The sequence below is a fragment of the Chryseobacterium sp. 27AL genome, assembly GCF_057815395.1.
Map to the genome: position 1 here is coordinate 1,095,531 of NZ_JBYRIW010000001.1, position 57,671 is coordinate 1,153,201.

At 37.2% G+C, this 57,671-nt stretch carries 44 protein-coding genes, 3 tRNA genes and 1 pseudogene; 15 read left to right on the plus strand and 33 right to left on the minus strand.

Going from position 1 to position 57,671, the window contains the following annotated elements:
* The first annotated feature begins 225 nt into the window (after nucleotides 1-225).
* Together AC3WV0_RS04815 and AC3WV0_RS04820 are read left to right on the plus strand one after the other, a co-directional pair.
* Nucleotides 226-1,857, plus strand: a complete 1,632-nt coding sequence (locus AC3WV0_RS04815; protein ID WP_488844453.1) for a M1 family metallopeptidase — start codon at nucleotides 226-228, stop codon at nucleotides 1,855-1,857.
* 126 nt (nucleotides 1,858-1,983) lie between these two features.
* Nucleotides 1,984-3,840: a M61 family metallopeptidase gene (locus tag AC3WV0_RS04820; protein WP_488844455.1), complete on the plus strand. Its 1,857-nt coding sequence runs from the start codon at nucleotides 1,984-1,986 to the stop codon at nucleotides 3,838-3,840.
* Between the two features lie 632 nt (nucleotides 3,841-4,472).
* Here AC3WV0_RS04820 and AC3WV0_RS04825 read toward each other — a convergent pair.
* The 3 genes from AC3WV0_RS04825 to pepE all read right to left on the minus strand — a co-directional run bounded on the left by AC3WV0_RS04825 (nucleotide 4,473) and on the right by pepE (nucleotide 7,807).
* On the minus strand, nucleotides 4,473-5,627 hold the full coding sequence (locus tag AC3WV0_RS04825) for a sensor histidine kinase (RefSeq protein WP_488844457.1): 1,155 nt from the start codon (nucleotides 5,625-5,627) through the stop codon (nucleotides 4,473-4,475).
* A gap of 6 nt (nucleotides 5,628-5,633) precedes the next feature.
* Nucleotides 5,634-7,004: a D-alanyl-D-alanine carboxypeptidase/D-alanyl-D-alanine endopeptidase gene (dacB, locus tag AC3WV0_RS04830; RefSeq protein WP_488844458.1), complete on the minus strand. Its 1,371-nt coding sequence runs from the start codon at nucleotides 7,002-7,004 to the stop codon at nucleotides 5,634-5,636.
* A 110-nt stretch (nucleotides 7,005-7,114) separates the two neighbouring features.
* Complete coding sequence (gene pepE / locus AC3WV0_RS04835; protein WP_488844460.1) at nucleotides 7,115-7,807, minus strand: dipeptidase PepE; 693 nt, start codon at nucleotides 7,805-7,807, stop codon at nucleotides 7,115-7,117.
* Between the two features lie 184 nt (nucleotides 7,808-7,991).
* On the opposite strand from pepE, the gene AC3WV0_RS04840 reads away from it, so the two are divergent.
* A complete protein-coding gene (locus AC3WV0_RS04840; protein ID WP_488844462.1) occupies nucleotides 7,992-8,558 on the plus strand; it encodes a tetratricopeptide repeat protein in 567 nt (188 codons plus the stop codon).
* A gap of 569 nt (nucleotides 8,559-9,127) precedes the next feature.
* Nucleotides 9,128-9,781, plus strand: a complete 654-nt coding sequence (gene fsa, locus AC3WV0_RS04845) for a fructose-6-phosphate aldolase (protein ID WP_090000984.1) — start codon at nucleotides 9,128-9,130, stop codon at nucleotides 9,779-9,781.
* Between the two features lie 67 nt (nucleotides 9,782-9,848).
* On the opposite strand, the gene AC3WV0_RS04850 is transcribed toward fsa, so the two are convergent.
* The 5 genes from AC3WV0_RS04850 to AC3WV0_RS04870 all read right to left on the minus strand — a co-directional run bounded on the left by AC3WV0_RS04850 (nucleotide 9,849) and on the right by AC3WV0_RS04870 (nucleotide 15,030).
* Nucleotides 9,849-10,409, minus strand: a complete 561-nt coding sequence (locus AC3WV0_RS04850; RefSeq protein WP_488844464.1) for a sugar O-acetyltransferase — start codon at nucleotides 10,407-10,409, stop codon at nucleotides 9,849-9,851.
* A 120-nt stretch (nucleotides 10,410-10,529) separates the two neighbouring features.
* Nucleotides 10,530-11,828: a hypothetical protein gene (locus AC3WV0_RS04855; RefSeq protein ID WP_488844466.1), complete on the minus strand. Its 1,299-nt coding sequence runs from the start codon at nucleotides 11,826-11,828 to the stop codon at nucleotides 10,530-10,532.
* A gap of 41 nt (nucleotides 11,829-11,869) precedes the next feature.
* Nucleotides 11,870-12,769: a GLPGLI family protein gene (locus AC3WV0_RS04860; protein WP_488844468.1), complete on the minus strand. Its 900-nt coding sequence runs from the start codon at nucleotides 12,767-12,769 to the stop codon at nucleotides 11,870-11,872.
* Between the two features lie 69 nt (nucleotides 12,770-12,838).
* Complete coding sequence (locus AC3WV0_RS04865; RefSeq protein ID WP_488844469.1) at nucleotides 12,839-14,659, minus strand: M56 family metallopeptidase; 1,821 nt, start codon at nucleotides 14,657-14,659, stop codon at nucleotides 12,839-12,841.
* A 5-nt stretch (nucleotides 14,660-14,664) separates the two neighbouring features.
* The gene (locus tag AC3WV0_RS04870) at nucleotides 14,665-15,030 is read right to left on the minus strand and encodes a BlaI/MecI/CopY family transcriptional regulator (protein WP_090000988.1); all 366 of its coding nucleotides are present in this window, start codon (nucleotides 15,028-15,030) and stop codon (nucleotides 14,665-14,667) included.
* Nucleotides 15,031-15,306: 276 nt separating this feature from the next.
* Here AC3WV0_RS04870 and rpiA point away from each other — a divergent pair, with 276 nt between their 5' ends.
* From rpiA to AC3WV0_RS04885, 3 genes are all read left to right on the plus strand, one after another.
* A complete protein-coding gene (gene rpiA, locus AC3WV0_RS04875) occupies nucleotides 15,307-15,987 on the plus strand; it encodes a ribose-5-phosphate isomerase RpiA (RefSeq protein ID WP_488844471.1) in 681 nt (226 codons plus the stop codon).
* A 163-nt stretch (nucleotides 15,988-16,150) separates the two neighbouring features.
* On the plus strand, nucleotides 16,151-16,732 hold the full coding sequence (locus AC3WV0_RS04880) for a hypothetical protein (RefSeq protein ID WP_090000990.1): 582 nt from the start codon (nucleotides 16,151-16,153) through the stop codon (nucleotides 16,730-16,732).
* Nucleotides 16,733-16,843: 111 nt separating this feature from the next.
* Nucleotides 16,844-17,050, plus strand: coding sequence for a hypervirulence associated TUDOR domain-containing protein (locus AC3WV0_RS04885; RefSeq protein WP_090000991.1), 207 nt, complete (start codon nucleotides 16,844-16,846; stop codon nucleotides 17,048-17,050).
* A gap of 33 nt (nucleotides 17,051-17,083) precedes the next feature.
* Here the strand turns inward: AC3WV0_RS04885 and AC3WV0_RS04890 are convergent, their stop codons facing one another.
* The 4 genes from AC3WV0_RS04890 to AC3WV0_RS04905 form a co-directional block, all read right to left on the minus strand.
* Nucleotides 17,084-17,494, minus strand: coding sequence for a hypothetical protein (locus AC3WV0_RS04890; protein WP_488844474.1), 411 nt, complete (start codon nucleotides 17,492-17,494; stop codon nucleotides 17,084-17,086).
* Between the two features lie 143 nt (nucleotides 17,495-17,637).
* Nucleotides 17,638-17,710: transfer RNA gene (locus AC3WV0_RS04895), tRNA-Met, on the minus strand.
* Between the two features lie 35 nt (nucleotides 17,711-17,745).
* A tRNA-Met gene (locus tag AC3WV0_RS04900) sits at nucleotides 17,746-17,818 on the minus strand.
* A 39-nt stretch (nucleotides 17,819-17,857) separates the two neighbouring features.
* A tRNA-Met gene (locus AC3WV0_RS04905) sits at nucleotides 17,858-17,930 on the minus strand.
* A 100-nt stretch (nucleotides 17,931-18,030) separates the two neighbouring features.
* On the opposite strand from AC3WV0_RS04905, the gene AC3WV0_RS04910 reads away from it, so the two are divergent.
* The 4 genes from AC3WV0_RS04910 to AC3WV0_RS04925 all read left to right on the plus strand — a co-directional run bounded on the left by AC3WV0_RS04910 (nucleotide 18,031) and on the right by AC3WV0_RS04925 (nucleotide 21,784).
* On the plus strand, nucleotides 18,031-18,642 hold the full coding sequence (locus tag AC3WV0_RS04910) for an L-threonylcarbamoyladenylate synthase (protein ID WP_488844476.1): 612 nt from the start codon (nucleotides 18,031-18,033) through the stop codon (nucleotides 18,640-18,642).
* A 69-nt stretch (nucleotides 18,643-18,711) separates the two neighbouring features.
* Nucleotides 18,712-19,470 (plus strand): peroxide stress protein YaaA, encoded by a 759-nt coding sequence (gene yaaA / locus AC3WV0_RS04915; protein WP_488844478.1) that lies wholly within the window; start codon nucleotides 18,712-18,714, stop codon nucleotides 19,468-19,470.
* The gene (locus AC3WV0_RS04920) at nucleotides 19,471-20,403 is read left to right on the plus strand and encodes a N5-glutamine methyltransferase family protein (protein ID WP_488844480.1); all 933 of its coding nucleotides are present in this window, start codon (nucleotides 19,471-19,473) and stop codon (nucleotides 20,401-20,403) included. It begins immediately after the preceding gene.
* A gap of 130 nt (nucleotides 20,404-20,533) precedes the next feature.
* Nucleotides 20,534-21,784, plus strand: coding sequence for a hypothetical protein (locus AC3WV0_RS04925; RefSeq protein ID WP_488844482.1), 1,251 nt, complete (start codon nucleotides 20,534-20,536; stop codon nucleotides 21,782-21,784).
* A gap of 54 nt (nucleotides 21,785-21,838) precedes the next feature.
* On the opposite strand, the gene AC3WV0_RS04930 is transcribed toward AC3WV0_RS04925, so the two are convergent.
* From AC3WV0_RS04930 to AC3WV0_RS04945, 4 genes are read right to left on the minus strand one after another with little or no spacing between them, the layout of a single operon-like run.
* Entirely contained in the window at nucleotides 21,839-22,492 is a 654-nt protein-coding gene (locus AC3WV0_RS04930) for a rhomboid family intramembrane serine protease (protein ID WP_488844484.1), read from the minus strand.
* A gap of 12 nt (nucleotides 22,493-22,504) precedes the next feature.
* The gene (locus AC3WV0_RS04935; protein ID WP_488844486.1) at nucleotides 22,505-25,090 is read right to left on the minus strand and encodes a DNA gyrase/topoisomerase IV subunit A; all 2,586 of its coding nucleotides are present in this window, start codon (nucleotides 25,088-25,090) and stop codon (nucleotides 22,505-22,507) included.
* A 3-nt stretch (nucleotides 25,091-25,093) separates the two neighbouring features.
* Nucleotides 25,094-25,576, minus strand: a complete 483-nt coding sequence (locus tag AC3WV0_RS04940) for a hypothetical protein (protein ID WP_312902671.1) — start codon at nucleotides 25,574-25,576, stop codon at nucleotides 25,094-25,096.
* 54 nt (nucleotides 25,577-25,630) lie between these two features.
* Entirely contained in the window at nucleotides 25,631-27,502 is a 1,872-nt protein-coding gene (locus AC3WV0_RS04945; protein WP_090000999.1) for a DNA topoisomerase IV subunit B, read from the minus strand.
* A 442-nt stretch (nucleotides 27,503-27,944) separates the two neighbouring features.
* Here AC3WV0_RS04945 and AC3WV0_RS04950 point away from each other — a divergent pair, with 442 nt between their 5' ends.
* Entirely contained in the window at nucleotides 27,945-29,093 is a 1,149-nt protein-coding gene (locus AC3WV0_RS04950) for a methionine aminotransferase (protein ID WP_488844488.1), read from the plus strand.
* 1,151 nt (nucleotides 29,094-30,244) lie between these two features.
* Here the strand turns inward: AC3WV0_RS04950 and AC3WV0_RS04955 are convergent.
* The 6 genes and pseudogenes from AC3WV0_RS04955 to AC3WV0_RS04980 all read right to left on the minus strand — a co-directional run bounded on the left by AC3WV0_RS04955 (nucleotide 30,245) and on the right by AC3WV0_RS04980 (nucleotide 36,392).
* Nucleotides 30,245-31,009, minus strand: coding sequence for an SDR family NAD(P)-dependent oxidoreductase (locus AC3WV0_RS04955; RefSeq protein WP_488844489.1), 765 nt, complete (start codon nucleotides 31,007-31,009; stop codon nucleotides 30,245-30,247).
* Between the two features lie 88 nt (nucleotides 31,010-31,097).
* A pseudogene (locus AC3WV0_RS04960) lies at nucleotides 31,098-32,046 on the minus strand (helix-turn-helix domain-containing protein).
* A gap of 47 nt (nucleotides 32,047-32,093) precedes the next feature.
* Nucleotides 32,094-33,179: a hypothetical protein gene (locus AC3WV0_RS04965; protein ID WP_488844491.1), complete on the minus strand. Its 1,086-nt coding sequence runs from the start codon at nucleotides 33,177-33,179 to the stop codon at nucleotides 32,094-32,096.
* A gap of 86 nt (nucleotides 33,180-33,265) precedes the next feature.
* On the minus strand, nucleotides 33,266-34,357 hold the full coding sequence (ychF, locus tag AC3WV0_RS04970) for a redox-regulated ATPase YchF (protein ID WP_090001008.1): 1,092 nt from the start codon (nucleotides 34,355-34,357) through the stop codon (nucleotides 33,266-33,268).
* Nucleotides 34,358-34,568: 211 nt separating this feature from the next.
* Nucleotides 34,569-35,120 (minus strand): ferritin, encoded by a 552-nt coding sequence (locus AC3WV0_RS04975; RefSeq protein ID WP_090001010.1) that lies wholly within the window; start codon nucleotides 35,118-35,120, stop codon nucleotides 34,569-34,571.
* A 498-nt stretch (nucleotides 35,121-35,618) separates the two neighbouring features.
* Entirely contained in the window at nucleotides 35,619-36,392 is a 774-nt protein-coding gene (locus AC3WV0_RS04980) for an SDR family oxidoreductase (RefSeq protein WP_488844494.1), read from the minus strand.
* Between the two features lie 113 nt (nucleotides 36,393-36,505).
* On the opposite strand from AC3WV0_RS04980, the gene AC3WV0_RS04985 reads away from it, so the two are divergent.
* Entirely contained in the window at nucleotides 36,506-36,832 is a 327-nt protein-coding gene (locus AC3WV0_RS04985) for a winged helix-turn-helix transcriptional regulator (protein WP_090001014.1), read from the plus strand.
* A gap of 532 nt (nucleotides 36,833-37,364) precedes the next feature.
* Here the strand turns inward: AC3WV0_RS04985 and AC3WV0_RS04990 are convergent.
* The 3 genes from AC3WV0_RS04990 to AC3WV0_RS05000 all read right to left on the minus strand — a co-directional run bounded on the left by AC3WV0_RS04990 (nucleotide 37,365) and on the right by AC3WV0_RS05000 (nucleotide 42,419).
* A complete protein-coding gene (locus AC3WV0_RS04990; RefSeq protein ID WP_488844496.1) occupies nucleotides 37,365-38,957 on the minus strand; it encodes a glycoside hydrolase family 10-like protein in 1,593 nt (530 codons plus the stop codon).
* A 624-nt stretch (nucleotides 38,958-39,581) separates the two neighbouring features.
* Entirely contained in the window at nucleotides 39,582-41,387 is a 1,806-nt protein-coding gene (gene typA, locus AC3WV0_RS04995) for a translational GTPase TypA (RefSeq protein ID WP_090001021.1), read from the minus strand.
* A gap of 753 nt (nucleotides 41,388-42,140) precedes the next feature.
* On the minus strand, nucleotides 42,141-42,419 hold the full coding sequence (locus AC3WV0_RS05000) for a DUF1294 domain-containing protein (RefSeq protein WP_488844498.1): 279 nt from the start codon (nucleotides 42,417-42,419) through the stop codon (nucleotides 42,141-42,143).
* A 60-nt stretch (nucleotides 42,420-42,479) separates the two neighbouring features.
* Between AC3WV0_RS05000 and AC3WV0_RS05005 the strand changes: the two genes are divergently transcribed.
* The gene (locus AC3WV0_RS05005) at nucleotides 42,480-42,836 is read left to right on the plus strand and encodes a hypothetical protein (protein WP_488844500.1); all 357 of its coding nucleotides are present in this window, start codon (nucleotides 42,480-42,482) and stop codon (nucleotides 42,834-42,836) included.
* 52 nt (nucleotides 42,837-42,888) lie between these two features.
* Here the strand turns inward: AC3WV0_RS05005 and AC3WV0_RS05010 are convergent, their stop codons facing one another.
* From AC3WV0_RS05010 to AC3WV0_RS05030, 5 genes are all read right to left on the minus strand, one after another.
* Entirely contained in the window at nucleotides 42,889-44,328 is a 1,440-nt protein-coding gene (locus AC3WV0_RS05010; protein WP_488844502.1) for a 5-methylcytosine restriction system specificity protein McrC, read from the minus strand.
* Between the two features lie 2 nt (nucleotides 44,329-44,330).
* The gene (locus AC3WV0_RS05015) at nucleotides 44,331-46,784 is read right to left on the minus strand and encodes an AAA family ATPase (protein WP_488844504.1); all 2,454 of its coding nucleotides are present in this window, start codon (nucleotides 46,782-46,784) and stop codon (nucleotides 44,331-44,333) included.
* A gap of 215 nt (nucleotides 46,785-46,999) precedes the next feature.
* Entirely contained in the window at nucleotides 47,000-48,199 is a 1,200-nt protein-coding gene (locus AC3WV0_RS05020; RefSeq protein ID WP_488844506.1) for a GIY-YIG nuclease family protein, read from the minus strand.
* A complete protein-coding gene (locus tag AC3WV0_RS05025) occupies nucleotides 48,192-50,195 on the minus strand; it encodes a DEAD/DEAH box helicase (protein ID WP_488844508.1) in 2,004 nt (667 codons plus the stop codon). Before AC3WV0_RS05025 ends, AC3WV0_RS05020 begins: the two co-directional genes overlap by 8 nt.
* Before the next feature lie 70 nt (nucleotides 50,196-50,265).
* Nucleotides 50,266-52,980, minus strand: coding sequence for a class I SAM-dependent DNA methyltransferase (locus AC3WV0_RS05030; protein ID WP_488844510.1), 2,715 nt, complete (start codon nucleotides 52,978-52,980; stop codon nucleotides 50,266-50,268).
* A gap of 598 nt (nucleotides 52,981-53,578) precedes the next feature.
* Here AC3WV0_RS05030 and AC3WV0_RS05035 point away from each other — a divergent pair.
* Entirely contained in the window at nucleotides 53,579-54,901 is a 1,323-nt protein-coding gene (locus tag AC3WV0_RS05035; protein ID WP_488844511.1) for a lipase family protein, read from the plus strand.
* 278 nt (nucleotides 54,902-55,179) lie between these two features.
* On the opposite strand, the gene AC3WV0_RS05040 is transcribed toward AC3WV0_RS05035, so the two are convergent.
* The 3 genes from AC3WV0_RS05040 to AC3WV0_RS05050 form a co-directional block, all read right to left on the minus strand.
* Complete coding sequence (locus AC3WV0_RS05040; RefSeq protein ID WP_488844513.1) at nucleotides 55,180-55,482, minus strand: GIY-YIG nuclease family protein; 303 nt, start codon at nucleotides 55,480-55,482, stop codon at nucleotides 55,180-55,182.
* Between the two features lie 288 nt (nucleotides 55,483-55,770).
* Nucleotides 55,771-56,412, minus strand: coding sequence for a DUF6266 family protein (locus AC3WV0_RS05045; protein ID WP_488844515.1), 642 nt, complete (start codon nucleotides 56,410-56,412; stop codon nucleotides 55,771-55,773).
* 511 nt (nucleotides 56,413-56,923) lie between these two features.
* Nucleotides 56,924-57,205, minus strand: a complete 282-nt coding sequence (locus AC3WV0_RS05050; protein ID WP_488844517.1) for a helix-turn-helix domain-containing protein — start codon at nucleotides 57,203-57,205, stop codon at nucleotides 56,924-56,926.
* Nucleotides 57,206-57,671: the final 466 nt, after the last annotated feature.

The window sequence follows — 57,671 nt, forward strand, 5'->3', positions numbered from 1 at the left end:
ATCACTACCAAAAGCTCCGAAGGATTATTGGATAAAGTATTCTAAGTGGGACTACTTTTTTCTTGCTCAATCTTACAAAATTTCACTTTCAGAAACTATCGGTACACGATCTGTAAAGAAACAGTATTATAGATGATTATTTAATCACAGATCATACAAACAATCTTAGTTTTCCGTTTTTGTAATCAATTTATTTTCTATTTTTGGAAGATTAATTTAATTCAGATGAAAAAACTTTCATATACTGTTTTATTGGCTTCGGGCCTGGTATTCGGTCAGTTCTTCGAAAAAGAAAAAACCTTTACAAAACAGGATACTTTAAAAGGTTCTAATACAACATTCAGAAACTTCTGGGATGTGAAGAAATATGATCTTTCCATAGAGCCGGATTTTGCAGCAAAAAGCATCAAAGGAAATAATAAAATCAGTTTTGAAATCATTAAGGACGTTACCAATCCTACATTCCAGATTGATCTCCAGCAGCCCATGAAAGCTGATAAGGTGGAAGCAAGTTTTCCGGTGGCAGACTATAAGCAGGATGGTGATTTTATCTGGATCAAAACCAATAAAGCTTTTAAGAAGGGAGAAAAATATACCATTAACGTAGCCTATTCCGGAAACCCGACGATTGCAAAACAGGCCCCATGGGACGGCGGCTGGGTCTTCACCAGAGACGAAAAGGGAAATCCGTGGATGAGCGTAGCCGATGAGGGAATCGGAGCCTCCATCTGGCTTCCGACAAAAGATATCTGGAGCGATGAACCCGACAATGGCGTCGTTATGAAAATCATCACTCCAAAAGATCTTGTGGGCGTAGGAAACGGAAGGCTGATCAGTAAAAAGGACGAAGGCTCCAAAACAGCCTATACCTGGGAAGTCAAAAATCCTATCAATGCCTACTCCATCATTCCGAACGTTGGTAAATATGTAAATTTTAAAGATACTTTTAACGGAGAAAAAGGCAAGTTGGATCTCGATTACTGGGTGATTGATTATAATCTTGACAAAGCCAAAAAACAGTTTCAGCAGGTAAAACCGATGCTTTCTGCATTTGAATATTGGTTTGGTCCGTATCCTTTTTATGAAGATTCATACAAATTGGTAGAATCTCCTTACCTGGGAATGGAGCATCAGAGCAACGTGGCGTACGGAAATCATTATCAGAACGGATATCTGGGAAATGATCTTTCAGGAACGGGTGTCGGCCTCAACTGGGATTATATTATTATTCACGAAAGCGGACACGAATGGTTTGCCAATAATATTACAGCAAAAGACCAGGCGGATATGTGGGTTCATGAAGGATTTACTATGTATTCCGAAGTGTTATTCACAGAAAAATTCATGGATAAAAAATCGGCGGACGTTTATATGCAGGGAATTCATAGAACGGTCAGCAACGATATTCCTATCATCGGAAAATACGGAGTGAGAAATGAAGGAAGCGGCGATATGTATCCTAAGGGCGCCAGCATGCTTCACACCATCCGCCAGATAATCAATAATGATGATAAATTCAGGGAAATACTGAGAGGCATCAACAAAGATTTTTATCATCAGACGGTCACCACCCAACAGATTGAAGGTTATATTTCGAAAAAATCGGGAATTGATTTCTCAAGCGTATTTAATCAATATTTGAGAACAACAAATGTTCCGACCTTAGAATATTCTCAAAAAGGAGAAGAGCTCAGGTTCCGATACACCAATGCTATAAAAGACCTGAAACTCCCGATACGAATTGACGGTGAACAGACGATCAAGCCTACCGAGCAGTGGCAGACTGTCAAACTGAAAAGCGGAAATCCGGTACAATTCAACAATAACTATTACATCAAGTACCGAAAAGTAGAGTAATATTCAAAATAAACCGAAGACAAATCTTTATATGAAAGGGTTTGTCTTTTTTTATGAAAAATTTAATACCGCAATCCGTAACAAAATACGTTTTTCAACAACTATTTAACTATAATCTTAAACTCAATGAAAAAAATAGCACTTAGCTTAGGTATTCTGGCCACGTTTCTGGTGAATGCCCAGTCTATTAAAACAACGATTGATCTTGTCAATGTAAAAGACGATAAAGTAGCTGTCACTATGGAATTTCCTAAGATGAAATCCGGTGATGTGAAATTCCATTTTCCGAAAACTGTTCCGGGAACGTATTCTGTAGATGACTACGGAAGATTTGTGGAAGGCATTAAATTTTTAGATAACAAAGGAAAAGAACTTGCTTTTACGAAGGTGAATGACAATACCTATTCTTTGAAGAATGCCAAGGATTTGTCTAAAGTTACTTACCTGGTCAACGACAGTTTTGATGATGAAATGGATACTTCAAAGCATAAAGCCGTATTCTCCCCGTCCGGAACGGATATCGAAGCGGGAAAAGTCTATCTTATCAATACCCACGGATTTGTAGGATATATCGACAATATGCAGGACGTCCCTTATCAGCTGGTGATTCAGAAGCCGGCAGATTTCTACGGAACTACCGCTTTGGTAGACCAGGACAAATCTGATGCGACCGATACCTTCACCCTGGCTAATTATGCAAAGGTTACAGATTCTCCGCTGATGTACACCAAACCGGATTATATCACCTTCAATGCAGGCGGAATGGATCTTGTGCTTGGCGTTTATTCACCTTCAGGAAAATATAAAGCTGCAGATTTTAAAGATAACTTAGAAAAGATGGTCGTGGCTCAAAAGAAATTTCTTGGTGACATGAATACCAACAAAAAATATGCGATCATGCTGTATCTCGCAGGAGGTGACGGACCGCAGATCAAAGGATTCGGTGCTTTGGAACATCATGAGTCAACGAGCGTGGTGCTTCCTGAAATGATGCCTAAAGAAGCGATCGATAAAACCATAACCGATGTTGTCTCCCATGAGTTTTTCCATACGGTTAATCCGTTGAAGACGCATTCTGAAGAGATCCATTATTTTGATTATGCAGATCCGAAAATGTCTCAGCATCTCTGGATGTATGAAGGCGGTACAGAATATTTTGCCAATCTGTTCCAGATTCAGGAAGGTTTGATTACCAAAGAGGAATTCCTTCAGAGAATGAATGAAAAAATCACCAACTCAAAGAACTACAACGATACCATGCCATTCACGGTGATGAGTAAAAACGTACTTCTTGACGAATATAAAGACCAATACAGAAACGTGTATGAAAAAGGTGCTCTTCTCGCTATGTGTCTGGATATCGAACTCAGAAAGCTTTCCAATGGTGAAATGGGTTACCGCGATATGATCAGAAAACTATCTCAGAGATTCGGTGAGAACAAACCGTTCAAAGATGATAAACTGATTGATGAACTGGTTACTGTAACAGGTTATCCTCAGGTAAGAGATTTTTACAATAAATATATTGCGGGAAGTCAGCCTACTCCTTACGCACAATATCTTAATATGGTGGGTGTAGAACTGAAAAAGCAGGAGACTCCGCCAATTTTCTGGTTTATTAAAGATCCGAACCAGACAGGATATGATGAAAAAACAAATGCCTTCGTATTTGATGAAAGCTCTGCCTTGTCGCCTTTTGCAAAGAGCATCGGATTTAAGATCACGGATAAGATCGTCGCTTTGGATGGCAAAACAATTAACATCCAGAACATTCAGGATTTTATCAATTATTCTAAAACGATCAAGGAGGGACAGAATGTAACGGTGACTATTTTAAGAGACAATGGCGGAAAAGCCGAAAAGATGGATCTTAAAGGAAAAGCTGTTCTCGATAAAATGACAATAGAAACGCTACAGTTTAAAGCTAATCCTACGCCAGAAGAAAAGAAACTTCAGGATCAGTGGCTGACGGGAAAGAAATAGTTTTAACGAAGAATAAATAATAGAGCGGGGAATTTTTCTCCGCTTTTGTTTTGATAATAAATCTTGGTAATATTTTTAGGAACTTTTTGACTTCGTCGAATTGTATTGATTTATTTTTTTAAGGAGCAATTTCCCGCTTTTCGTTGCAATCTTTTGCTTCCAGCCGCTGTCAGGCTGAGCCTGTCGAAGACCGCAAAAGGATTTCCTCTGCAATCGGGGCTATGGAGGTGAAGAGTCAATTTTTATGAGTCAATGGTGAATTTTCACATTCACAGTATTAGCCTGCTAAGAAAAATGCACCATTCGCTATTTATATTCACTTTCAAAACCACCTCGTCAAAAATTTCTTTGAAACTTTCGCCACCTCTCCAGAGGAGGGGAATTATGAATAGCAATAAAGCCGTAGCAACTTGTCATGCTGAAAGCATCTCAAATCAAATATGAATTATCAGATTCTTATGCCAGATTAAAGTCAGGGTAAAAACTTCAGAATGACAAGCTCTACAATTTATAAAAATAAAGATTCTTCACTCCACTGCGTTTCATTCAGAATGACAACAATACTCACAAACTCTAAAACGCTCTAATACTATAACTCTAATACACTCAGACAAAACTAAACAACACATCATTCATGCTTTTCTTATCATAATCCTGAATGTTGTACCCTTTCCAACCTCTGTCTGGGCAATTTTAATATCGCCGTTGTGGTACTCCTGCACTACCCTTTTTGCCAGTGAAAGTCCCAGTCCCCAGCCCCTCTTTTTGGTAGAATAGCCTGGTTTAAAAGCATTGAGAGCCTGCTGCTTGGTCATGCCGCTTCCGGTATCCTGAACTTCCACCACGATATTTTTATTTCTCTCGATCACCGAAATGGAAAGCGATCCTTCTCCTTTCATGGCATCAACTGCATTTTTCACCAGATTTTCAATTACCCAGCTCATCAGAATCCTGTTGTGCGGAACGGAAATCATTTGGTTGGAAAGATGTAAGCCAAAATTAATTTTCCGGGAAATTCTTGTTTTTAAATAATCATAATTCTCCTGGATCGTTGCATTAAAATCAGTATCATTCAATTCCGGAACAGAGCCGATTTTGGAAAATCTTTCTGAAATGGTTTTTAAGCGGTCAATATCCTTTTCAATTTCATGAATGCCTTCAGATTCGGGGTCATCCAGCTTCATGATTTCCATCCATCCGATCATTGAGGACAAAGGAGTGCCAATCTGGTGAGCTGTTTCTTTTGCAAGTCCGGCCCAAAGATAACCTTCATCCGTTTTCTTAATAGTTCGGAAAAACCAGAATGAAAACAGGAAATAACACAGAATGAAAAAACCGAGGATGTACGGCGAATATCTAAGGTTATTCAGCAATGGAGAGTTGTCATAAAAAACGATCTGTTTATCTCCTTTTGTAATTTCAATTTCAATCGGACTATAGCTTTTAGCCATTTTCTTGGCTAAGGCAACAATTTGACCGGAATTATTTTCTACATCTTTCGGAAGGTTTTTGTATTCAATTACATTATCATTTTCATCTAAAATGATCACCGGAACGGTAGTATTTGAGCTGTAAATCTGTAAAAGCAATGCCTGAACTTCAAGATTCGGGTTAGCTACTTCCTGCTGAAATTTCAAGGCGCTCACCAAAATATCAACACGTTTAATTTCTTCCTTACGGAGAAAATTAATCAGGATGGTAGAGGCGATCACAATGGTGAGGACAACGATTGTCATCAGAACAAATATGATCCAGTTATTCAGCCTTGCAAATATTGATTTTCTCAAAGTAAATTATTTTAAAACACTCAGGATTTTCTGCAGCTCGGTGCTTCCGCTTCCCTGGTAATTGTTGATGATGATTGAAAACACATATTTTTTTCCGTCTTTGGAAGTATGAAAACCGGCAAAGGATTTGGTGTCTCTCATAGTTCCGCTTTTCATTTTCATGCCGTTGTCCTGAGTAGGGAAACCATCATAATATGATTCGAACCACGACTGTTTCTTTGCATACAGCAACGCCAGCACTTCAGCTTTAGCAGAAACATAATTTTGGGGTGAAAGACCGCTTCCGTCGGCAAAATTGATCATATTCGGATTGATGCCTTTCGACTTCCAGAATTCTTTTAAGAAAGCGACTCCGGTTTTAAAGCTTGGATTTCCTTTTTTTTCTTTTGCTAATGTCTTGATCAGTGTTTCACCATATAGATTAACACTTTTTCTCAGAAACCAGTATACAATCTTATCCAGTGTCGGAGATTCGTAGGTAAAGATCACCTTATCGTCGGATAATTGCAGAGGACTTTTACCTTCAATTTCCAGTTGGGAATTGGTCATCACTCTTCCTGAAAAATCAATTCCTGCATCCTTTAGCCATTGTTTGACTTCAACGCCCAGCTGTAAAGGCGGATTTGGCGTCGCGCCGGAAACCGTGACGGTTTTTGCAGGTAAAGTTCCGTTGATTAAAGCAACATTTGAATGTGGTGCCGTGAAGATGAGACTCTGATCTGAATTACCGCCAACCTTTACATCATTGAGCCAGCGTACACCTTCCAGCGGATACGAGAAACTTTTAAATTCATTACCGCTGATGTTGATATCAAACTGATTTTCGCGCCAGTTAACACCCCAGACTCCTGCTCCGTAATAATTGCCGAGATCATCCCACGGCCATCCTCCGGGAATGGTCTGATGATCAAAGTAAGAATCGCCGATAATAAGATCTCCTGAAATTTTATTGATTCCTGCTTTCTTAATCGCTTCTGTTAATTTCTTTTTAAAGTTTTCCGGTTTGTACGCATCATACCGCCAGCTTCCTAAAGTAGGATCACCGGTAGAATTTATTATTAAATTTCCCTTTAGAGTACCTGAAGAAATCGTCCCTGAATAGCCGGAATTGGTTTTGTACGTATAATTTTTACCTAAAACTTCCAAAGCTGCAGCCGCCGTGAATATCTTTTGTGTGGAAGCAGTGGAAAAACCTTTGTTTCCCTGATATTCGTACACTAAATTCCCGCTTTCATCTGAAACATAAAATGACAGGTTTGACGAGATGGCTGCCGGAGAATTCATTAGATTTTTGGTTGCACCATCCAGTTGCTGGGATATATTCTGGGCACAAATAATCTGGGTTGATAAAGCAAGGACTGCTAACGTTTTTTTCATTCTTTAAGTATTTTCAATCTGTGAAAAATAAAATAATAATTAATGATGCTTCGACAGGCTTAGCATGGCATCTTTATCATTCTTCCATTCAAATATAATTAAAAATAAAATTACAGTTCAGTTCCCGGCTCAATCTCGTAAGGCAGTTTATCTTTTTCAAAAATCCTCGTCAGCTCTGTTCCTTCCACAGTAATCCGGTCCCCTTTTCTTCGGATCCAGTTTCCTTCCCGAAGTCCGATTACTTTCAGGTCATTTTGTGTTAAAAATTCTTTAATTCTGGTTTCGCGGGTTTCACCATTATGCTTTAAGTCCGGATTCGGATCCAGGTAATGCGGATTTATGTTGAACGGCACCAACCCCATACAGTCGAAGCTCGGAGGATATACAATCGGCATATCATTGGTGGTCTTCATGTTTTGCCCGCCAATATTACTTCCGGCACTGCATCCAAGGTATGGTTTTCCGCTTTCGACATTACTTTTTAAGACCGCCATCAGATTTTCTTCGTGTAGGGTTTTAACCAGTAAAAAGGTATTTCCTCCTCCTGTAAAGTATCCTTTTGCGTTGTTCAATGCTGCTTTTTTATCCTCAAATTCGTGGAGACCTTTTACTTTTATATTGATCTTTTCAAAGAAAGAACGTGCTTTTTCAGTGTATTCATCATATGAAATCCCGCCTGGCCTTGCAAAAGGAATGAATATAATTTCGTCAATTTCCTGGTAAAGGGTGATTAATTCTTCTTTTAAATATTCCAGATATTCTCCGCCGAAAAGCGTGGATGTAGATGCTAATATGATATTCATCGGTATAAACGTCATTAAAATTATTACTGACAAATATAACGTATCTCCCCATGAATCTAAAATTTATATAAAAGTGATAAAGAAGCTGTTAATATTTTCAAAAAAAGCTTAAAGGTTCTAAATTATTGCGTTTTATGGAACTATTATTGAATTTTATTCTTTGCAATTGAAAAATATTAGAATTATGAAAATGACTAAAATGAATATCAGAAGCCTATTTTTAGGTCTAATGTTAGTAGGAGGAGTAAGTTTTGTGAGCGCACAAAATACACAGACCGATAGCGCAGCAACCGCTAATACCGCTGCAACAGCTACAGCCACTCAATCAGCAAATCCTGCTATTGATGCTTTAAAGAAACAGGTAGAAACTAATCCTAAAGATACAGAAGCATTGGCTAAACTGGCCGGAGCTTACCAAGAAGCTTCAGACTGGATGAACGCCATCGATACCTGGAAAAAAATATCCGTATTATTACCCGATTGGGCACCGTCATATTATAGTCAGGCCTATGCCTATCAAAACGCTAAAGATGATGCAAATGCCAAATTGGCTTACGAGAAATATATAGCGACTGTAAAACCTGAAGAGGTAGAGCAGAATAAGAAAAACCTGGCATATGCCTATTTTTATATTGCTTTCTCAGAGCAACAGTCTAATCCTGACAAGGCAAAAGAACATATTGCAAAATCATTGCAGTATGACCCGAGCAACCAGGATGCTGTAAAACTGAGCCAGGCATTGAATTCATAGATAACGTGAATTTATTTTCAAAAAGATCCGGAATTTCCGGATCTTTTTGTATATAGTTACCAGAAAGTTCGCTGCAGCTTGCAGGAAGATTTCAGGCATTCCAGAAAGTTTGCTGCACAGTGCAGGAGGTTTTCGAACGTTCCCGAAAGTTCATTGCAAGGGTGTAACGGCTTTTCGGATGTTCCCGAAAACTTGTTGCGAGGGTGCGACGGACTTTCGGATAATAATTGGTTAAGATTTGAATGAAATACTCAACCTGTTGCATTGATTAACGGTTTATTTTTATATACTCGCAGATTTTGCTTATTTAACAGATAATTAATATATGTTTTGGCTAAAGCCGTTGGCAGCGCATTTGATTCTGCCAGCGACAGGCGGACTAAAGTCCGCCTCTATTGATAAAGCTGTTCTAAAATTCTCGCAAAATACATTTTCGATTAAGCTCACCTCCTCAACCTCAACCTCAACCTTAACTCTTTCTCAAATTCAACTTACCTTCAATCTTACCCAATTAATATTTCCCACTCAAAAAGGAATGTTTATCTTTGTAATACATAAATCTGTAAAACATGAAATTTTTTATTGACACTGCTAATTTAGAGCAAATTAAAGAAGCCAAAGATCTTGGAATTCTTGATGGGGTAACTACCAATCCATCATTAATGGCGAAGGAAGGAATTCAGGGTGCTGAGGCGATCAAAAATCACTATAAGGCTATTTGCGAGATTGTAGACGGAGATATTTCTGCTGAGGTTCTTTCTACAACGTATGAGGAAATGATCAAAGAAGGAGATGAATTGGCAGCCATCCACCCGAATATTGTCGTGAAAATCCCAATGATCAAAGACGGAATCAAAGCATTAAAATATTTTTCAGATAAAGGAATCAGAACCAACTGTACGTTGATCTTCTCTCCAGGGCAGGCTCTTTTGGCAGCTAAGGCAGGTGCAACGTATGTTTCTCCTTTCTTAGGAAGACTTGATGATATCTCAACGGACGGATTAAACTTAATCCAGGAGATCAGACTGATCTTTGATAACTATATGTATGAAACTGAAATTTTAGCAGCTTCTATCCGTCATTCTATGCATATTATCGATTGTGCAAAGATTGGTGCTGATGTGATCACTTCACCGCTTCCTCCAATCTTGAGCCTTCTTAAGCATCCATTGACAGATAACGGATTGGCTCAGTTTATTGCAGATTCTCAGAAACTGGCTTAAGCTGACTTGCGTTTTTTAATATTATACTTTATCGGCGCGGAAACTTCGTTTCCGCGCCGATAAAGTTTTACTGATCAATATTCTTTACAACTTTACAGGGATTTCCGACTGCTACCACATTCTCCGGGATATCTTTTGTCACTACGCTTCCTGCTCCGACTACAGCATTATTTCCTATAGAAACTCCGGGAAGCACCACGACATTTCCACCGAACCAGACATTATCTCCGACTGTTATCGGGTGTGCTGTTTCCAGTCCTTCGTTTCGTTGTTTTACATCAACGGGATGATTTGCCGTATAAAACCCGCAGTTGGGACCAATAAATACATTATTTCCAAAAATCACTTTTGCACAGTCCAAAATGACGAGATTATGATTGGAATAGAAGTTTTCTCCTACTTCAATATTGTAACCATAGTCACACCAGAAGCTGGGTTCGATGCAGATATTCTGTCCTGTTTTTCCCAACATTTTCTTCAAAAGAGTTTCCCGCCCTGCAACATCTGAATTTTTAAGATGATTGTATTCATGGCAGAGATCTTTAGCAGAAATTCTTTCGTTGATCAGCTCCTGATCATGATTGGCATTGTATAAAAGTCCTTGCGCACATTTTTCTTTTTCTGTCATATTCCTATTGTGATTGGTTGATTTAATTTTAAAGATAACTAAAAGAAAGCAGGATGAAAAATACTTTCACCCTGTTTTTATTCAGATAATCTCAGATTAGGACCGTTTTAATATAGAGAATTATTGTTTAATAAGAATGTAATTGCGGTCTTTTTCATCCTTGCCTACCTTATAATTTCCTTTTAGCTTTAAAATCCAGCCATCACCTTCGATTGTAGAACCATTGATTTTTTCAGGAATATCAATTGATATTCTGCCCCAGTCAGGAGAAATCAAAGCAGCTTTATTTACTTCCAGAATACCCCAGTTATCAGTGATCCGGACGTTCGGATAGACAGTTCCTTTATCTTCGAGCGAAAGTATATTTCTGGGATCAAAGGAAATATTCATCTTTTCAAAAATGATTTCGAAATGAGGTTTTTCAATGAATCTCGCCTTATACTCTGCTATTTTAGCCTGTATTTTTTCATCTCTTGATTTTTCCTGGGCGATAATCGAAAGTCCATCATATTCTTCAATTACCTTGTCAGGAATAGATTTTATATCATCAGGTATTTTGATATTCAGTTTTCCGATAAAGAAATCCGTTAAATTTGTTTTAGCTGATATCTCTCGGTTCCAGTTTTTATCTTTCAAGCTTACGAAATATCCGTATATCGGCGTTGTAACATAAGCAAAAGACCTTACGTAAGTAGGATTTTCAATAAACGTTTCCAGATTACTGATAAAATGCAGCTTTGCCTGTTCTTTTGTTCTGCCACTCATTGCAAAGCCCGTATATTCTGCAATGCCTTCATTGAGCTCAAGCTGATTTTCAATATCGTCTGATCCCGGAAAAAGTACATTTCTATGTTTTCTGAACATTAATGCATTGCTTAAATGCTTTTTCTGTTCATTTGCTGTAGCCGCAAAAATTGCTTTTTTGAGCGCTTGCAGCTCCAGCCGAAGAAATATCCTTCCTTCTTTCTGATCAAGATGTTTGCTTTCCTTATTGTTTTGAGCAAAACCTAATGATGCCTGCGCCGTATGAAAAAGCTCATGAACGGAAAGATTAACCCTTTCATATTTGTCATCAGGAAGAGGAAGCATGATCATTGCCCAAACTTTGCCTCCCCATTGAACCGAAGTATTAGCAATATTAATATCATCAGGAAGCTTGCCCTGGTAAATATCATGATTAGGATTTAAAGCATTATTCAGATCGGGATTATTACTGTACAACTGCCGTGTAGCAGGATCAACAAGAAGAATATTACCGTATAAATCTTTGTTCCAGACCCCAAAGCCCTGTTCGGTAGCCTTTTTAATTTCTTTAAAATAACGGGAAATATAAGCCGGATCAACAGGTTGCTTTTCCTGCCCCCAAAAAGGCATACAGCAGATGCAGCACAAAAGTAGGGTAAAATATTTCTTTAACATACTTTCATTTTATATATGATTTTACTATACCTCACCGCCTCCTATTTTACTAAATCCGGTTCGATAGGATTATTATTTTTTGCTAAAGATTCCTTTGTTCTTTTTTCCATTTCCCTGAATACCTGATTGGGATCTGAGATTTCTTTACCATCCTGTGTTTTCACCTTAAAAGTCACTTTAGAGTTATCGGTGTTTCCCATCATCATTTCCCTCATGTTTTTGGTAGGATCATTCACATAGGCTTTCCATGCTTTTCTGAACTGATCTTCCGTGACTTCAAGTTCTTTTCCGCCCATTCCGAAAACCCTTATGTTTTGCGGCAGCTCCAGCTCTTTTTCTTCTGTAGATTCCGGCAATGTTTTGTTACCTACCAAAGTCATAATGTGGGAACCTGTAGTATCTTCAATCTTTACGATCAGTCCCGGCAATCCGTAGAATTTATACGGACCGTCCTGAAACGGAATATCGGTTGAAAACCAGGCAATCCATTCTCTTCCGCCAAAATTGGTGGTTGCCTTTTGGGCATTGTATTCTCCAATTTTCTGTTTTTCAGGAAGTATTTTCCATTCAGGCTTCTGATCTTCTTTTATTTTATATCTGTCGGAAGAGATATTTCGGAAGAGATAGGTCGTAAAATCCGGATATGTTTTGGTTACTTTAAAAGAAACCATACCCGGTTTTTCTTTTCTGCTTACATTGATACTTCCGGAAAATGACTTGATCTGTTTATTCATCTCGGCAAGGTTGGTAGAATCTGATACGTACTTGTCTCGGCTGTAGTAGTTTGAACCGTTTTTATTAATGTCGAGATACATCATTTCATTTTTCACATCAGTTTTATCATTGGAATCCGGAATAAATTTATATTCATAGAAAAACCGGTTGACCTGTGCGTTGGCAGAAATCGTAAAGAATATAAAGAGTAAAAAAATATTTTTCATAGCTTACATTTAGTTTTAAAAAAAAAGCTCTGTCAAAATTTAGATATTTAACAGAGCTGATGGAACTTTTTATCGTTTTGTTTCGATCCTTATTTCTCCTGTGGTTTTTCCTCCGTCTACTGTTTTCTTATTCACATTCATACTTTTGATGTATTGTGGATCCAATGCAAGCATATCTTTTTTTGTAGACAGTTTCCCATCAATATAAACCACCATATCTTCTGCTCCATTCACATTTTTAACCCCGGAAGCAATAATTGATTTACCATTACTGCTGATGGTGATGTTATCAGCATTTATTCGGAATTTATTACCTTCCCCAGGGAAATTTTTAAAAGTGTTTCCGTAAGAATAAGAAAATGCTCTTCTTCCTCCGTCTAGCGCTCTTCTTTCGGCTTCGAGCTTTGCCCTTTCACCTTCAAGCTTGGCTCTTTTTTCTTCCAGGCGCGCTCTTTCTTTTTCCAGCTTCGCCCTTTTTTTAGCTGTTGCAGCAGATTCTTTAACATTCTGCTCTGCCAGCCTGAAAGATCTTTCCATTTCTGGAGACCATTTCATATCTCCGACAGTCTTGAACGCATAGACTTTTACATCCGGAGCATTTGGCGGTGGCGGCGGAGCATCAGGGAAGTCAAAATTGAAATCCGACATTTCAAGAATTTTTGGTTCTCCTTTAGTAATAATTTCCCAATCGACCTCTCTCTTTAATTTATCAATTCTAGAATCCTTCCCTAATCTCTGCATCATTTCATTATCATTGATTTTCACAGCTTCAGCAGCCAATGCAGCAATTTCTTTAACTCTGGTCTGAAATTCTTCACTTTCAGGTTTAAGCTTTTCTAACCCTTTACTCTTTTCAGCAATATTTTTATTTAAGGCAGAGATTCTTTTTTGAGTTTCTTTTAAATCTCGTGGAGGGACTACATTATCATTTTTTAAATTTGGAGCAATCGTATCTTTCTTAATAATCGCCTTATCTTCTTTTTTGATTTGGGAAACAGCTTTCTCAATCTCTAAATTGGTAGCCTTAATTTCCTGGTTTTTGGCGTTAACCAAATAAGCAAAAGCTACTGAAAATACAACCGGTAATGCAAAAATTCTACGCGCATACCCGAATTTGGTTTTAGGTTTTTGTAACATTTTTAATCGTTTTTTTAAATTGGAACTTAAAAACGGACTGGTGGCAGGCAACTGATTTCCGGAAAAGTGGCTTGCTAAAAGCATCTGCGCAAATGCTTTGGTGTCCGATTGTTTTACGGCCTTTTTATCAGCCAGGTATTCGTGAATTAAACTGATTTCTTTTTTAATGATATGAAAAAAAGGATTGAACCAGAAAACAGAAGTAATGATCTCAATAAAAATTTTATCGAAGGAATGTTTCTGCTCAATATGTACCATTTCATGCTTCAAAATCTGCTTTCCAATGTCTGAATTCAAGGTGATGGAATTCTTCCAGAAAAGGTTTTTAAAGTAAGAAAACGGTGCTTCTGTAAGATTGGTTCGGTAAAAATTGATACCGTCGAAGCTTTCTCTCTGAAACTGTCTTTTAAGCTGCTGGATCCTGAAAATCCCGTAGATAAATCTTCCTAAAAAATAGAAAGAAACCAGTCCCAGAGCTGAAAGAATAATTCTAAAATAAGGGTAATCATGCGTTGAGTTTTTATTGTTAAAATTCTGTACCGTATCTATTAATTTATAGATGTCATTGCTTACTTCAATGGTAAAATCTTCAATTTTTATCAAAGGGAGCAGCAACGATATCAGCATCGCAGACAAAAGATAAAATCTGTTGTAGTGATGAAATGTCTTGTCTTTTAAAGACAATTTATAATACAAAAACATTACACCGGAACACAAAATAACTTTTCCGAAGTATAGAAGTACAGTTTCCATAGGTATTAGTTTTTCTTTTTAAGTTCGTTCAGAAGCATTTCAAGGTCTTCTACCGTCATTTCATTTTTTTCCACCAGGAATGAAACTGCACTTTTATATGAACCTTTGAAATAATTTTTCACCAGACTTTTCATTGTCTTCCCGGAATACTGCTCCTTAGAAACCAAAGGAAAATATTCATGCTGTCTTCCGTAAACATTGTAATCTACAAACTCCTTTTCCTTCAATACTTTCAAAATGGTTGACACCGTATTGGTATGAGGTTTTGGTTCAGGAAATAAATCAAGGACATCTTTCAGAAATCCTTTTTCCAGCTTCCATAGATATTGCATCACTTGCTCCTCTGCTTTTGTTAATGTCTGAATCTTCATATTTTTCATTTATCATTAGTAGTGATATGTATTCACGATTAATATCACTAAGAAATTAGTTATACAAATGTAGAAATAAAAACGAACCAAACAACTATTTTTTTAGTGATAAAACGAACATCAATATAATCATCTGAAAATCAAGCTAATAATTTTTATTAAAATTTGTTAAATTTTTAAACTATAAAGTTATTCCCTATTTAATTCGGGAAAGAAAGTAAAATTCTTTCTGAAATTCTTAAATTGAATGGACAAAACATTGCTATCACCATCACCATGAAAAAAGATCTAGAAAAGGAAAAACAACTTGCAGCAAAAGAAGCCGTAAAATATGTAAGTGACAATAAAATTATAGGTCTCGGAACCGGTTCAACCATATATTATGCTATTAAAGAAATTGCAGAACTTGTGAAAAACGGGTTCCAGATCCAGGCTGTTCCAACATCAGATAAAACAGAGGAATTAGCTATTTCCCTGGGAATTTCCATTATTGACATTAATACTATCGATACAATTGATATAACAATTGATGGCGCAGATGAATTTACTAAAGATTTAACATTAATCAAAGGTGGCGGCGGTGCCTTGCTTCGGGAAAAAATTGTTGCATCGATGACAAAAGAAGAAATAATTATTGCCGATTCATCAAAATACGTGGAAAAACTTGGCAAATTCAAGCTGCCGATTGAAGTAATTCCTTTTGCATCAAAATATGTTCATTCAAAAATTCGCGATTTACAAGGAGAAGGGAATATTCGGTTTATTCAAAATCGGCCATTTTTAACTGATGAAGGCAACTATATCATTGATGTAGATTTTGGTTTCATTACCAATCCTCCGGAATTGTCGCATGCGCTCAATGAAATTGAAGGTGTTGTGGGACATGGCTTATTTATCGATCTTGCCCAAAAAGTGATTATGGCAAATAATGATGAAATCATTGTATTTGAAAAATAATTTAATCCACCTGTTATATACCTTTCAAAAAATGTATAAAACCATCATTTTTGCAACAATGAACAATTAATATTAAAGATTTGTTAAAATTTATTAAATAAAATTAAAATGAATTTGTCTTAACTCAGAAAATATATTTATTTTAGTGCTTTAAAAATTTCTCATGAAAAGATATAATTTGTTAATTGTACTATTACTACTTATTTTTAACGTGACAACCGCTCAGAAAAAAGGCTCTCCCGCAGCGGATTTCAGTGCAATAGGTGAAGCTAAAACCAAAATTGAAAATACCGTTCCCCTAGTTATTAAAAATTTAAAAGAGATCAGTGAAAAAGAAAATGATCCTAATATTCTTTCCAACGGAACCACCGCATTATCGAAAGAATATGGGAAAGTGGAACTTGAATGGCGTCTCTACAGAGGTAATATGAACAACTGTATCCTGAACAACTCTTCCAAAAAAGCAAAAAAATGCATGGAATATCATAATTCTATGTTCAGAGGTACGCTTATCAACTACAACAATTATATCACAAACCTTACCAGAAAAAATGGATATCTTGGAGTAGAAGGCGATACAAAATTTGATTTTAACCCTTCTGAAATTACTACAAAGCTGAATGAATCCTACTTTAACGGAAACGATGCCGCAAACAGAATGAAAGGAATGCAGAAAAAAGAGTTTTTAGGCCAGACAATGGCTGATGATAATGCACTTAAGCCTTTTAATCAATTGGTACAGTAAAATACTCACACAACCACTTATATCAATCCCGCTTTTCCAGGCGGGATTTTTTATATTCTACTCCTAATTTTATGGCATAATAATTATAGTATCAGTAATTAAAATAAAAAGATGAGCACATTAAAAAAAGGAGATATGGTAAAATGGCAATTCAGCAATGGAGAAACCCACGGAATTATTACCAAAGTACATACGAAAGATTTTGTATTTATGAACAGACAGAGAAGAGCCTCCGAAGAAAATCCACAATATGAAGTTATGAGCGAAAAAACAGGAAAATCGGCTGTACATAAAGCATCAGCCTTAAAGAAAATGTAAAGGCCGCAAATTTGCAGCCTTTACATCTATTTGTTATTTTATTTTATCATAAATAAATTTGGTGACAATTGCGCCAAAAAGATAATAGGCAACCGTCATTATTTTTTTCTGATTATTCTCAGCAACCGGCGTGTCATCGAGTCCAAGTTTTTCAGGAAGTGCGACAGCTCCAAGCCCCATTAGGATTCCTGATGCCATATTAAAACCGGTAGTTGCCGTTGCAGCGTAATACATTCCGTTTCCAATGACATCTCCCGCCAATGTTGCAGCATACAGCTGATCATGATTGGTAACTTTCGCATCTACCTTATCCAGTGCTTTGTTTAAAGCTTCTTCTCCCACTTTATTAATTTCGGGAACATTATCGAAATTCTTTCTGATAACTTCATGCAGAAGGCTTAGTGCCACGGCGCCGCCCAAACCTGCGATAATCTTTTTGTACATAATATTGTAATTTAAAGGTGTTATTAGTCTATCTGCACAAATTAAGCCATTTGAGTAAGGTTGAGGTTTAGGCTAAGATTCTCATTACCTATTATTCATATACAATAAAAAAGAGTATTGCCTTTTGACAATACTCTCTGTAGTAGCGGGAACCGGACTCGAACCGATGACCTTCGGGTTATGAGCCCGACGAGCTACCTACTGCTCCATCCCGCGGTGTATTTTTTAAAACGCCACCACAGCGTTCTTAGTAGCGGGGACACGACTCGAACGTGCGACCTTCGGGTTATGAGCCCGACGAGCTACCTACTGCTCCACCCCGCAATGTATTTTTTGTAACGTCACCGCCGACGTTAAACTTAGTAGCGGGAACCGGACTCGAACCGATGACCTTCGGGTTATGAGCCCGACGAGCTACCTACTGCTCCATCCCGCGATATTGGATTGCAAATATACGACATTTTTTTGAAAATCCTAATTTTTCTTTTAAATAAAGGACTTTTACGAAAACTATTGTAATATTTGTATCTTTGAATATGGCAAAAATATTAAAAATATATCCCGAAAACCCTCAGGAAAATCTTATCAATGAGGTTATTAAAACATTAAACAATGGCGGATTAATTATTTATCCTTCCGATACGGTGTATGCATTAGGCTGTAATATTTTTGATGTTAAAGCAATGGAAAAGCTCGCACAGCTTAAAAAAATAAAGCTTGAAAAATCACAGTTCTCCATTATTTGTAATGATCTTAGCCATTTGTCAGACTTCACCAGACCTATTGATACTTCTGTGTTCAGGTTCCTTAAAAGTCATCTTCCCGGACCATTTACCTTCATTCTGGATGCCAATAAAAGTTTGCCCCTGGCTTATAAAGGACATAAAACAATTGGTATCCGTGTTCCTGATCATCCGATTCCGCAGCTGATTGTTGAAAAACTAGGTCACCCGATTGCATCAACTTCCATTAAAGATGATGACGAAATCATTGAATATTCTACCGATCCTGAATTAATCGCAGAAAAATATGATCACCTTGTGGACATTGTCATTGATTCCGGATATGGAGATAATGTCGCTTCCACCATCGTCGATCTTACTTCAGGCGAACCGGAAGTGATCCGTCAGGGAAAAGGGATAATTTAAGAATATTTATCTAAGTTTAAACATTCGATACACTATTTACTGATATTTACTTATCTGTATTTTAACATTATGAAAATACTTACCTCGCCTGCTAAATTAATGAATACCGAAAATACCACGGATCTGCTGAAAACAACAGCTCCGAAGTTCATTGATGAAGCAGCTCTCATACAATCTTATTTAAAAGAAAAATCGCCCAAATATCTTTCTGAGCTTATGGAAATTTCAACCAAATTAGCAGATGAAAACTGGGAAAGAAACCAAAAGTGGAAAGCAAAACCTTCAGCAAAGGAATCTGCGCCGGCATTATTTGCTTTTACAGGTGAAGTCTACAGAGGCCTTGATGCAAAAACGCTTGACAAAAACGCAGTAGATTATCTGCAGAAAAATCACAGGATCCTTTCGGGATTGTACGGATTGCTGAAACCTTCTGATAAAGTGATGCTTTATCGTCTGGAGATGGGACGTCCGTTCGAATTTGAGCACTATAAAAATCTCTATGAATTCTGGAAAGAAAAGGTTACGGAACAACTGAATACTGAGCTCAAAAAGAATGAAATTCTTCTTAATCTTGCAAGTAACGAATATTTTAAAGTTGTTGACCGTAAAAAACTTAATCACCCTGTCATAGACTTTGATTTTTATGAACTTAAAGACGGAAAGCCTAAAACAATTGTGGTTTATACGAAGCACGCCAGAGGTTTAGTCGTAAGGTTCTGCGCCGAAACCAATGCCAAAACACTGAATGATGTGAAAGCTTTTAATTATGAAGGCTACAGAATCGATGAAGATAAATCAACCGACACCAAACTGGTTTTTACAAGATAAATGACGATTTCTGAATATAAAAAGTATTTTAAAACAGAACTTTCCGGGCTTTACAACGACTCTGAAAGTGCTTTCTTAAGCGCTGTCTTTGTTGAAAAAATTGTAGGATTTAATTCATTTTACCAGCGGAGATTTTCTGATCAGTCTTTATTGCATGATGATGAAAAAAAACTTTTTGATATCATCCTTGAATTAAAAAAGAACAGGCCTTATCAGCATATTCTGGGTGAAACAGAATTTTACGGAATGACTTTTTTCGTAAATGAAAACGTATTGATCCCCCGACCGGAAACGGAAGAACTGCTGGAATTGGCCATAAAAGAAATAAAACAGCATTTTGTCATTCTGAATATAAACCGAAGGTTTACGAACGAAGTTCACAAGCGTAATGAAGAATCTTTAGAAGCAATTTCTGTTGAAATAACTAAAAAGACATTAAAAATCCTGGACATCGGAACCGGAAGCGGAATCATTCCTCTTGTTTTAAAAAAACATTTTCCGGATGCTGAAGTTTCTTCAATAGATTATTCTGAAAAAGCATTAGAAGTAGCGAAAAAGAATGCTGATTTTCATCAGTTACCTATTAATTTTATTCATGGTGATTACCTGAATTTTGAGTTAAAAGAACAGTATGATGTCATTATTTCCAATCCACCCTACATTGGAATTGATGAACAGGATGAAATTGAAGAGCCAGTAAAAGGTTTTGAGCCGACAATGGCACTCTTCTCTCCCACTTCAGATGCGCTGATTTTCTATCGTAAAATTGCTGCAGATAGTCAAAAACATTTATCAGACAATGGATTATTGTTCCTTGAAATCAATCAGAAATTAGGACCAGAAACTTTGGAATTGTATTCTAAAGATTTATCTGAAGCTCAATTAATAAAGGATTTATCGGGTAATGACAGGTTTATTTTCGGAAAAATGTAAGCAATACAGGAAAGCAGGTTTGTGTTGACAGTGTAGAAGTGGCGGTGAATAAGCTTTTAGATTAAATCTCATATTAAAATATTTTATCAGACTTTGCGTTATACATGAAAAAACTAAACCGTGTATCTGCATGAAAAAAACATTTTGCTTTATAGGAATCTTATTGATTTCGTTAACATCAGCCCAGGAATTTACCACTTTTAAAAATGGACTAATTTATAATGAAAAGACAATGGATAAACTTGGGAAAATTGTTGATTCTTTACATCTGAAATATAAAACCTGTGATCTTACAAAAGTTTTTTATTCAAAGAAACAGGTAAAAGGATGTATTATCAATCTTAACTCAGGAAATATTGCCCAGGCAAAAAAAGATATGGACAACAATATTTCCTTGGAAAACTTCATCCTAAAATACCCTGCTGCTTTAGTAAGAAAAGACATTCTTATTACAAAAACGAAGACAAAAGATTATAATAAAAAAGATATTATAAGGTATGATGAATTATCCCTAAATGATGACTATGATTTTTATCTGGAAAAAAATTATAAGAAAGCTTCCGTAGAAAAATCTGAAAAAGGAACATGGGTGTATGACTATCAGCCGAAAACCTCCTATTCGGAAGAATATATTAAAGCATTTTATTTTCCCGAAAATTTTAAAAGTATTCCTCTAGATCAGAAATATTCAAAACAAATTGTTTACTCTGATTGTCTCATTGACCTCTCAACAACAAAATTTAAAGAAAATGCTAAAAGCGAAAGATTTAATGCTACTATTTCCCTTCCTGAAAATTGGCAGAGTCTTCCAAAAAATGAAAAAGAAAAACTTCTAGATGAGATGAGATCATCGGAGGCCGTTGGATCATGCAGTAATGATTTTAGTCCAAGGATTCAGGGTGTGAACATGGCGCTTTTATCTGCTGAAACCGCCCATTGGGAGATCTTTTTAAAGTCTCACCTTGATATTATGAATGACCGTTTTGAAAGGGTATCTGATGCAAGCTATGCTTGGAAAGACCGAAAGACATATATCAAAGAGCTGGAAGAACTTGATATAAATGTCCCTGACCTTTTGCTGGGAATTTACTTCAGAATAGATAATCCAGAGAAGAACCATTATTATGGCAATATTGGAAGATTAGGACGGGCCATCTCAGAATCTAAAGATAATAAGTTGTTTCTTGCACAAATCCTTTCAATGGTAGAAGATGAAAAGCTGGATGATTACAACAGAGTTTTAGCCTATTTTCTATATATAAACTGTAATTATTACACTAAAAGTAAAACAGAGAAAAAATTTAACAATGCCAAGATTATTAATGCCGTAAAAACACTTCCTAAATATCTGGCAGACAATATCAAAGTAGAAACAATATAAGCAAAAAAACCAATGAAACAATTCATTGGTTTTTAATTATCATTTAATTGAATTTTATCCTATCCTCTTCCTCACGAATATTTCGTAAGCCAGGTAAATCAGCGGTAATGCCATAATTCCAAGATAAACAGAATTGGATATGGCAGCTTGCGGCTGAGTAGCAACCGCGTATACCAATCCGAAAAAAGCACCTCCCAAATGGGCAGCGTGTCCGATATTATCGTGCTGATTCGGGTTCAGCATCATATAAACAGAATAACTGAAATAAATAAGTCCGAATATAAATCCCGGAATGCCTACCGGAATAAAAAACATATAAATTTCAAGATGAGGAATCATTGCAATAGAAGCAAATAGAATCCCGGAAACCCCACCGCTGGCACCGATTGCAGAATACCACGGCTGTCTCTGATACACAAAAAGAGAAAATATATTCCCAAGTAAGATAGATCCGAAATAAATCAAAATAAATCCAAAACTACCGAAACCCTGGATCACGACCGGCCCAAAAAAATAAAGGGTCAGCATGTTGAACACCAAGTGGAAAATATCTGCATGCAGAAATCCGGAAGAAAGCAGACGAATGTATTCGTTTCTGTTGCGGATTGCTCCTACATTAAACTTATATTTTTCAAAATTGCTGCTGCCATTCGGTGCTATGAAGCTTATAATGGCGGTAATTGCTATAACGAGTATTAAAATATTCATACTTTACTAACTTTAATGATCAGAATTGTTTTCACTCTGAAACAGATCACCAATCATGCCATCTTCATCTGCACCTGTTGTTGGTTCCGGATCTTCGTATACTTCATCCTCTTCTTCTTCTTCAGGTTCCGGAATGGTGATATTGATTGTTTTTACTTTAAACTTGGTAAACTGATTTCCGATTGCTTTAATTCCTTTTACAGCAATAAATTCATCGATATTGACCGTTTCCGGATCTCTTTCTTTGCCTTTATCTTTAGCGAAAATAATTTCAGCAGTAGCGCCGTTTGAAACAATAACATTTTCAATGAATGACTTAGGATGTTCCGAAGGCATAAAGGTTTGCAGATTCGGAGTATTCTCAAATAAGAATCTCTTAATGAAATAAATATCCTTTTCACCATCAAAATAAATGCAAGTTACCGGCTGATTCGGACGCCATTTTTCCAGCACCAGATATTCATCATCAAAACGGTTTCCTAGATCAAATGAAACGAGCTTAGCCTCACCGTTGGTATTGATAGTCAATATTTTATCATCTCCTTTAAAGCTTCCCAGCAACGTTCCTCTTCCATCAGCATTTAATCTTCGTACCGTGTCATCAAACCAGATTTTTCTCGGCGCAAGAGTAGAAACACCTTCTTCTTTCAGGTCAACTTTCTTTATTGAATATTTAGTTACCAGATTTCCCTTGGAATCCCGTCCTTTAATGCCCAGCTCAGAAAAATCAACATCCATTTTATTCTTTCTGATCCTTGGATTCGGCTTTAAAAGAACGCTTACCGTTTCCGCTTCACCATTAGGATTTGCTGAAAAATAAAGTACTTCCGAACCTTTTTTATCTGAAGCTAAAGGGTAATCCGTATTTCTTGTAACACCTGTCACAGAGAATCGCTTCATATAATAAGCCCCGTCCCGTCCTTCACGGTAAATCATATTGTAAACCGTTCTTTTATCATTTTTCTTCCATATGGCAACGTGCAGAATATCTTTTCCGATAAATGTTTTTGCTTCTACCTTTACCACCTTCATGCTTCCGTCTTTCCTGAATGTAATAATATCGTCAATATCCGAGCAATCGAATAAATACTGATCTTTCTTGAGAGAAGTTCCGATGAAACCTTCTTCAAAGTTGGCATAGAATTTTTCATTGGCCACCGCTACTTTGGTTGCATCAATCGTATCGAAAATTCTTAATTCCGTTCTTCTCTGGCGGTCTTTTCCGTATTTTTTCTGAATATTCAGATAATAATCGATGGCATACTGAACAAGATTTTCCAAATGATGTTTTACCTGCTCGATCTTACCTTCAAGAGCGGCAATATTTTCTTTAAATTTATCTAAATCGAATCTTGAAATTCTCTTGATCCTGATCTCCGTTAATTTTAAAATATCTTCTTCGGTAACGGCTCTTAAAAGATGTCCGGTATGAGGTTTTAATCCTTTATCAATTGTTTTCAAAACATCTTCCCAGGTTTTTACCTCTTCAATGTCGTGGTAAATTCTGTTCTCTATAAAAATTCTTTCCAATGAAGAGAAATGCCAGCTTTCCTGTAATTCATGAAGTTCGATTTCGAGCTCTTTTTTAAGTAACGAAACCGTGTGATCGGTATTCATCCTTAAAATATCGGAAACATTCATGAACATCGGTTTGTCTCCGACAATAACACACGCATTCGGAGAGATCGTCACCTGACAGTCCGTAAATGCGTACAAAGCATCGATGGTTTTGTCCGGAGAGACATCATTGTGAAGATGAATTAAGATCTCAACTTTATCTGATGTATTATCTTCAATTTTTTTAATCTTGATCTTTCCTTTCTCATTGGCTTTTAAAATAGAATCAATAAGATCGCTCGTGGTCTTGGAATACGGAAGTTCTGTAATGATCAGCGTATGTTTATCCAGCGGTGAAATTTTAGCTCTCGCCCTTACCTTTCCGCCTCTTTGCCCATCATTATATTCAGAGACATCCAGATAGCCTGCCGTAAGAAAATCCGGGAACAGCTCAAACTTTTTCCCTTTCAAGTATGCTACGGAAGCACTGATCAATTCATTAAAATTGTGAGGAAGAATTTTTGTGGAAAGACCAACGCCGATACCTTCTACACCCTGGGCGAGAAGTAACGGAAACTTTACAGGAAGATCAATGGGTTCATTATTTCTCCCGTCGTAGGACTTCGCCCACTCTGTTGTTTTAGGATTAAAAACGACCTCAAGCGCAAAGGGTGTCAGCCGTGCTTCGATATATCTTGCCGCAGCCGCAGAGTCACCGGTATAGATATTCCCCCAGTTTCCCTGAGTGTCGATCAGCAGTTCTCTCTGGCCAATTCCCACCATGGCATCGGTAATCGAGGCATCACCGTGAGGGTGATATTTCATCGTATTTCCTACGATATTGGCTACTTTGTTGTAACGTCCGTCTTCCAGCTCACGCATCGAGTGCATGATTCTTCGCTGAACAGGTTTAAAACCATCATACACCGACGGAATTGCCCGGTCTAAAATTACATAAGAAGCATAATCCAGAAACCAGTCTTTATACAGACCGGAAACTTTTTTTAAGCTCTCACCTTCATGCGGATGTTCTTCTGTCATTATTTATATATTAGCTCTTTTCTCTTTATTTATTTTGATCACCTTATGTAAGGAAAATCTTAAATCGGTGATCTCTTTTTTGGTAAGATATGAAATTTCATATTTCAATAAAGTACTGCCATTATTTTTACTGGAGATCGTAATGTAAAGTCTTTTCATAAAAAACATATTAATAATCTCAAATTTCAGCAGCTTGTATTTTGGGAATTCATCATTCAACGGTTTCTGCAAAAAGGGGATAACATTTCTGTTTCTGAAATGCAGGGCCTCACCATCGCTATCATACTCAAAAATCTGTCTTCCGTTGAGGTAAAACAAAAATATGGTTAGAATTGGTATTGCGATAAGCAGAAAGCTCTTTTTTCCTAAAATATTAAATCTGTATTCCTCTAAAAAATAAGCTCCGATACCCGCTGCCAGGAACATAAGCAGCAACGTATTGATAAAGCTGTATACCGAAGTTTTGTTACGGTTACTTAATCTCATATCTGTCGTTTGTGTTTTTTTTAAATCTTAATTATTTTTTTTTCATCATGCTTTTTATGCCAAAACTTCCTTCTTGTCAATATCAGGATCTTCCACGACAAGATTTTCAAGGATAAAGACCTGTCGGTCGGGCGTATTTTTACCCATGTAAAATTCCAGCAACTGATCGATTGTCTGGTCTTTCCCGACAACCACCGGTTCCAGGCGGATATCTTTACCGATAAAATGCTTGAATTCATCCGGGGAGATCTCTCCTAATCCTTTGAATCGTGTGATCTCAGGGTTTTTTCCAAGTTCATTCAAAGCTTTTACCCGTTCCGCTTCAGAATAGCAGTATCTGGTTTCTTTCTTATTTCTTACCCTGAACAAAGGGGTCTGAAGAATATACAAGTGCCCGTTTTTAATAAGATCAGGGAAAAACTGTAAAAAGAATGTGATCATCAGCAGGCGGATGTGCATTCCGTCGACATCGGCATCGGTGGCGATAATCACCTGATTATACCTGAGATCTTCCAGGCTTTCTTCAATATTCAGTGCAGCCTGCAACAAGTTGAATTCTTCATTTTCATACACGACCTTTTTCGTTAGGCCGTAGCAGTTCAAAGGTTTACCTTTTAACGAAAATACAGCCTGTGTCTCTACATCCCTTGATTTGGTAATAGATCCTGATGCAGAATCTCCCTCCGTGATAAAGATCTGGGTTTCGCCCTTTCTTTCATTTTTCTGATCGTTGTAGTGCTGCCTGCAATCCCGAAGCTTTTTATTGTGAAGGGAAACTTTTTTAGCCCGTTCTCTGGCCAGCTTCTGAATTCCGGAAAGCTCTTTTCTTTCTCTTTCGGAAATTAAAATTTTTCTTTGAATAGCCTCTGCTACTTCAGGATTTTTATGTAAAAAGTTATCGAGTTTACTCTTCAGGAAATCGATCACAAAAGTTCTCACCGTTGGTCCGTTTGGCCCGATATCATTGGATCCTAGCTTTGTTTTGGTCTGGGACTCGAAAACCGGTTCTTCCACGTTAATGGAAATGGCTGCAACAATAGATTTTCTAACGTCTGATGCATCAAAATTTTTATTGAAGAATTCACGAATCGTTTTCACATACGCCTCACGGAAGGCGTTAAGGTGTGTTCCTCCCTGCGTGGTATTCTGTCCGTTAACAAAAGAAAAATACGTCTCCGTCTGGGATTTATCGGTATGGGTGATGGCCACCTCAATATCATTATCCTTCAAGTGAACGATTGGATACAGGGTTTCATTCTCCAGCTCTTCTTCAAGCAAGTCTTTTAATCCGTTTTCGGAATAAAAAGTTTCGCCGTTGAAAAATATTTTAAGCCCGGGATTAAGGTATGCATAGTTCCGGAGCATTCTTTCGATGTATTCTTTCCTGAATTTAAAATTCAGGAAAATATCGCCGTCCGGAATAAAAGAGATCTCGGTTCCGTTCCGGTCTGAAGTATCTTTTTCATCATAATTTTCGGTGATCATTCCTTTGGAGAACTCAGCCATTTTTAGCCTCCCGTCCCGGAATGAGCGGACGCGGAAATATTCGGAAAGTGCATTTACCGCTTTTGTACCTACCCCATTCAGACCAACGGATTTTTTGAAAGCTTTGCTGTCGTACTTACCTCCGGTATTCATTTTAGAAACAGCGTCCACCACTTTTCCGAGCGGAATACCCCGTCCGAAATCACGGATGGTAACCTTACCGTCGTCTAGTTTTATTTCAATTCTTTTACCGGCCTTCATCCTGAACTCATCGATGGAGTTGTCCAGGATTTCTTTCAGTAAAATGTATATCCCATCATCGGCAGAAGAACCGTCTCCCAGCTTCCCGATGTACATCCCGGGGCGCAAACGGATGTGTTCCTGCCAATCGAGGGTTCTGATATTATCTTCGGAATAGATTGGATTTATTTCTTGTGACATATGTTATTTCAGCAAACATACAAAAATACGAAAATGATAAAAAATATCCCAAGGTTTTACATTATTTTTCACGAATATTTTGTTGAAAATCCACGGTTTTCAGAACTAAAGACAAGTAAACTCAGGTAAAAAGTAAGAAGTAAGAAGTAAAAAAGTTATAGCAGAATAAAAAAGTTAAATATCCTTCTGTCATTCTGAAAGAACGAAGAATTTCTACAATCAAACTATTAAGATTCTGAACTTCGCACGCCAACATTCAGCTTATATTAAAAATGAAACTTTTAAGACAATCTCTAACTACTTAAAGTTAAAAAAGAAATTCATGCAAGCATTTACATTTAATTCTAAAAACAAGCATTAAGTATATGCCTGAATTATTTAAATCCAATACAACTGCATTAAAAATTTTGAATTAAATTCGGTACTTTAAAAAAGATCTTGAATGATACAACTTCCACTGTCAAAGCTTTCCAATGTAGGAACCACCATATTCAGCCAGATGACGCAGCTGGCCAATGAAAATGAAGCCATCAATCTGTCACAGGGATTTCCGGATTTTATGCCGGATCCTGAGCTGTTAAACTATGTTGATCATTTTATCAAAAAAGGATTTAACCAGTATGCGCCAATGGGCGGAATGATCGGCCTAAAAGAAGAAATCGCCAAAAAAATCGAAAATGCCCATCAGGCAGTATATCATCCGGATCGGGAGATCACGGTGACAGCGGGCGGTACCCAGGCTATTTTTACCGCGATTGCCAGCTTTGTAAAAAAAGATGATGAAGTGATTATTTTTGAACCGGCCTACGATTGTTACGAGCCTACCGTTGAGCTTTTCGGGGGAATTGTAAAACGCTTTGAAATGAAAGCACCGGATTATGAAATCGACTGGAATACCGTAAAGAATCTGGTTACTGATAAAACAAGGATGATCATCATCAACAATCCGAATAATCCTGCCGGGAAGGTTTTAAAAGAAAATGACATTCAGGAACTTATTAAAATAGTCAAAGAAACATCCATACTTATTTTAAGCGATGAAGTGTATGAAAATATCGTTTTTGACGGAAGAGAGCATTTAAGCGTCAGTAAATATCCTGAATTAAAAGAAAGAAGTATTATGATCGCATCATTCGGAAAGCTATTTCATGTGACAGGCTGGAAGATTGGATATTGTGCTGCTCCCGAAAATCTGACTAATGAATTCAGAAAGATCCACCAGTTCAATGTTTTTTCTGTTAATACACCCATTCAGCTTGCATTGGCTGAATACATGAAAAACCATGACCATTACAATTACCTCAATCAGTTTTTTCAGGAAAAAAGGGATTTTTTACGACAGGGACTGTCGAATACGTCTTTTGAATTGCTGGATTGTGAAGGAACGTATTTCCAGGCTTTACGATATGATAAGATCTCTGATAAAAATGATCTTGATTTTGCCCGTGAGCTTACGATTTCCCATAAAGTAGCGAGTGTTCCGTTTTCATCTTTTTATAAAAATAAGCGGGACGAAAAGGTAATCCGTCTGTGTTTTGCCAAAAAGCAGGAAACGCTGGAAAGGGCGATTGAGAATTTATCGAAGTTATAAAATAAATTCCGGTGGCTTCGGCTCCGCTCAGCCACCGGAAGATGAAGTATATCGGCTTTTACAGGGGAATTATATTTTACACATGAGCCACAAAAGAGATTTTTGATTTCTTGGAAAACATTTCAGAGCACATTAGAGAAAAAATCAAAGATTTTTAAAAACTTATGTGTTCTAAAATATACGCAAAGCTTTATTCTAATGTGACTTATGTGCTTAAAAAGCTTTTGCCACTTTTGTGGTTAAAATTTCAATGGGCTGCATGGATTTGAACGCAGAGCTCACGGAGAAATGTCACTGCATTCTGTTGAAAGGTTCACAAAGCCGTTTCACTTATAAAAGATCACTAAGGCTCACTTAAAACCTGTCAAATATTGAACATTTAATTTCTTATAATTTCTTCATGATAAAATAAAAAATCAAAGATTTTTAAAAACTTATGTGTTCTAAAATATACGCAAAGCTTTATTCTTTAATCTAATGTGGCTCATGTGTTTAAAAAGCTTTTGCCACTTTTGTGGTTAAGATTTCTAAGCGTTTCACGGATTTTTACGGATAAATGTATTTACACATAAGTCACAGAAGAATTTTCATATCTTGAAAATATTGTAGAGCACATCAGAGAAAAAATCAAAGATTTTTAAAGCTTATGTGTTCTAAAATATACGCAAAGCTTTATCCTTTAATCCAATGTGGCTCATGTGTTTAAAAAGCTTTTGCCACTTTTGTGGTTAAAATTTCAATGGGCTGCATGGATTTGAACGCAGAGCTCACGGAGAAATGTCACTGCATTCTGTTGAAAGGTTCACAAAGCCGTTTCACTTATAAAAGGTCACTAAGGCTCACTTAAAACCTGTCAAACATTGAACATTTAATTTCTTACAATTTCTTCATTATAAAATAAAAAATCAAAGATTTTTAAAACTTATGTGTTCTAAAATATACGCAAAGCTTTATCCTTTAATCCAATGTGACTCATGTGTTTAAAAAGCTTTTGCCGCTTTTGCGGTTAAGTTTCCACGCGTTGCACGGATTTTCACAGGTGATGGTGGAGCTTCAGAGCTTCCTTTTCTAAATTGGTAATTTGACAGCACTAATTATCAATTTAAACCGGTGATTTCGAGAGTCTCAATCACCGGTTTTTAAATTATTTATTATAAAAACATTCCGCCGGAAGCTTCAATTCTTTGTCCGTTGATCCAGCCGGCATCTTCGGTACAAAGGAAAGCGACTACTCCACCGACATCATCCGGAAGTCCGGCTCTCCCTAACGCTGTATTGCCTGCAACCATCGCATTGATATTTTTATCATCTCTGGTTCTTCCGCCTCCGAAGTCTGTTTCAATTGCACCCGGAGCCACAACATTCGCTTTGATCTTTCTTGGCCCCAGCTCTTTGGCCATATATCTTGTAAGCATTTCTACCCCTGCTTTGATCGAGCCGTATACAGAAGATCCCGGCAGCGCAAATCTCGCAAGCCCTGAAGAAACGTTGATAATTCCGCCATTGTCATTGATGAAGGGTAAAAACTTCTGAGTAAGGAAAAATACACCCTTAAAATGAATATCCACCACATCGTCAAGCTGCTCTTCCGTAATATCAGGAATCGGTGCATACAGGGCTGTTCCTGCATTATTCACTAAATAATCAATGTTTCTGCTTCCTATATTTTCCTCAAGATGATCACCTACGGTTTTCACGAAAGCATCAAAACTTCCCGTATCTTTTGTGTTGAGCTGATAAGCGATCGATTTTCTGCCCAATGCCTGAATTTCACTCACTACTTTATCAGCCTCTTCTTTATTGCTGTTGTAGGTAATGATCACATCAAGACCCTTCTCGGCAATTTTAATTGCTGAATTTCTTCCCAAACCACGGCTTCCGCCGGTAACTACTGCAATTTTTGTTCTTGCTTCCATTTTTTATTATTTTTTTGATAAAACAAAGTTCACTCATTTCAGGACATCCGTGTTAGCTTTAATCAAACTGAAATTTGCAAAATTCAAATCACGACCGGAATTCCAGTGGTGCCAATGTTGTCTTTTTCTTAAAAAAGTTGGAAAAATGGGCGATTTCTTCAAATCCTAAGGCATAAGATATTTCAGAGACATTCCATTTTGTTTGTTTGAGCAGTATTTTTGCCTCCTGAACAATTCTTTCGGCAATAATTTCAGTAGTAGTCTTACCGGTGCTTTCCTTTAATTTTTTGTTTAAATAATTCACATGAACTGCCAGCCGGTCGGCATAGTCCTTTGCTGTTTTCAGCTGGAGTCGCTGATCGGAAGACTCAATAGGAAACTGCCTTTCCAGCAATTCAATAAACAGGGAAACCACGCGTAACGAAGCATCATTTGAGGTTGATAATTTTGAGGCAGGCTGCAGCTTCTGCCCGTAATGAATAAGCTCTAACACGTAATTTCGGATAAGATCATATTTAAAAATATAATCGGAATCAATTTCTGTTTTGATCTTCCGGTACAGCTGCTCGAATTTCGTCTGCGAGATCATCATCAATTTCAAATAAAGGAATATTCCCCGGCTGGAAGATCGGCAGGTCTTCAAGCGTGTTGTATGATTTATCTTTAATAAAAAAATCTTCGGTAAATACACAAAAACTTCCTGACTGGTTATTGTCTTCGGGAATCCAATGATACGGCACTTTGGGGGTAGCAAACAGCAAAGCATTCTTTTTAATCTGTATGACCTTGTCTGCATATTCCGCCCTGTTCCTTCCTCTGATCAGGCTTATTTTATAATATTTCCGCCTGTTGTACGGCATCTCCGAAGTCAGTTTTATTTTTTCTAAGGTCTGTGCAATATCAAATACATTGAAATGCCCGATTTCTTTGTGCAGGCCTTTGGGAAATATGTTTTCAAGATCTGTTCCGAGCTTGGAAGTCATTTCACGGTAAAAATCATCCAGTGATGCATAGGAAGTATGTGCTGTTTTTTCCATACCTAAAATTTGTATAATTCAAATGTACGAAATATTGTGTGTTAAAATTAAATATCAATTCCTCCGATCATTTCCAACTCCCATTTCCCGTTTTTGTATTCGGCGGAATAATCACGCTCATAACTGCTGCCTGATTTTGAGATATAAAATTTATCCGGATCTTTCTTATCTTTTTTCATTTTAGAAATATTTTCTCTTGTAACGTCTGTCATTTTCACATAATACGTTTTCTTATTATCACTTTCCGGAATAAAAAGAATCCTGTAATCCGGACTAACCTGATGAAAGTAATCGCAATCATTTTCAAAAATCATGAACGTATAATGTTGCTTCTTTAGATCACTTTCTCCCTCTGCATATTGAGGCATCAATAATTCATAAAGCTCGGTAAATTCATTCTTCGATGATCTGAACATGGGATTAAGATCATCAAAATCGGTGATCCCGTCACCATCGGTATCCTTACTTTCAGGATTAAGTCCGAAACTCTTTTCAAAGATATCATTGTAGCCATCATGATCAGAATCTTGTGTCAGATCTTTCAGACTGATCTTAAACAATTTACCATCACTTATTGCTGAATAATCGTCATAGCCGGGTAATCCGGGAACTTTTATGATCTTCACGAAACTACCCTCCAATTCAAGAAAATTACCATTGATAATTGGCTTTTGCTGAATATCATTAACATAATAATGACTAAAGCTCAGGCCTAAGAAATATGCAGAAGGTTTATCATTCTCAATTTTAAGCAACCAAAAACCAAGGTCGTTAGTTCCCAACGCATACAGACTGTTTCCAACCTGCTGTTTATGAGAACAGGAAAATTGATCTGAAAATTTCTCTTTAAAAATCTTATATTCCTCCTGATGTGTTTTCCATCTTTTCTCCAGGATTTCATCGGAATCATAACGCTGCCTCGACTCCAGACTGTCCTGTTTAAAAGACCGGTATTTCTCAAGATTTATAATTTCAAGATAATCCGGCTTATTTTCCAGGATCTGACCTGCAGTAAAAGGCTTTTTCTCCTGATAATAAGTCAATTTATCTTTCAAGCCAGAAAAACATCTGTCTTCAACAGTTTCCGAACAGGAGAAAAGCAATACCAATATAAGAGAATAAATGATTTTCATAATTAAAAGTTTCCGACAAGAATGCAAAAAACGCTCCCAAAATGAATCGGAAGCGTTTTTCTATTATAACTAACTTTAATATTTTCTTATACGTTGAATCTGAAGTGCATGATGTCGCCATCTTTTACAACATATTCCTTGCCTTCTACGGAAAGCTTTCCGGCTTCTTTTACTTTCGCTTCGGAACCGTAATTAACATAATCATCGTACTTGATCACTTCTGCACGGATGAAACCTTTCTCAAAGTCGGTGTGAATAACTCCGGCAGCCTGAGGGGCAGTCCAGCCCTGTCCGATCGTCCAAGCTCTTACTTCTTTCACTCCTGCTGTAAAGTATGTTTGAAGCTTCAACAAATCATATGCTTTTCTGATCAGACGGTTTACACCCGGTTCAGTAAGTCCCAATTCCTCAAGGAAAATTTCTCTTTCCTCATAGGTTTCCAGTTCATTGATATCCGCTTCGATCTGAGCGGCCAATACTACAACTTCAGCCCCTTCATTTTTAGCCATTTCCTCGATCTTACCGATCCACTCGTTTCCGTTTTTAATGGAGTTTTCATCAACATTGCAAACATAAAGAACCGGCTTATTCGTCAAGAGCTGAACTTCTCCTATAATAGATTTTGTAAAATCATCGGTTGCAAACTCTCTGGCATTCTTTCCGTCTTCCAGGAATTTCTGAAGACTCTGAAGCGTTTCATATGTCAGGATATCTTCCTTTTTCCCGGATTTGATGAACTTTTTCGCTTTTTCGACAGCTTTTCCTACGGTTTCAAGGTCTTTCAGCTGAAGCTCGATATCGATAATTTCTTTATCTCTCAATGGATCTACAGAACCTTCAACGTGTACGATGTTTCCGTTATCAAAACATCTTAAAACATGAATGATCGCCTCACACTCGCGGATGTTGGCCAGGAACTGGTTTCCAAGACCTTCTCCCTTGCTTGCGCCTTTCACAAGACCGGCAATGTCTACAATCTCTACAACCGCCGGCAAAACTCTTTCCGGTTTTACTATTTTTTCCAGTTCAAACAATCTGTGGTCCGGTACCGACACGGTTCCCAGATTGGGTTCGATGGTACAGAAAGGATAGTTGGCCGACTGTGCTTTTGCGTTGCTCAGGCAGTTAAAAAGAGTTGATTTACCTACATTCGGTAAGCCTACGATTCCACATTTCATAACGTAAGATTCAAAGTTTAATGTTTAAAATTCAAGGTTTGGCGTTTAGCGTGTAAGATAATATTATACTTAAATAATGAACTTAAACCCGAAACCACCATCTTTGAATTATGAGTGTGCAAAGATAGTGATTTTACACAGAGTTTCATAATAAAAAAATCTGCCAGTTGTCTGACAGATTTTTAGTAATTTAATTCACCAAAAGGCTTTTTTATGGATTATCACCCGTTGCTTCCTGTGCGAGAGGAACATCATTCGGTGCCTTTTCCAATGTTTTATCTAAAGTAAATAACGACTCGTCAGTTGCTCTGTCGCCACCGGCAATCTTCAGTTTGTCCATCAGGTTCATCGCAAGGGTTTCTTCTTCGATCTGTTCCTGAACGAACCACTGCATGAAATTCCAGGTTGCCCAGTCTTTTTCCTGCAATGCCAGGTCTACCAGTCTGTAAATCGAGGTCGTATTGTCAACTTCATGTTTGAAAACACCTTCGAAACAAGCGGTTAAAGATTCCGGATCAGCCGGTGGCGCCTGTATGGCTTCTACTTTCGGTTTACCACCTCTGTTCAGCACGTATTCCATAAATTTGATTGAATGATTTCTTTCTTCCTGGGCATGTCTGTACAAAAAGTTGGCGATCCCCTGATATCCTTTATCATCCGCCCAAATTCCGTAAGATAAGAAAACATGTGCAGCGTGGATCTCTTTGTTCATCTGATCACTAAGCGCTTTTTCCATAGCCTCGGAAAGTCTGTTAGTATTCATAATTCATATTTTTTAGTGATTATGTATGAACAGGATGCAAAAATGGTTCCGAGAAGATTCGATCAGCTATTATTAAACTTGTGGTATTTATAACAATCTGAAATACTTTAATTTATAAATATAATTTATAGTTATTCTAAACTTCTATCCTTTTAAACGGCAGTTTTAATCAGAAATGTTTTTCAATTTTTTAGAAGCTGTTTCCCGCTTTCCGCACTCGCTATTTTATTAGTTTGGGCTGCGGCGGCTTCGCCGCCGCAGCCCAAACTAATAAAATGAGCTCAAACAAATGCTTCAATCGGGGCTAGGCTGACAGTCTTTCACTCACCCAATAAACACAATTATAATCTTTGACTCTAATTATTTACAACTGACCATTGATTTGCGCAGCAAAAATTACTTTTATAAACCACCCCGTCTCCTCCCGATGGTCGGATCCACCCCTCCAAAGGAGGGGAATTTGTTACCGTTAAGCTACTGGGAGTGAAAGTCTACTATTTAGATCGTAGGTAAAGCACCGCCGTCAACTGAGTAATTAACTCCTGTAATGTATTTGGCTTCAGGAGATGCGAGGAATCCGACAAGACTTGCAACTTCTTCAGGTTCTGCCATTCTTCCCAGCGGAACGTTCAGTTTTTCCATAACGGATTTATAAGCTTCTTCTGCTGTAACAGAGGATGACTTCGCCATATTTTCAATGAATTCCAACATAAGAGGGGTTTCCACCAACCCGGGTGAAACTACATTCACGCATATCCCATGCTTAGCGACTTCATTCGCGAGTGCTTTGCTGTAAGCATTCAATGCTGCTTTTGCAGAAGAATAGGACATCGTCATCTCCCAGATTGGCAGTTTTGCAGCTCCTGTAGAAATATTGATCACCACTCCGCTTTTTTGTTCGATCATTGTTGGCAATAAGGCCTTGTTAATACGAACAACCGACATAAAATTGAGCTGCCAGTCATTATTCCAGTCTTCATCAGAAAGAGTGCTGAATCCACCGCCCGGACTTAAGTTAGCACCTGCATTGTTAACGATAATATCGATTCTTCCATATTTCTCCAAAATTTCTTTGGCAATCACTTCCGCACTCTCAGGCTGGAAAAAATCTGAAGAAATAAAATGCTGTCCATCTGTATTTTCAGCCGGAGCAGTTCGGGCCGTAATGATTACCTGTGCTCCTGCATTGCTTAATGTATCGGCGATCGCTTTACCGATGCCTTTTGTTCCGCCCGTTACCAGGGCAACCTGTCCTTTTAATGAATTGTTCATAATTTTTCTTTTAAATCTATTGCAAAGAAAACCACAATACTTTACTTTTGCAAGTAGTTACACCAATGTATAGTAATAACACGAAGTAAAGGATTGAAGTAAATCAATACGTTATGAACAAAAAAAATGTACAGCCTGTTGCAGAAAAATGTGCACTGCAGGAAATTTTAGGGGTTATCGGAGGAAAATGGTCGATGTCCATCATCTATGCTTTGTTTACGGGGAAAAAGCGTTTCAGTGAATTAGAACGTCTTATTCCCAATATCAGCACGCGAATGCTGGTGAAGGAACTGAAGAATATGGAAGCTAATGGTATTGTTGTGAGAGAAGTTTTTGCAACCGTTCCGCCAACTGTTGAGTATACACTGACTGTAAAAGGTGAAAAACTAGAACCTATTATTAACGAACTGCATAAATGGGGCGTTGAATATGTGATCTGATGATTTAGAAAATAATCCTTTTTCTCGCACAAATTTCTCCGATGACAGTGTTGCAGTGTTGTCATTCTGAATGAAATGCAATGAAATGAAGAATCTCTTTTCCTCACGCAGATTTTACGGATGATCGCAGATGTTCATATTCTAGTTTGTCATTATGAATGAAACGAAGAATCTCTTTTTTCCACAAATTTCTCAGATGGCCGCAGATGATTGTGTTCTAGCTCTGTCATTCTGAATGGAATGCAATGAAATGAAGAATCCCTTTTCCTTACGCAGATTTATCAGATGGCCGCAGATGATTGTGTTCTAGCTCTGTCATTCTGAATGAAATGCAGTGAAATGAAGAATCTCTTTCATGTCCCGTAGATTTTACGGATGATCGCAGATGATTGTGTTGTAGCTCTGTCATTCTGAATGAAACGAAGAATCTCCTAAAATTGATTTTCAAGAGATTCTTCGTTCCTTAGAAATTAAGGGTAGATGCAGTCAATAACAAAAATGAAATTATTTTGATTGATGAGGCCTGTATTGATTACTTTACTTTTTTTGCCATATAATCACTTTCATTTCCTAACCGGTCGATGGATTTGATGGCAACTGCGTTCAGAACCTTTCCGTTTTTAGATTTCGGAATTTCCTTTGAAAGCTGATCCAGTGTCAGGATTTCTGTTTCCCAGATACCGTTGTACTGCGTAAAAAGTACCCACTGGAAAACTTCCTTTATGTTTTTCGTACTCCAGCTTACCTGTGCAAAGCTTCCGTTATCATTTATGAACAAAGTCGGAGTCTGCAGAGGAACAGCCTTTAACCAAGGTGATTTTGGCACCAAAGCTTTTTCTTTATAGGGCCCGTTCTTTAACCCCGGAAGCATGCCTGCATTCCTGGTCAGTCCGGCAATACTCCAGTGGATTTCCCCTGCGTTATTACCCAGCACCTGCCTTGAAATATCGATCTGGTTTCTGATCTCTGCAGGGCGGTCCGAAGATTTTATTTCCACCGTATTCAATCCCGGCCACAAATGACGGTTTAAGGTATTTTCCGACTTCCACCATCTTAAAAGGGCTTCAAAAGGCTGCCCCTTGGATTCTACGGGCCAGTACAGCTGTGGGGAGAAATAGTCAACCCAGCCTTTGTTCAACCATAATTTGGCATCAGCGTACAGCTCATCATATTGGGAAGAGCCGACAATGCCTTCCGGATAGCCCGGCTTCCAGATCCCGAACGGACTGATCCCGAACCGTACATAGCTTTTCTCGGCATGAATTTCTTTGTAGATTCTTTCCACAAATTTATTCACATTATCCCTTCTCCAGTCGGCTCTGGAAAGTGTTCCTCCGTTTCTCAGGTATTCATTCCATGAAGCATTGTCAGGGAAATCAGCACCCCGGTTATAGGTGGCATACGGATAGAAATAGTCATCAAAATGTACCGCATCAATATCATAGCGTGTAACAATATCTTTTACCACATTGGAGACGTGTCCCTGTGTTTTGGGATTAGCGGGATCAAACCAGTACATTCCGTTCTTTAATCTCACTATAATATCCGACAGCTTATTGACCATCGACAGGCTGTTCGGCGAACCTCCATTAGAATGATGGGCACGGTACGGATTCAGCCATACGTGAAGCTCCAGTCCTCTTTTATGGGCTTCATCGATCCAGAACTGCAGAGGATCATAATTGGGATAGGGGGCCAATCCGGTCTGACCTGTAAGGAAATACGACCACGGTTCAATATTGCTCGTATACAAAGCATCGGCAGAAGGCCGCACCTGGAAGATCACGGCATTGAAATTATTGTCTTTCAACATATCGAGCATGCTAATCGCTTCTGCTTTCTGCTGGTCGACGGATAGGTTGTTTCTCGAAGGCCAGTTGATGTTGGCGACACTGGCAATCCAGGCTCCGCGAAATTCTCTTTTTATTTCAGGAAGTACCGTTCTGAATGTCTCATCGGGAGGAATTGCGACTTCCGGTTTCGGACCGGCAGGCGGAGTATTTTTGGTATTTGAAGTGTTTTTTGTTGGGGTGGAAGCTTTTACTGCGTTATTCTGGGTCGAACAGGACACCAGTGATGTAAAAAATCCTGATAATATGATTAGTTTTAAGTAATTTATTCTCATATCTGCAAAACTACATTAATTTATTTTGTTGATTTAAATTACAATAATAAAATGAAATAATTATTGTTTTTAATGCTAAGGTCGCTAAGATTTTTTAACTACTAGCTGTTTTTAAGTTTGCTAAGGCGTTCTACTTAGCGAAGACCGCGAAGGATTTCTAAAAGAAATTAAGTTTTATTCTCACGCTGATTTTACGGATGATGCAGATTTCATTCAATAAACTGTTTTACGGTTGTGTATATGATGTTATGATAAAGATTTATTTTTTTATTATGAGATTTTCATGTTGAAAGCATCTCGATACCGCATTATTTTTAAAACACTAAGAGCGTGTTTAAATTCTAAATATATTTTTTAACATTAAGAAATTAAGGCTTAATTCCTTAAATAACTTAATTAAATCAATTAATTAATTGATTTCTTATTTTTTTACCACTTAACAAACTGAATTCCTTAATGTTAATATTAATAATACATTTCGTTTATTATCCTTTGGAAATAAGTTTAGAATTTAACTCCCGCTAATTTGCAGATGACGCGGATCTTTTTTATTCAGGGATTCTTATATTATTTAAACAAAAAAAAGCTCCGACAAATCGGAGCTTTGTATATATAAAGGGTTGATTACGCTTTCGCTGATCTTTCCACTTTTTTTCTTTCTTCTTCGGAAAGGATTTTCTTTCTCATACGGATGAAGTTTGGTGTTACCTCGATGGCTTCATCAGCCTGGATGTATTCCATACATTCTTCCAGAGAGAATAAGATTTTTGGTGCTACTCCGGTATCTTTATCTTTACCTGCCGCTCTCATGTTGTTCAGCTGTTTTGCTTCAACGATGTTTACGACAAGGTCACCAGGTTTGTTTTGTTCACCAATAATCATTCCTGCATAGATTTCCTCTCCCGGATCTACGAAGAACTTACCTCTGTCCTGAAGTTTGTTAATAGAATATTCGGTAGCCGGCCCTTGGGTTTTGCTGATCAATACCCCGTTGTTTCTTCCAGGAATAGCCCCTTTGAAAGGCTTATATTCTGTGAAACGGTGCGCCATGATCGCTTCTCCCGCAGTAGCCGTAAGCATTTGAGAACGTAATCCGATCAATCCTCTTGAAGGAATTTCGAACTCCATGTGCTGCATTTCTCCTTTGGTTTCCATGATGTGAAGGTCACCTTTTCTCTGCGTTGCAAGGTCAATTACTCTTGATGCATACTCTTCAGGAACGTCAACTACCAATGATTCGTAAGGCTCACAGTTTACGCCATCGATTTCTCTCAGGATTACCTGTGGCTGTCCGATCGTCATTTCATACCCTTCTCTTCTCATTGTTTCAATTAAAACCGATAAGTGAAGAATCCCTCTACCAAATACTAAGAAAGTGTTGGCATCATCTGTCTGCTGAACTCTTAATGCCAGGTTTTTCTCTAATTCTTTGGTTAATCTTTCTTTCAGGTGGTTAGAGGTAACATATTTACCGTCTTTCCCGAAGAAAGGGGAATTGTTGATGGAGAACGTCATGTTCAGCGTAGGCTCATCAATGGCTGTTCTTTCCAATGGCTCAGGATTTTCAAGGTCTACAAATGAGTCCCCGATCTGGAAAGCATCGAAACCTACGACAGCACAGATATCTCCTGCCTGTACTTCGGTTACTTTTTTCTTTCCTAATCCTTCAAAAACATATAATTCTTTTACTTTTCCTTTTACAATTTTACCGTCTGCCTGGGCAAGACCGATCCATTGCGATTCTTTAAGCTCTCCTCTGGTCACTTTTCCGATGGCGATTCTTCCTAAGAAAGAAGAGTAATCAAGCGAAGTAATTTGCATCTGAAGGTTTCCTTCCGTTACTACCGGTGCCGGAACATACTGCAGGATCCCATCCAATAATGGTAAAATGTCTTCAGTCTGCTCTAAGGAAGTGTTGAACCAACCTTGCTTAGAAGATCCGTAGAATGTTGGGAAATCCAACTGTTCTTCCGTTGCATCAAGGTTGAAGAACAGGTCAAATACCTGGTCGTGAACCTCATCCGGACGGCAGTTTGGCTTATCTACTTTGTTGATTACTACCAAAGGTCTTAGTCCTAATTCCAACGCTTTCTGAAGTACGAATCTGGTCTGTGGCATTGGCCCTTCGAAGGCATCCACCAACAGGATTACCCCGTCTGCCATTTTCAGTACTCTTTCTACCTCTCCCCCGAAGTCGGCGTGACCGGGTGTATCAATTACGTTAATTTTCGTGTCTTTATAAGTAACAGAAATATTCTTGGATAAGATCGTGATCCCTCTTTCTCTTTCAAGATCGTTGTTATCCATAATTAACTCCCCACTCTCCTGATTTTCTCTGAAAATATTGGTAGCGTGGATGATCTTGTCAACCAGGGTCGTCTTACCGTGGTCAACGTGTGCGATGATCGCAATATTTCTAATGTTTTGCATAAAAGATTTTTACGGGTGCAAAAGTAGTGATTTTTAATGAAATACTCGCTAATAAGTTTTGTTAATTAACAAATTAATAATGAGCTTATTTAACAGAAATCATTGTAAGACGTGTTTGGATATATTCTATAAAACGATTTAAATAAAAGAAGATTACCGATCATCTTTTAAAACGTTATTTTTTTTAACCATTACGATGTGTTTAAGGAGTTATGAAGGGTTAAGAAAGATCTTTGAATACGATTCGTCAATTCGAACTTTAAGTGAAGAAAAATGTATCGGGAATTAAATTTGTCCTCAAATCACAACTCCTCGATATAATTTTTTGCAAATTATATAAACGCAAAGTTTTCGTTTTCAGTTTAATTCTTTGAGAAAGCAAAGAGGGCAGATTTCTTCTGCCTTTTAAGCGTACGCTTAATCATCCGTCTCCGACGGAATCTTTGGTTTACTTATCCATAAAAACATTTTTTCCTTGCGTTTAAGAGATTCTTGATGTAAAACATTTTTAATAACATCCCATAAAGTTTATAAACGCAAAGTTTCATTTTTCAGTCTAAATATTTTGAGAAAGCAAAGAGGGCAGATTACTCTGCCTTTAAGCGAACGCTTAGTTATCCGTCTCTGACGGAAATTTCTTTGCTTTACTTATCCATAAAAAAACATTTTTTCTTTGCGTTTAAGAGATTCTTGATGTAAAACATTTTTAATAACATCCCAATCTTTTGCACCTTTTGCGGTTAAATAGAAAGTTTAAACAAGTTTATTCATTGAATTCAGAAAATTACCACAATAACAGATCAAAACAGCCTGTATAAGAATGATTAATAAGAATTTCAATAGAAATGATCTTTTTGAAATTTTATGCCTGAACATCAGCATCCCCAGCAACGCGCCCACCGTTCCGCCTAAAAAGGTAAACGATAATAAGGTGGATTCGGAAATTCTCCGCTGGTGTCTGACGGCTTTCCGTTTGTCAATCCCGAAGAGGATGAAACTGATGATATTGATGACTGTTACTGCATAAAACATTACGCAAATCTAGCACAAAAAAATGATCCGGAATTTTTACATTTGCGGTAAATACTATCAATGACCATACAAGATCTCGCCGGAACGTATGCCATACACGGCAGCAATCAGGAAGAACCCGGGACCAGCGCTTACCAGGGAATCCTGACCTTATCCCTTGACGAAAACCAACGTATCATTGCCGAATGGCTGATTGGTGACCACGAACAGCACGGCACCGGCTTTTACAAAGACGGCATCCTGGTCATCAACTTCTGGTATGAAGGCGGAGATCAGGAAGTTTACAAAGGCACTGCCGTCTACAGCTGGATCAACAAAGATGTGCTGGATGGCTTCTGGTCCGAAAAGCACGGGGATCCGAGGTTTCTGGGGAATGAGTATGCGGTGAGGATATTTGGAGGTGGAGTACTGAATTGAAAGTCATTGCGAGCGAAGCGAAGCAATCTCAAACAACTATTTCAAATTCAATCTATTTTATCACCGGTAAATTTATCCCTATTTTATAAACTTTATGATAGGCATTAATTTCATCCCATTGTAATTCACCTAGATTTAAATTATTCTTACAAATACCATCAATTGGTTTTGGATAAATAATCAAGCATTCTATTTCTTCATTTAATTGAGGGAATTTATTTTTTACTTTATTTAGTCTTGCGTAGCCCGCAACCTGTCTTATATCATTATGCACCTGACTGTAATTATAATGCAGTTTATATTTAGCATCCACCACAATTTTTTTATCACCACTGCAAATCAAAAAATCCAAAGCATTTCCATGCGTTGAAAGCTGATAATTGAAGTCTTTTGCCTGGAGTCCAGGATTGTCTTTCAATAATTGGGCATAGACATACAGCTCGAACATTTTCGGCATATCGATCCAAAACGGAGGAGTAGAGATTTTCTCTTCTGTCGTTTTGGTAATATTATAAGAGAACCTTTTTAAGATTTGCTGTCCGATGCTTATTGCTTCTTTGTACTCTTTAAAAAAAGGGTTATGCTTATAATTTTTAATTTCCTGTATATTTATCTCTGATCCAATATGCTCAAAAGACGGACGAATATAATTGATCAACCAAAAAATTTCATCCTTATCTTTAAAATAAATCTTATTGTTCTCTACGTAGTTGGTACAGAAAATAAATACTTTATTTAAAAAACGATTTTCCAGAGAATCTTCTCCGAATACCTGATATTCGCAGACGGTATTCGTCAGTCGGTTCTTAAAAACGTTCTGTCTGATCTGCTGTCCGACTAAAATTTTACCCCTAACTCTGTTTCTAAGACTTTCCTGCTTTTTATAATAAGATTTTTTTAGACCTTTTCTGGCGATGTCTTTTAATAGATTAAGAAATCTAACCACCAGAAAAGGAGTTAATAAATCATGCTTTTGATTAATAAAAAGCTCCTGATCTTCCCAATCGACAAGCAGTAAATTTTCAGTATGCCTGGACACCTCGGAGTGAGACATGATCTGCATGAGCATTCCGATGACATCTACTTCATATTCTCTACCTGAAGATTGAATCTCTTCTTTATTCTTTTTATCCCATTGTTCAATTTCCTTTTCAGAAATCTTTTCATTGTCAGTATCAGAAACCTTTTCGAAAGATTCTACAAGCTTATTATTCAGCTTAGGTTCTACTTTTATATAGCGACTTTTATCTTTTGTAAGCCAGTCTATGCCTACGTAATAATCGGAACTGACATTAATTATCTTATCAGCAATTTGATGCTTCTTAAAACACAAATATTCTTTGCCACGCTCTTTTTTAAAAGTACGTGGTGATATCTCAATACTTTGATTAGGCAAACAGAATAGATGCTTATCCCTTTCTAACTCAAAAAGAGACTCTTCTTCTGTAATCGTTAATGCATGAGAAATATGTTCTTTCAGAATGATGCCCATCGTTACTCAATTTTTAAAGTAAATTGATTTTCAATTTCATTAATTTGTCCCAAAGCATCAGTTTTTAAAACTCCATCTCTTACATACTCAAGAAGGATAGGTTTAATTTCGTAATTCCAGCGTACTTTCATATCTCCTCCTTCTTCTGATTTATCAATAAAGTAAGAGTGTCCTAAAGCCACATCTTTTGGTTCAAATTCCTGAGAAATAAAATCTGATTTAGTCTCATACTCATTTTCTGTGAAAAGTACTTTTACAGCAGAAAACAGATCTGTATAAAATTTTCCTTCTTCCATTTCTGATGTTAAATCTTTTGGCATAACATCCACAAAAGCAAACCTTCTTCTGATGGCATAATCAATATGTCCTACACTCCGGTCTGCGGTGTTCATGGTTCCGATTATGTAGAGGTTTGGTGGAAGTACAATTTTGTTTTTCGTTAATGAATCGTCTACCAAATACATACTTTCAACTTCTTCACCACGATATTCTAATGCGTAAATTAATTCGCCAAGAACTGAAGAGAGATTGGCGCGGTTGATTTCGTCAATTATAAGAATGTATGGCTTTTTCTCTATTTTTTTAGCCTCGTTTGTTGCATTATACTGCAAATTATTTTCATCAAGATACTTTTTAAACTTTTCTACTAGGTTTTGATAAAGATAGTACATTCCGCTTCTTGCAGATTTAGACAACAATTCATTGTTTCTGATCTTACTTGTCATTTCGGATAAATACAACCCTATATAACCATTAATAATATCCGAATCCTTAACCAGAACAGAATCGTTTTCGTTACTGTAACGATTCACTCTCAGGGAATCATCTTCAACAAAAGTAATCTTTGGTTTTGTTCCTTCTTTAATCAATACTTCATTATCCGTCTCAATTTCTTTCTGTATACTTTCTTTAAATTTAACATACTGAGTATTTACCCAGTTTTCTTTTGAAATTTGTTCCGGGATTTTCTTTGAATCTAAATAATTTTTTAACGCTGCATCAGCAAACTCCCCTAAAATTTTATTAACATTTTTATATTCAATTTTATCACCTTTTGATTCTGCAACAATTCCTCTAACAAAATCTTCATAGGTGTAGCTCGGGTGAAACTGGATGATTTTAAATTGTTCGCTTTTTTGAAGTTCCTTTTCATCAAGTCCTAACATATTTTGTGCAATTGATTTTGCTTCTCTTGTTTTTCCCGTTCCGGGAGGACCTTGTAGTATGATTTGGTTTTTGTATTGGAGCAAGTTTACAATATGCTCATTTTTATATTTAGTTGAATTATTATCCATCATTGAAAGTAAATATTCATAATATTTTTTGCCATCGTCTAATCCGGAGTCATATCCCGTAATATCAGTTAGCGTTTTTACAGCCATATGTTGATCTATATCCCATTCTCCTTTCTTTTTCCATTCAACTTGTCTGGCGTGTTTATAATCTTCTCTATCTGCATCATAATAGTAATCTGAGCTAACCTCCCCAAATCCCATCAGTTGTTTTCTTCCTTTTTTAACGATAACGATATCACCGATATTCATTGAGTTGATAAATTCATCATTTGCAATGGTAGCATTAGACTTATTTTCATTCCCTCCGTAGGCATCATACAAAGCACTTTTGATTTCATCTCTATCTGCATAATTGTTAAGATCCTGAAGTTCATCCCATCCTAAAGCCATAATTCTGAGATCATAAAACTCATCCCATTTATAAGCAGATTCTCCCGGAGAATAGAGCCAATATCTTTTTTCGGAAATATGATTGTAAGTAACTGAACAGTACATGAAATCCTGAATCAGCAAATGCAAAGACTCATCTGTATAAAGATTGTTTTCAGTATTGTATTGCCGATACTGCTGAATGAATGGATCAGAAAGTATGATTTCTTTAATCTGATTGAGAATTTCAAGATAGATGATATAATTATGGTTTTGTCCTTTCCTTATAAAGCCCATACCCAACTGCTCTGCAAAATTTTTAACAAAGCTGAATTTAAAAAGTGAATATTTTGATGGGTTTTGCAAAAACAGATAAAGCGACATTGACCGGATGTCCTGACTGTGATAATTGAGTTTTTTATCCGGATATTTAGCCTGAAGTAATATAAGCTGATTATCAAAATATTTTTTAAAATCATCGAGACGTGTAAGAAGGTCTGCCTCTTCATCAAAAAGGTTTTCAAAGGCGGCCAATGTTTCATCCGGAAAATCATTGAAAAACCAATTTGCCATTGTGGTCGGGTAATAGTTAATGCTTGTCCAAAGATTATTCCTGCCTTTTACTTCAAAAGCTTCTTTAAACATTGTGATTTTATCATCAATATTCCAATTCCATTTATCTGAAACTTGCTTTAAAACGTTCCATTTGTATTTCTCGTCGTATATCGAAGAATCTTTAAAAAATTCTCCTTTGTACTGATTCCATTTTTTTTGAAAAAGTTCTTGGATCATGGGTTATAGTTATTAGTTTTTTTATCTTAGTTCTTACTCCACCTTCACTTGCCCATTCATCAGCATCGGCAAAAGCCAGTCTCGTAAGGAAGAGCGTTCTTGGTTTTGTTTGAAGTTTTCTTATTATTTAAATAAAATTGTTGGTTGGGTTAAGGAGAATGATTTCCATCCTTTTTTTTATTTTTTCTTACCATTGTTTTTGGATAATTTCATTTTTATTTTAGAACTATTTTATTTTGCACATTATCAAAACGGTAATTTATTATACCACCATTAATAAATAATTCAATTGCCTCATTTAAAACTTCTAAGGGAACAACAAACCATTCTCTAGGTATAAACCTTCTCCCATCAGCATTGTATAAATCAATATCTAAACAAACAGATGCAAATAAGCGATGCAGCAAATTTTCAAAATTTTGTATATTAATATTATAACAGTTGTATTTTGCTACAATACTTACTTCACTATACAAATACGTCGCTTCTTTATTTGCATTCTTAATTCTTGTTTCTACAGGAACTTTTGAAAAACCAATTTTATAAAGATCATTTAATTTTTTTATCTCAGGATTCTCAGATTTAGATTTTAGAATATATATCCAACCGCTTTCTATATCTTCTTCTTTTACCATTCCTGAATTTACAGCTAAATCTTTCTCAATATCATCAATAGGTTGAGTGATTAGTTTTCCACTTTTCTGAATAGCTTTTCCTAACGAACGAAAAAGCAGATTAGAAACTGTTCCGTTTTCAAAAATAGTTGTGGTAGGTCCATCTAAACGTATTCTATCACCAGTCTTATTCTCTTTAAGAGTTTTTTCTGCGTCGGATGATTCCAAATAAGCTAAAAGACCATCTACCAAATAGAAATTACCTTGCTTAAGATTAGTTTCAGCATCATTAAAAGGAAGCATTTTTCGTCTCCCTGATTTTAAATCACGATGTACATTCTGGAACATCACCTCATATTTAGCAAAGTCATCATCAGACAATGATTTTCTTTGTGCGATTGATTCTGCTTTTGCTCTTTTATCAATTTGAGGCGTATGCTTAAATTCAAAAATAGAATTATCTCCATCCGAATCAAGCAATCCCAATTCATCATCACTTATAATTTCATCAATTGATGGCGTTTCATATTCTACTTCACCGAGCAGATTAAACCTATCAAATGGTTTTACAATCCTTTTTTTACTTTCATTATTTCTAAATTCTTTCAGCCTAGCCAACAAAGAATATTCAGCAATGGAAGAGATGGACGGTTCTCTTTTGTTTTTCTCAAAGAAACTATTGATTTCTTCAAAAGACTCTATAAGACGGTCTTCATCTGTTTTGATAATAGATTTTTTCTCATTGGAATCTAATAAACCAAAGTCATCTTCATTAAATATATCATCTAAAGTCTTAGCCATTTTGCATTCTTTTTCTTTTAGCATCTTGAATAAATAGAAGTGCCTGAGCTAATCTCTGCTCAATTGGATTAGTAGATTGAATATTTGGTTTTTCGCCAGTTTCTTTAACCCAAACATTTATTTTAGGCCAAAGAATAATGGCTTCCTGCTCTGTCATTTCAATCTTAGTTATATTGATGGTATCTTGAATTGCACGCAAAACTGAAGTAGTAACACTTTTAGAAAGAATTTCAAATGCTTTCTGGAAAGGATTTACACGGTCAATTAATTCAATATTAATATCGTCAATGTTTACAAAACTTCCTGCCATTTTTATAAATTTCTTAGAACCTTGTTCTTCAACAGTACTATTTTTTATTACTGAATCTACCACTACATATTGCCTAACCGCTTCTACATCATCTTCTGATAAATCTGGGTACACTTCTCTGATGATTTTCGGAATCAGAACCGTATTGATAACTTCAGGTTCTAAATTTCCTGGTAATGCTTTTAGCATAGTATCATCTTGTAAAATGCGTGCTTTCAAATCATTTAAGTCAGTTTCTATAATATCTTTTGCACGCTGAGAGGTTGGTGTTTTAAATCCACGTATTTTGATGGTTGGTTTTCCATTTTCCCCTTCCTCATCTTCCAAATCATCCTCATCATTATCCATTGGCTTAAATTTGAAGTTTGGAGAAAGAACTTGTTCCATAAGTAATGACGCTGTAATGGCTTTCAACATATTGTTTACCGCCAGTTTAACATCGTCATCTACTGCATCAGGTTGTGCGATCAAATTGGTAAATTGAGCGTGCTTTTTGTTGCTGCTATCTCGGGTTGCTCTACCAATAATTTGTATTATTTCCGTTAATGAACCTCTGTAACCTATGGTTAGAGCGTGTTGGCAAAAGGGCCAGTCAAAACCTTCTTTAGCCATCCCTAATGCGATAATCATATCTATATCATCGGCTGAGCTTACACCACGCAAATAAGCTACAATCTTATCTCTATCTTTTGGATTATCGTTCACTAAATCTGCAATTTTCAGAATCCTTCCGCTTCGCTTGCTTTTAACAAACAACACTCCTGTTTCAGAATCCTGATAGTCTAATTCGCCAATACAGTCAATAACGTGAGTTACTTCATCATTTTTTTGTTTAGATGATTCTGCCGAGTTTACGCTCGGAATATGAATAATTGTTTTTAAATCTTCATCCAGAATTTCTTCTAATGCAGACATATTATGTTCCGGCTGAACTTTGTAATATCTCCCCTGATAAAAATGATATCCAATTCCTAAAGATTTCAAATATTCATAGCCATTTAATTGATCGTAATAATTGTACGTCATTTTTACAAATTTCTCTTCATCTTCCGGTAATAGAACAGGAACACTGTCCCCTCGGAAATATGAGCCTGTCATTGCCACAATATGAGCCTTAGAATTAGCCATTATATTGCGCATTACATTTCCTAATTTATTATCGCCATCTGCTGAAACGTGGTGAAATTCATCAATGGTTATCAAACAATCATTCAATTCTTTTTCATCTAACCCCTCAAATGCAAAACGCAAAGTGGCGTGTGTACAAATCAAAACCTTCTCATCGCTTTGCAAAAATTGATGAAATGCTTTTACTTTTCCAGCATCACTTCCCGGTGTGCAAAGATTATATTTTTGATTGGGCTCCCAATTGGCAAAAAAACCATACTTTTTTAATTCTGTAGGACTGAAAGAATTTCCGATGGAACGCTCTGGAACAGCTACAATTACTTTTTTAATGCCTTGGTTGATTAATTTGTCTAGTGCAATAAACATCAAAGCACGAGATTTTCCCGATGCTGGTGGTGCTTTTAGCAAAAGGTACTTAGCTGTTCTGGCTTCATACGCTTTTGCCTGCATTTCACGCATTCCCAATTCATTGGTCTTTTTGCTTTGCCCTGTTTGCGCATACTCCACTTTAACTAAGTTGATGGGTTTTATATAATCGGTATGGTTATCTTTTTCCATTTTCTTCTTTACAATTATTGATTTTCTTAATAATTTAAGTCTTCGACAAGCTCAAACTGACAATGCTGCCTTAAGATAAATCTGATTTTTTCTTTCTTGTTTTCTTTTGCTTCGCAAAAAGCGTGTCTTTTTTGGTCATCTCATCATAACGCTTAAACAAATGTTCCAGACGTTCTGCATCCGAAGTAAAAGGATTTCCCATTCTGTAGATTTCCTCTATGGCTTTATCCAGATTTTGATGTGCCTCTTTTAAACCTTTGGGCATTGTTTCGGGATTATACAACCAAGCCATCGTTTTCTCCGGAAATTTCGCACGTTCATCTAAAATAGCAAACACATATTCATTAATAGTCAGTTTTTGCTTTTCGCTGATTTCAGGAAATGGAAAAGTATTGTAACACAATTTTGCTGAATATCTATAATCTGTTTTCAATTTTCCACCGACTGCATCTACCCAAACCATATGCATTTTAGAATGGAGAATGCCAAAAATTAGCGGTGTTGCATCATAAATTGCCATTGCTGAATCTGCAATTACAGTGTCGCTATTAAAAAAGCCAAGTGGTATATATTCTCTTGTTTCTGATGAATGACGAGGTACTAAAATAGAATCTGTTTCTTTATGACCTGAAAAATAAAATAAATTAGGAGTTGTGGCCTTTTCTCTTGTGCTTTTTTCACTACTCTTGATTCTGTGTTCATACACCTTTTCAAATCTATCTTTTAAGGCTGGAACCAAATTAGCTTCAGCATATTCGTCATTTTCAACAAATAAACAATAACGATGTCCTCCATTTAAAAAATCGTGTGCTCCAATAAATTTCTTTATGAACTTTGTTTGATTGGGATTACTAGCTTTAAATTCTTCATAATCTTCTTCTGAAAACAAAAGCTTACCACCATCATTTGGCATATTACCAAAAAGCATCTGTGGGAATTTAGACAAAGACTTTGATTTACCTTCAATAATAACATCTGCACAATCTAACAAATAAGCATTTACGTTTTTAGCTTCTTTGCGAATATTATTGCTATAAAGATATTTGGGTTTTGTAGATTTATTTCTTAAACCTACAATTATTACAGTTACCCCCGCATTACCGATGGCGTTATTTGACCATTTAAATGATTGATGAGCAAATGAAATCTCAATATTTTCATTCAAAATTCTTGGCCAAGTCAATGCAACCAATAAACCTTGGCAAACAGAATTGGTTGAAACTAATGCTAATTGCGCATTACAGTTTTTAATAAACTTTGCTCCTTTATAAAACCAAATAGAAACGTAATCTAAACTTTTATAATCTGTTCGGAAAACAAATTCCATATCAGATTTCTGCTCTGCATCTTGGTTCCTACTTCCTAAATATGGCGGATTCCCAATAATGTAAATTTCATCGCCTTCACTTTTAGGACAAACTTCTTCCCAGTTTATTCGTGCCGCATTTCCTGCAACAATATTTCCTGCTTGTTTCAATGGTAAAATAGGCTCAGATTTACCAAAGCCTTCTAACTTTTCATCAAAATATAAGTTCATCTGATGTTCTGCCAACCAGAGAGAAAGAATTGCCATTTCGTGGGCAAAATCTTTTATTTCTATTCCGTAGAATTGCGAGAGTTTGATATTGCTCACAAAGCTTTGACCTCCAAATAAATTGGCATTTTCTAAAGCAATAAGTTGTTGAATAACCTTAACTTCAAGATTCCGTATTTCTTTGTAGGTAATAATGAGGAAATTTCCGCTTCCACAGGCTGGATCAAAGAATTTGATTTTAGAAATCCTATCAATCAATTTTCTTAAGCCTTTTGGATTTTCCATATTTTTATCAAACTCATCTTCGAGCTCATCTAAAAATAGTGGCTTAATCAATTTCAAGATATTCTCCACAGAAGTGTAATGCATTCCCAAATTGCTTCTTTGTTCAGGATCTGCAACCGCCTGTATCATCGAACCAAAAATATCCGGATTGATTTCGCTCCAGTTCAATTCGCCAGATTCTACCAATATGTTTCTCGATTTCTTACTGAATTTTGGACAGATAATTTCATCTTTGAAAAGGCCACCATTTACATACGGAAAATCTTTTAAATAATCAGGGAAATCGCCTGTTTTGCTATTTAGCTTTTTGAATAAAATATTCAAAAAAACATTTACATCAGAACCATCTTCATTGGTATTATTTACTAACGTTTCAGTAAAGATGTTTTCTACCTCAAAAATACCCGTATCTTCCGCAAAAAAACAAAACAGCAATCGGGAAAGAAATAAGTTAAGATGATGACTGCCATTTGCCAACCACTCTGGATTGTCATTTACCAAAATTTCATACAATCGGCCCAATTGATAGGCAGCATCTCTATCTGCTTTGTTATTAGTGGAAACTTTGTAAATTTCTGCACCAGAAAGTGGCAAGAAAAACTCTACTTGTTCAGGAAGTTCAGCAAAAGAAAATCGTTTGTTGACTTTTAGTTTCACATCGACGGCCACAATCGTCTCATAATCTGAAACTACAATGAAACGAGGATTATGCTTTAGAATCTTTTCGTCTTTTACAGCTTCGTCAATTATATCTAAAAGATTTTCAGCGATTTCTTCCTTAAAGTATATTTTATTTTTATATAGTAATTCTCTTTCTTTTTTTGACAGATTAGAGTCACCTTTTCTTAATCTGGTAATAGCATTTTTTGAAATACCAAAAGCCAACAGAAAATCATAAATGAAGTTTTCTTTGTCTAAGTTTGCTACAATATCAGATAATTTCTGCTTTATTTCCTGTGGTTTCATTACTTCATTTTTAAAGGTATCAAATATAGCCAAAATAATTATTTTTATAAGTTATCATGTTAATAGATATGATTGTAAAAACTACTCTGAGAAGCAAAAGATAATGCACTTGTATAGATATGCTATAATAACATTTATATCAATATAGATGATTAAAGAATCAATATTTTTCTACCTGTTCAATATTCAATGTGTATAAACAACAATACATTGATCGTTAAAGTTGAAATAACAATCCTATTAAAAGTGTAATTACTACTAGCTTTTAGTAAAGGGACAAAATAGATTTAAAAATGATAATGCACAAAGTATTGTGCTTAATAAGAACAGTTTTTTCATGGTTGAAAGTTTTGTCAAATATAAATAAAAAAAACAATCGTTTCTTACTTAAACCCGTAAAGACATGATGACTTATCTCACATGATGACAATAATTTATGGTTACGAAAGAATCATCCGTACAAACACCTAATCCTCATTTTAGTCATTTCCACTGACTTCCTCATCACCCTTTATCCCGAACTTTACTTTGTTCTTTAAAGGCATAAGCTTCAACCGCTATCCTTTAAGAAACAGCCACAACTAAAACCAAACACACCATGAACAATCCAAGTTTAGACGCTTACCAGCAGGTATTCGGAATGGCCTGCCTTGTAGGCCGTACCGGTGGGTACAAAGGGACTGCCAGTGAACTGCAGGAACAGCTGCAGTACGACCTTTCTTTCTATTTAAATGAGGTGCCGCCTGTAAAGAGCATGAATCAAACTCAGCCTTCCACCGCTGATCCATCCGTCACACCCGTATTAGGAAACTGGAACCTGGTTTGGGGACCGGCTTTAGTGGAAATGAACCAGGATGGCGTTGCCGACAATGCGGTATTCATAGCGCAGTGTGATGCCGTGGCGTTTCCGGGAGGACCTGTAATTCCTACGTATGTCGTAGCCATTGCTGCCACCAATCCGGACTCATTGTACGACTGGGAATCGGAAGATTTTGCGGTTTCTGAAGTGGTGAACTGGACGACCTATAATCCGTCAGGCTTTACTCCAGAGCCTTATCAAAACAATGTACCGTTTATCTCTAAAGGAATGGCGACGGGAATCAGCAACCTTATGGGACTGATCACACCGGGAACAGCCGCAGCACCGAACACTTCACTCGAAAACTTCCTGAGCGGACTGAAACCCGATCCGAATACGGCCATCATTTTTTGCGGTCACAGTCTTGCCGGAGCCCTGTCTCCTACCCTTGCGCTTTACCTGAAAGAGCAGAAAAAGCTGGATGCTTTCGGTCTTACCCTGGTATACCCTACCGCCGGACCAACACCGGGAGAAGTGAATTTTGCCGATCTTTTCAATCAGACATTTCCGGCCCTGCCATCCGGCTGGCAACCTCAGTCCCTTCCTTACCAAAGCTGGAATACCATGCACTGGAACGACCTTGACGTCGTACCCCACGCCTGGCAGCAACAGGATCTGCAGATGGTCGCCGATTTATATGGCCACTCCCCGGACCGGTGGACGGCTTTTGCATTGAGTGCCCTCCAGGCTTTTGCGGTGTATGATGCTTCACAATCAGGGGCTCCTTATACGAGAATTCAAAACGCTTCCTTACCGGGAACGCTTCAGCATTCGAATGGGACTTCCACCATCAATGTTCCGCCGCAGTCGATGCAGGATTATGTGGAACAATTGTTCATCCAGCATGTGGAAATCTATTCCGGAATCCCGGCCAATGGTTCGTCCCCCGCTGTGACCGGACTTATCCTGCCGCAGCCTTTACCTGAAACGAATTTACACGGACTGGTAAAAGGAGTATCCAAGATCACCAGAGACGAAATGATCGCCAGAATCATTGTTCAGATCATCAGCTGGATTTCGTCCCGCGCCTTAACCGCCCTAAAACCGGCAATGGAGATATAAAAAACAACTCCGGATAATTTGATTTCATATAAAAACCACCTGTTGCAGCGTTGCTGTGGCAGGTGGTTTGGTGTTGCTCTGCCTTCGAGGGCCTCAGGCATCGTTCCAGTACATTTATATAACACTAACATTTCAAAGGCGGCTGAGGTTCTCGAAGCCACCTTACCTGAAAGCAAATGAGATGTCGGGTTACTCTGCCTTCGAGAGCCTCAGGCATCGTTTCATTACACTTATATAACACTAACATTTCAAAGGTGGCTGAGGCTCTCGAAGCCACCTCATTCATCCTTTATAAGATCCCTGTAAGCAACGGCCAGTAAAGGAAGAAGTTCCGGTGCTCCCCTGATCAGCGCCTCCTTCTTTTTCCGGCTCCAGCCCTGGATTTGTTTTTCACGGTAGAAAGCAAGATCAATGCGGTCATACTCTTCGTAATAAATGAGCTTTACGGGAAGCCTCTTTTTTGTGTGATTGGCACCTTCGCCCATTTGATGTTGGGTAATCCTGCGTTTGAGATCGTTGGTGCTTCCGGTGTAGTAGCTGCCGGCGGCACAGAGGAGAATATACATCCATCCTTTCATCATTTGTATTATTTTAATTTTAAAGATAAAAACTTTTCGGAATATTGGGTTACTCTGCCTTCGAGAGCCTAAGGCATCGTTCCAGTACAACTTAACAAACACTAACACTGCAAAGGTGGCTGAGCGGAGTCGAAGCCACCTTACCTGAAAGTAGATGAGATGTCGGGTTACTCTGCCTTCGAGAACCTCAGGCATCGTTTCTATACAACTGCTATATAACACTAACACCTCAAAGGTAGCTGAGGCTCTCGAAGCTAAAATCTCCACCGGCATGGTGGAGATTACATAACATCAGATCATGGTAATGGCGCCGAGGTGGACGCTGTTGGAGGCTGAGGTCCCTTTGGAATTATGGAGGTAGCTCCAGACCTGGATCTCTTTTCCGGCATAGGCTGCGGGAAGGGTAACATCTTTCGTCAGGTCGGTGCGGGCGGCTACGGATTCGAAATTTTCAAAGCGGTCAAGCTCTTCACAGTAGCAGATCACGTTGATGCTGTCGGATTCAGAAGCATTGCCCTGGGTGGAATTATTTTCCCAGGTCAGCCTGATGATATTTCCGGTTTGCGGAGCGGCAGCCATATTCTGGAAACCGGTGAGGTCGCCTTTGGTGATCAGCACCTTGTTGTACACCAGTTCGGGAACATCGCCCACCATTTCTAACGCTTCACTGATGGTGTAAGATACGGCCATATTCACCCTCGATTTTGAACCGCTCCCTGATCCGAAATATTTCGTCTGAATACTTTTGAGCGGCTGGAGAAAGGCGATAACCAGTTTAAATTTGGACTGCTGGAGCTGCTGCTTTTCACTTGGCGGTCTGTTGTTCGGTTTGGGCATACTTCGGATAATATCCTGCCCACGCCAGTTGGCCCCTACGATTGTTCCTACTTTTCCTGAAAATCCTCCAAGGATTCCTTTTGTTATTCTTGCCATCTTTTTTGCATTTTTAAGATTAGTGAAACGAAGATAGAACGGAATTTTCCATTTTCAATCGCCTGTGAAAACTATGACGGGATTTGACGCGTTTTGACGGGATTTGACGGGTTTCGGAGGTACTTTCTTCGGATCACCTTCGGATCACCTTCGGGTCGGCTTCGGAAAAACGGTACTTTTTCCGAAGAGCTTCCGAAGAACGCCCGAAGGATTCCGGGAAAAAATGACGGGTTTTGACGGATATTTTTGAGAGCTTCACCAACAGGCATAAAAAAATGCTTTCATTTTCTGAAAGCATTCTTAGAATGTTTAAATGTAATTTATTTATAACATTAAGAAATTAAGCCCCTTAGCTTAAAACACTTAATAAAAATCAATTTATTGATTCTTAATCGTAATAAAGTCTAACTTACTAAAATTGACTACGTCGAATCTAAAGATTTCTTAATGTTAAATCAAAGAATAAACAAAGTTTATTTAATCTAGAAAATTAAGAAAAGCTATAAAAAATTTATTTAGTAAATTTAGACAGGCTCTTAAAATCATCGTTGAAAATCCATTTGGGATAAAATATTTTCCGTCCGATCCTGACATAGGGAATATCCTTTGATCGCCTGATCCGCAGCAATGTACTGTCACTGACGTTCAGCATTCTTTTGAGATCTGCATTGTCGTAGTACGGTGATTCATGGGTTGCGGGTTTCTGAAGATGAACCAGGATTTCTGAGAAAATGTCAAGAATAGCGGTCAGGAGCTGCTCCTCATTCATCGGAGCATTTGAGTTTTTTTTCATATTGCGCTTCGTTGGTTATGTAATAAATTTTATCATTTTTTAAATCAAACGTAAGGGAGATACATTTATTATGCAGCTTTGATCACCAAAGGGATAATGGACAAAAATGACATTTCAGGATTTTAATTCATACTACTTTATGAGAGATTTATATTTGTTAAAATTCACAATACAAAGAATAAAAACAATCCTGCAAGCTTAACCTGTAAATTTTTTTCACAGCATTTTTTTTAAACTTTTTTTGAAGAAAGCTGTTAAAATTTTTTAGATGACATCCCTTAAAATTATAAAAACGCAAAGTTTTATTTTTCATGTTTGCTTGAACTTTTTATATAACCGCAAAAGCCACAAAAGATAATCTTAAAGCATTGATTAGAATATTCAAGGTTCTCAAAAGAATAAAAATCGAAGATTTTTAAAGCTATTGTGATCTTTTTTCATTGTAGTTATCAACTTTAGATAAAAT

Excerpts from the sequence above, each read along its gene's own strand:
- AC3WV0_RS04815 (WP_488844453.1), top strand. The coding sequence starts at position 226 with ATGAAAAAACTTTCATATACTGTTTTATTGGCTTCGGGCCTGGTATTC.
- AC3WV0_RS04820 (WP_488844455.1), top strand. The coding sequence starts at position 1,984 with ATGAAAAAAATAGCACTTAGCTTAGGTATTCTGGCCACGTTTCTGGTG.
- dacB (WP_488844458.1), bottom strand. The coding sequence starts at position 7,004 with ATGAAAAAAACGTTAGCAGTCCTTGCTTTATCAACCCAGATTATTTGT.
- pepE (WP_488844460.1), bottom strand. The coding sequence starts at position 7,807 with ATGAATATCATATTAGCATCTACATCCACGCTTTTCGGCGGAGAATAT.
- AC3WV0_RS04840 (WP_488844462.1), top strand. The coding sequence starts at position 7,992 with ATGAAAATGACTAAAATGAATATCAGAAGCCTATTTTTAGGTCTAATG.
- fsa (WP_090000984.1), top strand. The coding sequence starts at position 9,128 with ATGAAATTTTTTATTGACACTGCTAATTTAGAGCAAATTAAAGAAGCC.
- AC3WV0_RS04850 (WP_488844464.1), bottom strand. The coding sequence starts at position 10,409 with ATGACAGAAAAAGAAAAATGTGCGCAAGGACTTTTATACAATGCCAAT.
- AC3WV0_RS04855 (WP_488844466.1), bottom strand. The coding sequence starts at position 11,828 with ATGTTAAAGAAATATTTTACCCTACTTTTGTGCTGCATCTGCTGTATG.
- AC3WV0_RS04860 (WP_488844468.1), bottom strand. The coding sequence starts at position 12,769 with ATGAAAAATATTTTTTTACTCTTTATATTCTTTACGATTTCTGCCAAC.
- AC3WV0_RS04865 (WP_488844469.1), bottom strand. The coding sequence starts at position 14,659 with ATGGAAACTGTACTTCTATACTTCGGAAAAGTTATTTTGTGTTCCGGT.
- AC3WV0_RS04870 (WP_090000988.1), bottom strand. The coding sequence starts at position 15,030 with ATGAAGATTCAGACATTAACAAAAGCAGAGGAGCAAGTGATGCAATAT.
- rpiA (WP_488844471.1), top strand. The coding sequence starts at position 15,307 with ATGAAAAAAGATCTAGAAAAGGAAAAACAACTTGCAGCAAAAGAAGCC.
- AC3WV0_RS04880 (WP_090000990.1), top strand. The coding sequence starts at position 16,151 with ATGAAAAGATATAATTTGTTAATTGTACTATTACTACTTATTTTTAAC.
- AC3WV0_RS04885 (WP_090000991.1), top strand. The coding sequence starts at position 16,844 with ATGAGCACATTAAAAAAAGGAGATATGGTAAAATGGCAATTCAGCAAT.
- AC3WV0_RS04890 (WP_488844474.1), bottom strand. The coding sequence starts at position 17,494 with ATGTACAAAAAGATTATCGCAGGTTTGGGCGGCGCCGTGGCACTAAGC.
- AC3WV0_RS04910 (WP_488844476.1), top strand. The coding sequence starts at position 18,031 with ATGGCAAAAATATTAAAAATATATCCCGAAAACCCTCAGGAAAATCTT.
- yaaA (WP_488844478.1), top strand. The coding sequence starts at position 18,712 with ATGAAAATACTTACCTCGCCTGCTAAATTAATGAATACCGAAAATACC.
- AC3WV0_RS04920 (WP_488844480.1), top strand. The coding sequence starts at position 19,471 with ATGACGATTTCTGAATATAAAAAGTATTTTAAAACAGAACTTTCCGGG.
- AC3WV0_RS04925 (WP_488844482.1), top strand. The coding sequence starts at position 20,534 with ATGAAAAAAACATTTTGCTTTATAGGAATCTTATTGATTTCGTTAACA.
- AC3WV0_RS04930 (WP_488844484.1), bottom strand. The coding sequence starts at position 22,492 with ATGAATATTTTAATACTCGTTATAGCAATTACCGCCATTATAAGCTTC.
- AC3WV0_RS04935 (WP_488844486.1), bottom strand. The coding sequence starts at position 25,090 with ATGACAGAAGAACATCCGCATGAAGGTGAGAGCTTAAAAAAAGTTTCC.
- AC3WV0_RS04940 (WP_312902671.1), bottom strand. The coding sequence starts at position 25,576 with ATGAGATTAAGTAACCGTAACAAAACTTCGGTATACAGCTTTATCAAT.
- AC3WV0_RS04945 (WP_090000999.1), bottom strand. The coding sequence starts at position 27,502 with ATGTCACAAGAAATAAATCCAATCTATTCCGAAGATAATATCAGAACC.
- AC3WV0_RS04950 (WP_488844488.1), top strand. The coding sequence starts at position 27,945 with ATGATACAACTTCCACTGTCAAAGCTTTCCAATGTAGGAACCACCATA.
- AC3WV0_RS04955 (WP_488844489.1), bottom strand. The coding sequence starts at position 31,009 with ATGGAAGCAAGAACAAAAATTGCAGTAGTTACCGGCGGAAGCCGTGGT.
- AC3WV0_RS04965 (WP_488844491.1), bottom strand. The coding sequence starts at position 33,179 with ATGAAAATCATTTATTCTCTTATATTGGTATTGCTTTTCTCCTGTTCG.
- ychF (WP_090001008.1), bottom strand. The coding sequence starts at position 34,357 with ATGAAATGTGGAATCGTAGGCTTACCGAATGTAGGTAAATCAACTCTT.
- AC3WV0_RS04975 (WP_090001010.1), bottom strand. The coding sequence starts at position 35,120 with ATGAATACTAACAGACTTTCCGAGGCTATGGAAAAAGCGCTTAGTGAT.
- AC3WV0_RS04980 (WP_488844494.1), bottom strand. The coding sequence starts at position 36,392 with ATGAACAATTCATTAAAAGGACAGGTTGCCCTGGTAACGGGCGGAACA.
- AC3WV0_RS04985 (WP_090001014.1), top strand. The coding sequence starts at position 36,506 with ATGAACAAAAAAAATGTACAGCCTGTTGCAGAAAAATGTGCACTGCAG.
- AC3WV0_RS04990 (WP_488844496.1), bottom strand. The coding sequence starts at position 38,957 with ATGAGAATAAATTACTTAAAACTAATCATATTATCAGGATTTTTTACA.
- typA (WP_090001021.1), bottom strand. The coding sequence starts at position 41,387 with ATGCAAAACATTAGAAATATTGCGATCATCGCACACGTTGACCACGGT.
- AC3WV0_RS05000 (WP_488844498.1), bottom strand. The coding sequence starts at position 42,419 with ATGTTTTATGCAGTAACAGTCATCAATATCATCAGTTTCATCCTCTTC.
- AC3WV0_RS05005 (WP_488844500.1), top strand. The coding sequence starts at position 42,480 with ATGACCATACAAGATCTCGCCGGAACGTATGCCATACACGGCAGCAAT.
- AC3WV0_RS05010 (WP_488844502.1), bottom strand. The coding sequence starts at position 44,328 with ATGGGCATCATTCTGAAAGAACATATTTCTCATGCATTAACGATTACA.
- AC3WV0_RS05015 (WP_488844504.1), bottom strand. The coding sequence starts at position 46,784 with ATGATCCAAGAACTTTTTCAAAAAAAATGGAATCAGTACAAAGGAGAA.
- AC3WV0_RS05020 (WP_488844506.1), bottom strand. The coding sequence starts at position 48,199 with ATGGCTAAGACTTTAGATGATATATTTAATGAAGATGACTTTGGTTTA.
- AC3WV0_RS05025 (WP_488844508.1), bottom strand. The coding sequence starts at position 50,195 with ATGGAAAAAGATAACCATACCGATTATATAAAACCCATCAACTTAGTT.
- AC3WV0_RS05030 (WP_488844510.1), bottom strand. The coding sequence starts at position 52,980 with ATGAAACCACAGGAAATAAAGCAGAAATTATCTGATATTGTAGCAAAC.
- AC3WV0_RS05035 (WP_488844511.1), top strand. The coding sequence starts at position 53,579 with ATGAACAATCCAAGTTTAGACGCTTACCAGCAGGTATTCGGAATGGCC.
- AC3WV0_RS05040 (WP_488844513.1), bottom strand. The coding sequence starts at position 55,482 with ATGATGAAAGGATGGATGTATATTCTCCTCTGTGCCGCCGGCAGCTAC.
- AC3WV0_RS05045 (WP_488844515.1), bottom strand. The coding sequence starts at position 56,412 with ATGGCAAGAATAACAAAAGGAATCCTTGGAGGATTTTCAGGAAAAGTA.
- AC3WV0_RS05050 (WP_488844517.1), bottom strand. The coding sequence starts at position 57,205 with ATGAAAAAAAACTCAAATGCTCCGATGAATGAGGAGCAGCTCCTGACC.